The following is a 55,734-nucleotide window of genomic DNA, read 5'->3' on the forward strand; positions in this document are numbered from 1 at the left end:
GCTTCTCCGCGGTGCCGATCGTGACGCCGTCGTCGTCGACCAGTTCCAGCAAAATCGCGTCTGCGGTGCCGTTCGACGGACTGTGCGTCGCGGTGGCAGGTGTGATCGGCATACCCATCCTTCGCATCGGTCTTCGCGCCCCAAGTGTGCCGCACGAATCCGGCACTCCCGGCACTTCCCGGCATGCCCGCATGTCCCGCGGCCACGGCCGTCACCGGGCGACGCCGGACGAGGGGCCCGGTAGGTGATCGTGCCCGGTGCGGTCGGCGGGGAACCGTCCGGGGTGGGGCTGTGGGGATGGAGGACGCGCACGGGCGCCGGACGGCTGCGTTCCGCTCCGGGGGCGCACCACCGGGCTCAGTGGCACAGCCCCGCCTCGTGTTCCGCGTGGCCGCCCGGTTCCAGCTGGAAGGTGCAGTGCTCCACGTCGAAGTGGTCGCCGAGGCACTCCCCAAGGTCGTGCAGCAGCTTCTCGTGACCGTTCGCGGTCAGCTCGCCGGAGCCCACCACCACGTGCGCGGACAGCACCGGCAGACCGGAGGTGATCGTCCAGGCGTGCAGGTCGTGCACGTCCTCCACGCCGTCGAGGCCCAGGATGTGCGCCCGCACCCGTCCCACGTCGACGCCCTTCGGGGCCGACTCCAGCAGTACGTCCAGGGTCTCGCGCAGCAGCTTCCAGGTGCGGGGCACGATCATCAGGCCGATCACCAGCGAGGCGACGGGGTCGGCGGCCTGCCACCCGGTGGCGAGGACCACCACCGCCGAGACGATCACCGCGAGGGAGCCGAGCGCGTCCGCCGCCACCTCCAGCACCGCCCCGCGCACGTTCAGGCTCTCGTGCCGGCCGCGCAGCAGCAGGGCCAGCGAGACGATGTTCGCGACCAGGCCCATCACGCCGAACAGGACGGTCAGCCCGCCGTCGGTGCCGGCCGGCGTGACGAACCGCCGCACGGCCTCGTACAGCACGTACCCGCCGACCCCGAGCAGCAGCAGACAGTTGGCCAGCGCGGCCAGGATCTCGGCCCGGGCGTACCCGAAGGTGCGGTGGCCGCTCGCCGGACGGCCCGCGACATGGACGGCGAGCAGTGCCATGCCGAGGCCCAGCGCGTCGGTCGCCATGTGCGCGGCGTCCGCGACCAGCGCGAGCGAGCCGGCGAGAACACCGCCGGCGGTCTCGGCCACCATGACGGCGAGCGTGATCGACAGAGCCGTCCGCAGCCTGCCGCGATACGCGGCCGTCGCCGTACCGGGCGGCGGGGCGTGCGCGAGTCCGTGGTCGTGTCCAGCCCCCATGGCGCCGCCTTCCGTGATCCGTCCGGCACCCCGGTGAACTACGGGTGGGGGGTATACGGCAACGCGGCACCGAACACCGTTGTCATCTGCCCTGACCTGCGCGGACGAAACGGAGGGCGGTTCATGCGCCGTGGTGGTGCCGCCAGCCCCGCCAGGCGGACTCCACCATGTCCCGCACCCCGAGCCGGGCCGTCCAGTCCAGCTCCTCGGCGGCCCGCGCGGCGGAGGCGACGGCGCGCGGCGCGTCCCCGGGGCGGCGGCCCTCGACCACCGGGGCGCGGTCGTCGCCGGTCACCTCGCCGATGACCGTGATCAGCTCGCGCACGGAAACGCCCTCGCCGCGACCGATGTTGACCGTCAGATCGCCGCTCGCGCCCGCCTCCAGCCGCTGCACCGCGGCCAGATGCGCCTGGGCGAGGTCGGCGACGTGGATGTAGTCGCGGACGCAGGTGCCGTCCGGGGTCGGGTAGTCGGCGCCGAAGATCCGCGGCGCCTCGTCACGGGTGAGCCGGTCGAAGACCATCGGCACGATGTTGAAGACACCCGTGTCGGCCAGCTCGGGCGCGGCCGACCCCGCCACGTTGAAGTAGCGCAGGCACACCGTCGCGATGCCGTGCGCCCGGCCCGCCGCCCGCACCAGCCACTCGCCGGTGAGCTTCGTCTCCCCGTAGGGGTTCACCGGGGCGCACGGGGTCTCCTCCGTGATCAGCTCCACGTCCGGGTTGCCGTACACGGCCGCCGAGGAGGAGAACACGAACCGGCTGATCCCCGCCTCCGCGGTCGCCTCCAGGAGCGTCGCGAGCCCGCCGACGTTCTCCTCGTAGTAGCGGGTGGGCCGCGCCACCGACTCGGCGACCTGCTTGCGCGCGGCGAGATGGACGACGCCCGTCACGTCGTACTCGGCGAACACCCGCTTGAGCAGGGCGCGTTCGTGCGCCGACCCCTCGACGAGCGGGACGTGGGACGGCAGCCGCTCGGGGTACCCGGCCGAGAGGTCGTCGAGGGCGACCACCGCGTCCCCTGCCTCGGCCAGCGCCCGCGCCACATGGGCCCCGATGTATCCCGCCCCGCCTGTGATCAGCCATGTCATGGACGCCCACCCTATGCCGAGCCGGCGCACGGAAACCCGATGTCCCAGATGCCCGTTGTGCGAAGCGCGGTTTGTGGGCGGGACCCGCAATCGCCCATGATGATCTCGGCAAAGGCCGGTGGAGACCGCGTTGATCGACTCATGAACGGGCGGTGAACGGCGTTCTCCGGGCATCCGATAGCCTCTGCCGACATGCCGCCCGCCTGGTGCAGCCAAGGGGCGCCCCACCCGTGCACATGACCGGCGCCCCGCGTCGGCACCCAGGGAGTGAGTTCGGTTGTCGACCGCCATCCTCACCGGTCAGCCGGTCCCCGGATCGTCGATCGAGGGCGATCTGCGGTCGCTCGGCTTCGACGTACGGGTCGCCGCCGACGCCGCCGACGCCGAGCGGCTCGTCACCGAGGCGCCGGACGGCCGGCGGGTGGCCCTCGTCGACGCCCGCTTCGTCGGCCACCTGCACGCCCTGCGTCTCGGCCTGACCGACCCGCGCTTCCCCCTCGCCGCCGTCCCCGGCGCCGTCACCGCGCAGCCCGAGGGCCGGGCGACCCTCACCCGGGCGCTGGCCCGCGAGAACTTCGCGGGCGACGGCGCGGCACCGGCCCGCGAGACCTCCACGGGCGGCGGCACGGCCGTGGCCGTGGTCGTGGACAGCCTCCCCGACCGCGTCGTGACCGCCCTGGTCGACGACGGCGCCGAGGTGCACCGCCCCGAACTCGGCAGCCTGGTCGCCGCCGTCCCCGCCGACCCGCAGGACCGCAACGAGGCACGGCAGGCCGTCGCCGCCGTCGACGACGAGGCCATACGCCTGAAGTCGGCCGTGAAGTCCCGGGACGGCTTCTTCACGACCTTCTTCATCAGCCCCTACTCCCGCTACATCGCCCGCTGGTGCGCCCGCCGCGGACTGACCCCCAACCAGGTCACCACCGCCTCCCTGCTCACCGCGCTGATCGCCGCCGGGTGCGCGGCCACCGGCACCCGGCCCGGGTTCGTCGCGGCCGGCGTCCTGCTCATCGCCTCCTTCGTACTGGACTGCACCGACGGCCAGTTGGCCCGCTACTCCCTGCAGTACTCCACGCTGGGCGCCTGGCTGGACGCCACCTTCGACCGGATCAAGGAGTACGCGTACTACGCGGGGCTCGCGCTGGGAGCGGCCCGGGGCGGCGACGACGTATGGGCGCTGGCCCTCGGCGCGATGGTCCTGCAGACCTGCCGGCACGTCGTCGACTTCTCCTTCAACGAGGCCAACCACGACGCCACCGCCAACACCAGCCCCACGGCGGCCCTTTCGGACAAGCTCGACAGCGTCGGCTGGACGGTGTGGCTACGGCGCATGATCGTGCTGCCGATCGGTGAGCGCTGGGCGATGATCGCGGTCCTCACCGCGGCCACGACTCCCCGCGTCACCTTCTACGCCCTGCTCATCGGCTGCGCGTTCGCGGCCACCTACACGACGGCGGGCCGGGTCCTGCGGTCCCTGACCCGCAAGGCCCGGCGCACCGACCGAGCCGCGCGGGCGCTGGCGGACCTCGCGGACACCGGGCCGCTCGGCGAGCTGGTGGCACGGGTCGCCCCCCGCGTCCCGGCACCCGTCAGTGCCGTCGCCGGCGCTCTCCTCGTAGTGATCTCCGCCGCAGTGTGGGGCGCCGCCTGGTCCACCGCCCTGGCCGCCGTCGGCTACGCCCTGCTCTCCGCCGTCGCCGTCTCCCGCCCTCTCAAAGGCGCCCTCGACTGGCTCGTTCCCCCCGTCCTCCGCGCCGCCGAGTACGGCACCGTCCTGGTGCTGGCGGCCGGATCCGGGGTGAACGGAGCGCTGCCCGCGGCTTTCGGGCTGGTGGCCGCGGTCGCCTACCATCACTACGACACGGTGTACCGCATCCGTGGCAACGCCGGAGCGCCCCCGGCCTGGCTGGTGCGCGCCGTCGGGGGGCACGAGGGACGGACGCTGCTCGTCACGGTCCTGGCCGCCGCGCTCACCGCCTCGCAGTTCAAGGCCGCGCTCACGGTCCTCGCCGTGGCCGTCGCCCTGGTGGTGCTCGTGGAGAGCATCCGCTTCTGGGTGTCCGCAGGGGCTCCCGCCGTACACGACGAAGGAGAAACCGCATGATCGGCCTCGTGCTGGCGGCGGGCGCCGGGCGGCGTCTGCGCCCCTACACCGACAGCCTGCCCAAGGCGCTGGTGCCGGTGGGGCCCGCGGGCATAGAGGACTCGATCACGGTGCTCGACCTGACCCTCGGCAACTTCGCCGAGATCGGCCTGACCGAGGCCGCGATCATCGTCGGCTACCGCAAGGAGGCCGTGTACGAGCGCAAGGCGGCCCTGGAGCAGAAGTACGGCCTCAAGCTCACCCTCATCGACAACGACAAGGCCGAGGAGTGGAACAACGCCTACTCCCTGTGGTGCGGCCGTGACGCCCTCAAGGACGGGGTGATCCTCGCCAACGGCGACACCGTCCACCCCGTCTCCGTCGAGAAGACCCTGCTCGCCGCACGTGGCGAGGGCCGGCGCATCATCCTGGCCCTGGACACGGTGAAGAACCTCGCCGACGAGGAGATGAAGGTCGTCGTCGACCCCGACCAGGGCATGACGAGGATCACCAAACTGATGGACCCCGCCGAGGCCACCGGCGAGTACATCGGCGTCACCCTCATCGAGGGCGACGCCGCACCGGAGCTGGCCGACGCGCTGAAGACCGTCTGGGAGACCGACCCGCAGCAGTTCTACGAGCACGGGTACCAGGAGCTCGTGAACCGCGGCTTCCGGATCGACGTGGCGCCGATCGGCGACGTCAAGTGGGTCGAGATCGACAACCACGACGATCTCGCCCGCGGACGGGAGATCGCGTGCCAGTACTGACCCGGCTCATCCCCTCGCCCCTCGTCGTGGACATCCGTCCGGGTGCCCTCGACGATCTGGCGTGCGTCCTCGCCGACGAGCGCATCTCGACCTCGGGCAGGCTCGCCGTCGCCGTCAGCGGCGGGTCCGGCGCCCGGCTGCGCAGCCGGCTGGAGCCGACCCTGCCCGGCGCCACCTGGTACGAGGTCGGCGGCGGCACCCTCGACGACGCGGTCCGGCTGGCGAGCGACATAAAAGCCGGTCGTTATGACGCGGTTGTCGGCCTCGGGGGCGGCAAGATCATCGACTGCGCCAAGTTCGCCGCGGCCCGTGTCGGCCTTCCCCTCGTGGCCGTACCGACGAATCTCGCCCACGACGGTCTCTGCTCGCCGGTCGCCACCCTCGACAACGACGCGGGCCGCGGCTCGTACGGCGTGCCGAACCCGATCGCGGCTGTCATCGACCTTGACGTCATCCGCGAGGCGCCGGTGCGCTTCGTGCGCGCGGGCATCGGCGACGCGATCTCCAACATCAACGCGATCGCGGACTGGGAACTGGCCAACAAGGTCAAGGGCGAGAAGATCGACGGTCTCGCCGCGGCCATGGCCCGCCAGGCCGGTGAGGCGGTCCTGCGACACCCCGGCGGTGTCGGCGACAACGACTTCCTCCAGGTACTCGCCGAGGCGCTGGTCCTCACCGGTATCGCGATGTCGATCTCCGGTGACTCACGCCCCGCCTCGGGCTCCTGTCACGAGATCAACCACGCCTTCGACCTGCTGTACCCGAAGCGCGCCGCGAGCCACGGCGAGCAGTGCGGCCTCGGCGCCGCCTTCGCGATGTTCCTGCGGGGCGCGCACGAGGAGTCGGCCGCCATGGCCGGGGTGCTGCGCCGGCACGGGCTTCCGGTGCTGCCGGAGGAGATCGGCTTCACGGTGGACGAGTTCGTCCGGGCCGTGGAGTTCGCGCCGGAGACCCGGCCCGGCCGCTACACCATCCTCGAACACCTCGACCTGAAAACCGACCAGATCAAGGACATCTACGCCGACTATGTCAAGGCCATCGGTAGCTGAACTCCGTCCGGTCGTCCACCCCGCAGGGGTGAAGGACCGGCGCAGCGGTGAGCACTGGATGGGACGCCTCTACATGCGTGAGGTGTCCCTGCGGGTCGACCGCTACCTGGTGAACACCAGGGTCACGCCCAACCAGCTCACGTACCTGATGACCGTCTTCGGCGTGCTCGCCGCCCCGGCGCTCCTGGTGCCGGGGATCGCGGGCGCCGTGCTCGGCGTGTTCTGCGTCCAGATGTATCTGCTGCTGGACTGCGTCGACGGCGAGATCGCGCGCTGGAAGAAGCAGTACTCCCTCAACGGCGTCTACCTGGACCGGGTCGGCGCCTACCTCACCGACGCCGCCGTGCTCGTCGGCTTCGGGCTGCGCGCCGCCGACCTGTGGGGCGGCGGCCGTATCGACTGGCTCTGGGCGTTCCTCGGCACGCTGGCCGCGCTCGGCGCCATCCTGATCAAGGCCGAGACCGACCTGGTCCAGGTCGCCCGGCACCAGGGCGGTCTGCCGCCGGTCAAGGAGGCCGCCGCCGAGATGCGCTCATCCGGCATGGCGCTGGCCCGCAGGGCCGCCGCCATGCTGAAGTTCCACCGGCTGATCCTCGGCATCGAGGCGTCCCTGCTGATCCTGGTGCTGGCGGTCGTCGACCAGGCGCGCGGCGACCTGTTCTTCTCCCGGCTCGGTGTGGCCGTCCTGGCCGGCATCGCGCTGCTGCAGACCCTGCTGCACCTGGTGTCCATCCTCGCCTCCAGCAGGCTGAAGTGAGCGGCATGAAGGTCGGCGCGGTCATCATCACGATGGGCAACCGCCCCGACGAACTCCGCGCCCTCCTCGACTCGGTCGCCAAGCAGGACGGCGACCCGGTCGAGGTGGTCGTGGTCGGCAACGGCTCGCCCGTCCCGGAGGTCCCGGACGGCGTCCGCACCATGGAACTGCCCGAGAACCTCGGCATCCCCGGCGGCCGCAACGTAGGCATCGAGGCCTTCGGCCCCGGCGGCCGCGACGTCGACATATTGATGTTCCTCGACGACGACGGCCTCCTCGCGGGCCACGACACCGCCGAGCTGTGCCGGCAGGCCTTCGAGGCCGACCCGAGGCTCGGCATCGTCAGCTTCCGCATCGCCGACCCCGACACCGGGGTCACCCAGCGCCGGCACGTCCCGCGGCTGCGCGCCGCCGACCCGATGCGCTCCTCCCGGGTCACCACCTTCCTCGGCGGCGCCAACGCCGTCCGCACCCGGGTCTTCGCCGAGGTCGGCGGCCTGCCGGACGAGTTCTTCTACGCCCACGAGGAGACCGATCTCGCCTGGCGGGCCCTCGACGCCGGCTGGATGATCGACTACCGGTCCGACATGGTGCTGTACCACCCCACGACCGCCCCCTCGCGGCACGCGGTCTACCACCGCATGGTCGCCCGCAACCGCGTCTGGCTCGCCCGCCGCAACCTCCCCGCGCCGCTCGTCCCCGTCTACCTCGGGGTGTGGATGCTGCTCACCCTGGTCCGCCGCCCCTCGCGGCCCGCGCTGCGGGCCTGGTTCGGCGGGTTCCGGGAGGGCTGGAGCACCCCGTGCGGCCCGCGCCGGCCCATGAGGTGGCGTACCGTGTGGCGGCTGACCCGACTGGGCCGGCCCCCCGTGATCTGACAAGCTCGATCCAACGGAGCAAGCGTTCCCGAGAGCGTTCGGGCCCCTTCGGGGTACCGGGCTCATGACGTGCCCGCACAGGCCGGGCCTCAGGAAGACGAAGGTTATCCACCAGTGAGTGAGACAACGCACGACGACAGGGTCGCCCTGGGCGCGGCCGTGTCGCCCGACGAGGGCCTCCCGGCGAGCCGGCTCGCCGCCCGGTACGGGCTGAGCGTGAGCGGCGCCCGCCCCTCCCTCGCCGAGTACGTCCGCCAGCTCTGGGACCGGCGTCACTTCATCATGGCCTTCTCCCGCGCGAAGCTGACCGCGCAGTACAGCCAGGCGAAGCTGGGCCAGCTGTGGCAGGTGGCGACCCCGCTGCTGAACGCCGCGGTGTACTTCTTCATCTTCGGTCTGCTCCTCAAGGCGAACCGCGGTCTGCCGCGCGACGTCTACATCCCGTTCCTGGTGACGGGCGTGTTCGTGTTCACCTTCACGCAGAGCTCGGTGATGGCGGGCGTGCGGGCGATCTCCGGCAACCTCGGCCTGGTGCGGGCGCTGCACTTCCCGCGTGCCTCGCTGCCGATCTCCTTCGCGCTGCAGCAGCTCCAGCAGCTGCTCTTCTCGATGATCGTGCTGTTCGCGGTGGCCGCCGGCTTCGGCAGCCTCCCGGACCTGTCCTGGCTGCTGATCGTCCCGGTGCTGGGGCTGCAGTTCCTCTTCAACACCGGACTCGCGCTGATCATGGCCCGGGCGGGCGCCAAGACCCCCGACCTCGCGCAGCTCATGCCGTTCGTGATGCGGACGTGGATGTACGCGTCCGGCGTGATGTTCTCCATCCCCGTCATGCTGGCCGACAAGCCGCAGTGGCTGGCGAACGTCCTGCAGTGGAACCCCACCGCGATCTACATGGACCTGATGCGCTTCGCCCTCATCGACGGCTACGGCGCCGAGAACCTGCCCGACCACGTCTGGGTGGTCGCCGGGGGCTGGGCCGCGCTGTTCGCCCTGGGCGGCTTCGTGTACTTCTGGAAGGCGGAGGAGAGGTACGGCCGTGGCTGAGCCGAGCACCGAGCAGCAGGGGGAGCGCATCCCCACCGTCATCGCGGACGAGCTGCACATCGTCTACCGCGTGCACGGCGCCAAGACCGGCAAGGGCAGCGCCACCGCCGCCCTCAGCCGCATCCTCAAGCGCGGCGAGGAGCGCGGGGTGCGCAAGGTGCACGCCGTCAAGGGCGTCTCCTTCGTCGCCTACCGCGGCGAGGCCGTCGGCCTGATCGGCTCCAACGGCTCCGGCAAGTCGACTCTGCTGCGGGCCATCGCCGGACTGCTGCCCGCCGAGAGCGGCAAGGTGTACACCAACGGCCAGCCGTCGCTGCTGGGCGTGAACGCGGCCCTGATGAACGACCTGACGGGCGAGCGGAACGTCATCCTGGGCGGTCTCGCCATGGGCATGTCCCGCGAGCAGGTCAAGGAGCGCTACCAGGAGATCGTCGAGTTCTCCGGCATCAACGAGAAGGGCGACTTCATCACCCTGCCGATGCGGACCTACTCCTCCGGTATGGCGGCCCGGCTGCGCTTCTCCATCGCCGCCGCAAAGGACCACGACGTCCTCATGATCGACGAGGCGCTGGCCACCGGTGACCGCAAGTTCCAGAAGCGCTCCGAGGAGCGCATCCGCGAGCTGCGCGAGAAGGCGGGCACGGTGTTCCTGGTCAGCCACAACAACAACTCGATCCGCGACACCTGCGACCGCGTGCTGTGGCTGGAACGCGGCGAGCTGCGCATGGACGGGCCGACCGAAGAGGTCCTCAAGGAGTACGAGAAGTTCACGGGCAAGTAGTCCACTCCCGCCTGGACGCAACTGCCAGACGGATCGCCGGGCCCCGCCGCAACCCCAGCGGCGGGGCCCTGCGTCTGCAAAGGAAACGCCAACTCGGGCCCGCCCCAGGAATCTTGACACCAATCGGTGTGTTGTTGTGATGTGCAGGACACCCCAGGGAAGCTCGCTGCGTTGTACAACGTAAGCTGTACCGGTCCCGAAACGCGGCAAAGTGGGGCGTTAATGCGCGACACCCTCAAGCGGGACAGTCGCACGGACGGTCGGGCGGCGTGTCCGAAATAGTGTGTATTGGGTCGGCGGTGTAGAACGGGAGATGTGACGGCGATGGCTACGGAAACTCCCCAGCTCAACGCAGCAGCCTGTGCCGTCCCCGCCCCCGGCGGCGAACGGTGACGGGAACCGGCACGTCGCGCTCCCTGGACACGGAGCGCGGCACGCTCGACAAGGCCGCGGGCGAGAACTTCCCCGTGGCCCCCTTCTTCCTGCCCCGGCCCTGGCGCGACGACCTCATGGCCGTGTACGGCTTCGCCCGCCTCGTCGACGACATCGGCGACGGCGACCTCGCCCCCGGCGGCGCCGACGCCGGGCTGCTCGGCGTGTCGCCTGCCGACGCCGAGGACCGGCTGCTCCTCCTGGACGCCTTCGAGGCCGACCTGGACCGTGTCTTCACCGGGGAACCCCGCCACCCCCTGCTGCGCCGGCTGCAGCCCACCGTCCGCCGCCGCTCGCTCACCCCCGAGCCCTTCCGCGGACTGATCGCCGCCAACCGCCAGGACCAGCTCGTCAGCCGCTACGAGACCTACGACGACCTGCTCGCCTACTGCGAACTGTCGGCCAATCCCGTCGGCCGTCTGGTGCTGTCCGTCACCGGCACCTCGACGCCCGAGCGCGTCCGCCTCTCCGACGCGATCTGCACCGCACTCCAGATCGTCGAACACCTGCAGGACGTGGCCGAGGACCTGGGCCGCGACCGCATCTATCTGCCCGCCGAGGACATGAAGCGGTTCCATGTCCAGGAGGCGGATCTCGCCACGGCCACCGCGGGCGCATCGGTGCGCGCACTGGTCGCATACGAAGCAGAACGCGCCCGCGTTCTCCTGAATGAAGGCGCTCCCCTGGTGGGTAGCGTCCAGGGCAGGCTGAAGCTGCTGCTCGCGGGGTTCGTGGCGGGGGGAAGGGCGGCGGTCCGCGCGATCGCCGCCGCCGAATACGACGTACTTCCCGGCCCGCCCAAGCCCGGCAAGGTCCAGCTGCTGCGCGAGGTGGGCGTGACTCTGCGAGGAGAGGGGTGATCCGGACCGTGGAGTTCGAACAACACGTGTCCGCACCGGTACTCGCCGCCTACCGCTACTGCGAGGCCGTCACCGGACAGCAGGCCCGTAACTTCGCGTACGGCATCAGACTGCTGCCGACGCCGAAGCGGCGCGCGATGTCGGCGCTGTACGCGTTCTCCAGGCGCGTCGACGACATCGGCGACGGCGACCTGGCGGACGAGGTCAAGGCGGCGAGACTCGAGGACACCCGGGCGCTGCTGACCCGGGTGCGCGAGGGCGAGGTCGCCGAGGACGACACCGACCCCGTCGCGGTCGCCCTCGCCCACGCCGCCGAGGCCTTCCCGATCCCGCTCGGCGGCCTGGACGAGCTGATCGACGGCGTGCTGATGGACGTGCGCGGCGAGACCTACGAGACCTGGGACGACCTGAAGGTCTACTGCCGGTGTGTCGCGGGCGCGATCGGCCGCCTCTCGCTCGGCGTGTTCGGTACGGAACCGGGGGCGCGCGGCGCCGAGCGCGCCGCGGAGTACGCGGACACCCTGGGGCTCGCGCTGCAGCTGACGAACATCCTCAGAGACGTCCGCGAGGACGCCGAGGGCGGCCGCACCTATCTGCCCTCCGACGATCTCGCGAAGTTCGGCTGCTCGGCCGGGTTCAACGGCCCGACCCCGCCGGAGGGCTCCGACTTCGCGGGCCTCGTGCACTTCGAGGTGCGCCGGGCCCGCGCCCTTTTCGCCGAGGGCTACCGGCTGCTGCCCATGCTCGACCGGCGCAGCGGCGCGTGTGTCGCCGCCATGGCCGGCATCTACCGCCGGCTGCTCGACCGCATCGAGCGCGACCCCGAGGCCGTGCTGCGCGGCCGGGTCTCGCTGCCCGGCCGGGAGAAGGCCTATGTCGCCGTGCGCGGGCTGTCCGGCCTGGACGCCCGGCATGTGACACGGCGGACCGTCAGGAGGCGCGCCTGATGGACAATCCGGTCCAAGGTGATGCGGGCGGAGGAAAGCGGCACGCAACCCTCCGGCGGGGGACGGCGTCCCTGACTGCGACGGCCGACCGTGCACGGTTCCTCCACGGCGGTCGCGCAGGGGAGGGCGCACGATGAACGACGGCACGCGGTCCGAGGGACTGGTCGCCGACATCCCGGGACGACCCGGGCGGGACGCCGTCGTGATCGGCGGCGGTCTCGCCGGCATCACCGCCGCGCTCGCCCTCGCCGACGCCGGAGTGCGCGTCACCCTGCTCGAAGGCCGGCCGCGGCTGGGCGGGCTCGCCTTCTCCTTCCAGCGCGGCGAGCTGACCGTCGACAACGGACAGCACGTCTATCTGCGCTGCTGCACCGCCTACCGCTGGTTCCTCGACCGGATCGAGGCGACGGCGCTCGCACCGCTGCAGGATCGTCTCGACGTGCCGGTGCTCGACCTCGCGAAGCCCGCGGGACGGCGGCTGGGCAGGCTGCGGCGCGACGCCCTGCCGGTGCCGCTGCATCTGGGGCGCAGCCTGGCGACGTACCCGCATCTCTCGCTCGCCGAGCGCGCCAGGGTGGGCCGTGCCGCGCTCGCGCTCAAGGGGCTCGACCTCGCCGATCCGACCCTGGACACGCAGGACTTCGGCAGCTGGCTGACCGCGCACGGTCAGTCGGCGCGTGCCGTCGAGGCCCTGTGGGACCTGGTCGGGGTCGCCACCCTCAACGCGGTCGCGGGCGACGCCTCGCTGGGGCTCGCCGCGATGGTGTTCAAGACCGGTCTGCTGTCCGACCCGGGAGCGGCCGACATCGGATGGGCTCGCGTCCCGCTGGGCGAACTGCACGACCGGCTGGCCCGCAAGGCGCTCGACTCCGCGGGCGTGCGTACCGAGGTCCGTACACGCGTCACCTCCATCTCTACTGACGAGAACGGGACCCCGCGCGTTCAGGTTCCCGGCGAGACGTTCACACCGGACGCGGTCGTGCTCGCCGTACCCCAGCGCGAGGCGCATGACCTGCTGCCCGAGGGCGCGCTGGAGGCTCCGGAAAATCTTCTGCGGATCGGCACCGCGCCGATCCTCAACGTCCACGTCGTCTACGACCGCAGGGTGCTGGAAAAGCCCTTCTTCGCGGCCCTCGGCAGCCGGGTGCAGTGGGTCTTCGACCGCACCGACGCCTCCGGGCTGCGCGAGGGCCAGTACCTCGCGCTGTCGCAGTCGGCGGCGCAGGACGACATCGACGAACCGGTCGCGGTACTGCGCGAGCGCTATCTGCCCGAGCTGGCGCGACTGCTTCCCGGTGCCCGCGGCGCCGTGGTGCGGGACTTCTTCGTGACCAGGGAGCGCACGGCGACGTTCGCTCCCGCCCCCGGCGTCGGACGGCTGCGGCCCGGCGCCCGTACGAAAGCCCCCGGCCTCTACCTGGCCGGAGCGTGGACCGCCACCGGGTGGCCCGCGACCATGGAGAGTGCGGTCCGCAGCGGTGTGAGCGCGGCGGACGCCGCGCTCGCCGCCCTGGGCCGGCCCCGCCCCCGCCACCTCTTCGACTTCGAGGAGGCGGCGTGATGCTCGACCAGCACGCGGCAGGCGGCCCCCGCACCCCCGGTACCGCGACAAGAGGAGAGACTGTGCCCACTGTGCCCCCGGCCGAGACGGCCGATCGAGCGACCGCAGTGGACGTGACCGCGCTCCTGGAGCGCGGCCGGACCCTTGCCACACCGGTACTGCGGGCGGCCGTGGACCGTCTGGCCCCTCCCATGGACACCGTCGCCGCCTACCACTTCGGCTGGATCGACGCCGAGGGCAACCCCGCCGACGGCGACGGCGGCAAGGCCGTGCGCCCCGCCCTCGCCGTGCTGTCCGCCGAGGTCACCGGCGCGGCGCCCGAGGTCGGCATCCCCGGCGCCGTCGCCGTCGAACTCGTCCACAACTTCTCCCTGCTGCACGACGACCTGATGGACGGCGACGAACAGCGCCGCCACCGCGACACCGTGTGGAAGGTGCACGGCCCCGCCCAGGCGATCCTCGTGGGCGACGCCCTGTTCGCCCTCGCCAACGAGGTCCTGCTGGAACTCGGCTCGGTCGAGGCCGGCCGGGCCACCCGCCGCCTCACCACCGCCACCCGCGCCCTGATCGACGGCCAGGCCCAGGACATCTCCTACGAGCACCGCGACCGGGTCAGCGTCGAGGAGTGCCTGGAGATGGAGGGCAACAAGACCGGCGCCCTGCTCGCCTGCGCCTCCTCCATCGGCGCGGTGCTCGGCGGCGCCGACGACCGCACCGCCGACACGCTGGAGAAGTACGGCTACCACCTCGGCCTCGCCTTCCAGGCCGTCGACGACCTGCTCGGCATCTGGGGCGACCCGGTCTCCACCGGCAAGCAGACCTGGAGCGACCTGCGCCAGCGCAAGAAGTCCCTGCCGGTGGTGGCCGCCCTCGCGGCCGGCGGCCCGGCCTCCGAGCGGCTCGGCGAGATCCTCGCCGCCGACGCCAAGAGCAGCGACTTCGAGAACTTCTCCGAGGAGGAGTTCGCCGCCCGCGCCGCCCTCATCGAGGAGGCGGGCGGCCGCGAGTGGACGGCCGAGGAGGCCCGCCGCCAGCACACGGTCGCCGTGGAGGCGCTGCACGCCATCGACATGCCCGATCCGGTACGGGACCGGTTCGCGGCGCTCGCCGACTTCGTCGTCGTACGGAAGAGATGATCATTATCGGTCGAATAGCCCTCGCGTAGTCGCCGGCCGGTGCCGGCAGGACGTTTCCGGCACCGGCCGACGGCGGACCCACAGCAGCACGACTCGCACGACTGCCAGAAGGGGAAGCCATGACAGCGACGACCGACGGAAGCACCGGGGCCGTGTCGCCCCGAGCTGCCTCGGCCAGCGAAACCGACAGCACCACCCCCGTGGCGGCGGGGGTACGCGACGCCGCCGTACGCGCAGTACAACGCTCCACCCACTTCCTGCTGTCGCGGCAGGACGCCCAGGGCTGGTGGAAGGGCGACCTCGAGACCAATGTGACGATGGACGCCGAGGACCTGCTGCTGCGGCAGTTCCTGGGCATCCTCGACGACTCCACGCGGCACGCCGCCGGACTCTTCATCCGCGGCGAGCAGCGCGCGGACGGCACCTGGGCCACCTTCTACGGCGGACCCGGCGAACTGTCCACCACCATCGAGGCATACGTCGCCCTGCGCCTGGCCGGCGACGAGCCGGACGCCCCGCACATGGCGAGGGCCTCCGCGTGGATCCGGGACCAGGGCGGCATCGCCGCGGCCCGGGTCTTCACCCGGATCTGGCTCGCGCTCTTCGGCTGGTGGAAGTGGGAGGATCTGCCCGAACTGCCGCCGGAGCTGATCTATTTCCCCCAGTGGATGCCGCTGAACATCTACGACTTCGGGTGCTGGGCCCGGCAGACCATCGTCCCGCTGACGATCGTCTCCGCGAAGCGGCCGGTGCGGCCCGCGCCCTTCCCGCTCGACGAACTGCACACCGACCCCGCCCAGCCCAATCCGCCCAGGCCCCTTGCCCCGGTGGCCAGTTGGGACGGCGCCTTCCAGCGCCTGGACAAGGCGCTGCACCAGCTGCGCAAGGTCGTGCCGCGCCGGCTGCGCAGGGCGGCGATGAACTCCGCGGCCCGCTGGATCATCGAGCGGCAGGAGAACGACGGCTGCTGGGGAGGCATCCAGCCGCCGGCCGTCTACTCGGTCATCGCCCTGTACCTGCTCGGCTACGACCTCGAACATCCCGTGATGCGCGAGGGGTTGGCCTCGCTCGACCGGTTCGCGGTGTGGCGCGAGGACGGGGCCCGGATGATCGAGGCCTGCCAGTCACCGGTGTGGGACACCTGCCTCGCCACCATCTCCCTCGTCGACGCGGGCGTTCCGGCCGATCACCCGCAACTCGTCAAGGCGGCCGACTGGATGCTGGGCGAGGAGATCGTCCGGCCGGGCGACTGGGCCGTCAAGCGGCCCCAACTTCCCCCGGGCGGCTGGGCGTTCGAGTTCCACAACGACAACTACCCCGACATCGACGACACCGCCGAGGTGATCCTCGCGCTGCGCCGGGTCAGGCACCACGACCCGGAGCGGGTGGACAAGGCCATCGGGCGCGGCGTGCGCTGGAATCTCGGCATGCAGTCCAGGAACGGCGCCTGGGGCGCCTTCGACGTCGACAACACCAGCCCCTTCCCCAACCGGCTGCCGTTCTGCGACTTCGGCGAGGTCATCGACCCGCCGTCCGCCGACGTCACCGCCCATGTGGTGGAGATGCTGGCCGTCGAGGGCCTCTCCCACGACCCGCGCACCCGGCGCGGCATCGAGTGGCTGCTGGCCGAACAGGAGCCGGACGGCTCGTGGTTCGGGCGCTGGGGCGTCAACTACGTCTACGGCACCGGCTCCGTCGTCCCCGCCCTCGTCGCGGCCGGCTTCCCCGGCTCGCACCCGGCGATCCGGCGCGCGGTGGCGTGGCTGGAGTCCGTGCAGAACGACGACGGAGGCTGGGGCGAGGACCTGCGCTCCTACCAGGACGCGAGGAAGTGGAGCGGCAAGGGCGCCTCCACCGCCTCGCAGACCGCGTGGGCGCTGATGGCCCTGCTCGCGGCGGGGGAGCAGGAGTCCAAGGCCGTGGAGCGTGGCGTCGCCTGGCTCGCGGCCACCCAGCGCGAGGACGGCTCCTGGGACGAGCCGTACTTCACCGGAACCGGCTTCCCCTGGGACTTCTCCATCAACTACCACCTCTACCGGCAGGTCTTCCCGCTGACCGCCCTCGGCCGGTACGTGCACGGAGAGCCGTCCGTGGTGGCGGCCGTCGGCAAGGGGGGCTGATGTCCACCGGGCCCGCCCCCGCCCCGCTGCTGATCGCCTGCGCGCTCGGCATCGAACGCTTCGCCCTGCGCACGAGCGAGAGGGGCGGGGCCGGCGGGCCGGTCACCGTGCTGCGCACCGGCATGGGGCCCGAGGCGGCCGAGGTCTCCACCACCCGGGTGCTGTCCCGGCCGGAGCTCGCCGGGGCCGCCGTCCTGGCCACCGGCTTCTGTGCCGGGCTCGCCCCCGGCATGCATCCCGGTGACCTGGTCGTCGCCGAGGAGACCCGGCATCCGCGCGGGACGGTCCCGTGCGTCGGCACCGAGCTGCTGGTCGAGGCACTGGTGCGCGCCGTGCCCGGCCGCACCGTCCACACCGGGCCGCTCACCGGCTCCGATCACGTCGTCCGCGGTCAGGAACGGTCGGACCTGCTCACGACCGGCGCCATCGCGGTCGACATGGAATCGGCGGCGACGCTCCTGAGCGCCGTGCGCACCGGCGAGCGCCCGGTTGCGGCCGTACGGGTGGTCGTGGACGCTCCTGAACATGAACTCGTCCGGATCGGCACGGTGCGCGGTGGAATATCAGCCTTCCGCGTCCTTCGTTCCGTACTTCCCGCTTTCTTCGAATGGCACCGTTCTTTGCTGCTCCCCCGGAGGTGAGCCAGATGGCCATGCCGCTGCGCCAGTCCATCAAGGTCGCTACATACCTGGCCGAACAGAAGCTCCGCAAGCGGGACAAGTTCCCGCTGATCGTGGAGCTGGAACCTCTCTTCGCGTGCAACCTGAAGTGCGAGGGCTGCGGCAAGATCCAGCACCCGGCGGGCGTGCTCAAGCAGCGCATGCCGGTCGCGCAGGCCGTGGGCGCGGTACTGGAGTCCGGTGCGCCGATGGTGTCCATCGCCGGCGGCGAGCCGCTGATGCACCCTCAGATCGATGAGATCGTGCGGCAGTTGGTGGCCCGGAAGAAGTACATCTTCCTGTGCACCAACGCGATGCTGCTGCGCAAGAAGATGCACCTGTTCAAGCCCTCCCCGTACTTCGCCTTCGCGGTGCACATCGACGGGCTGCGCGAGCGCCACGACGAGTCCGTCGCGAAGGAGGGCGTGTTCGACGAGGCGGTGGAGGCGATCAAGGAGGCCCAGCGGCGCGGCTTCCGGGTCACCACCAACTCGACCTTCTTCAACACCGACACCCCGCAGACCGTCATCGAGGTGCTCAACTTCCTCAACGACGACCTCAAGGTCGACGAGATGATGATCTCGCCCGCCTACGCCTACGAGAAGGCCCCCGACCAGGAGCACTTCCTGGGCGTGGAGCAGACCCGCGAGCTGTTCAAGAAGGCCTTCGCGGGCGGCAACCGGCGCAGGTGGCGCTTCAACCACTCGCCGCTGTTCCTCGACTTCCTCGAGGGCAAGGTCGACTTCCCGTGCACCGCGTGGGCGATCCCGAACTACTCGCTCTTCGGCTGGCAGCGGCCCTGCTACCTGATGAGCGACGGGTACGTGCCGACGTACCGCGAACTCATCGAGAAGACCGACTGGGACAAGTACGGCCGCGGCAAGGACCCGCGCTGCGCCAACTGCATGGCGCACTGCGGCTACGAGCCCACCGCCGTCCTCGCGACCATGGGGTCGCTGAAGGAGTCCCTGCGCGCCATGCGCGAGACGGTCGCGGGAAACCGGGAGTGACGAGGTGAGCGCCATCTCCCTGGGCGTCCCCGAGGTACCGGCCCGGCCGATCGCCGAACGGCGCGTGTCGCGGCAGATCCACGTCGGGCCGGTCGCGGTCGGGGGCGGGGCCCCGGTGTCGGTGCAGTCGATGACGACGACCCGTACGTCGGACATCGGCGCCACCCTGCAGCAGATCGCGGAACTCACCGCGTCCGGCTGCCAGATCGTCCGCGTCGCCTGCCCCACGCAGGACGACGCGGACGCCCTCGCGACCATCGCCCGCAAGTCGCAGATCCCGGTGATCGCGGACATCCACTTCCAGCCGAAGTACGTCTTCGCGGCCATCGAGGCGGGCTGCGCGGCCGTACGCGTCAACCCCGGCAACATCAAGAAGTTCGACGACCAGGTCAAGGAGATCGCGCGGGCCGCCAAGGACCACGGCACGCCGGTCCGGATCGGCGTCAACGCCGGCTCCCTCGACAAACGCCTGCTGCAGAAGTACGGCAGGGCGACGCCGGAGGCGCTGGTCGAATCGGCGCTGTGGGAGGCGTCGTTGTTCGAGGAGCACGACTTCCGGGACATCAAGATCTCGGTCAAGCACAACGACCCGGTCGTGATGATCGAGGCGTACAAGCAGCTCGCCGCGCAGTGCGAGTACCCGCTGCACCTCGGCGTGACCGAGGCGGGCCCGGCGTTCCAGGGCACGATCAAGTCGGCGGTCGCCTTCGGCGCGCTGCTCTCCCAGGGCATCGGCGACACCATCCGGGTCTCCCTGTCGGCCCCGCCCGTCGAGGAGGTCAAGGTCGGCATCCAGATCCTCCAGTCGCTGGGCCTCAGGCAGCGGCGGCTGGAGATCGTGTCCTGTCCGTCCTGCGGTCGGGCGCAGGTCGACGTCTACAAGCTCGCCGACGAGGTCACGGCGGGCCTGGAGGGCATGGAAGTCCCGTTGCGGGTGGCCGTGATGGGCTGTGTGGTCAACGGTCCCGGTGAGGCGCGGGAGGCGGACCTCGGGGTCGCCTCCGGCAACGGCAAGGGGCAGATCTTCGTCAAGGGCGAGGTCGTCAAGACCGTCCCCGAGTCGAAGATCGTGGAGACCCTCATCGAGGAGGCGATGAAGATCGCCGAGCAGATGGAACAGGACGGCGTCGCGTCGGGGGAGCCGGCCGTCACCGTGAGTTGAACAGCACGGACCGAAGGGGGCCCGACCGTGACGATTCTGGAGAACATCCGGGGACCACGCGACCTGAAGGCGCTGTCCGAGAGCGAACTTCGCGAACTGTCCGAGGAGATCAGGGAGTTCCTGGTGCACGCGGTGGCCAGGACCGGGGGGCACCTGGGGCCCAACCTGGGCGTGGTGGAACTGTCCATCGCGCTGCACCGGGTCTTCGAGTCGCCCGTCGACCGCATCGTGTGGGACACCGGCCACCAGAGCTACGTCCACAAGATCCTCACCGGGCGCAAGGACTTCTCCAAGCTGCGCGGCAAGGGCGGCCTGTCCGGCTACCCCTCGCGCGAGGAGTCCGAGCACGACATCGTCGAGAACAGCCACGCCTCCACCGCGCTCGGCTGGGCCGACGGTCTCGCCAAGGCCCGCGAGGTGCAGGGCGAGAAGGGCCATGTCGTCGCGGTCATCGGCGACGGCGCGCTGACCGGCGGCATGGCCTGGGAGGCGCTGAACAACATCGCGGCCGCCAAGGACCGGCCGCTGATCATCGTCGTCAACGACAACGAGCGCTCCTACGCGCCCACCATCGGCGGCCTCGCCAACCACCTGGCCACCCTGCGCACCACCGACAGCTACGAGAAGGTGCTCGCCTGGGGCAAGGACGTGCTGCTGCGCACGCCCGTCGTCGGCACCACCATCTACGAGTCCCTGCACGGCGCGAAGAAGGGCTTCAAGGACGCCTTCGCCCCGCAGGGCATGTTCGAGGACCTGGGCCTGAAGTACGTCGGCCCGATCGACGGACACGACATCGGCGCCGTGGAGTCCGCGCTCCGGCGCGCGAAACGTTTCCACGGCCCGGTCCTCATCCACTGCCTCACGGAGAAGGGCCGCGGCTACGAGCCCGCCCTCGCCCACGAGGAGGACCACTTCCACACCGTCGGCGTGATGGACCCGCTCACCTGCGAGCCGCTCACGCCGTCCAACTCCCCGTCCTGGACCTCGGTGTTCGGCGACGAGATCGTCCGGATCGGTCAGGAGCGGGAGGATGTCGTCGCGATCACCGCGGCGATGCTGCACCCGGTGGGGCTCGGCAAGTTCGCCGCCAAGTTCCCGGACAGAGTGTGGGACGTGGGCATCGCCGAGCAGCACGCGGCGGTGAGCGCGGCGGGCCTCGCGACCGGCGGCCTGCACCCCGTGGTCGCCGTCTACGCCACCTTCCTCAACCGCGCCTTCGACCAGCTGCTGATGGACGTGGCCCTGCACCGCTGCGGAGTGACGTTCGTGCTGGACCGGGCCGGCGTCACGGGCGTCGACGGGCCCTCCCACAACGGCATGTGGGACATGTCGATCCTCCAGGTCGTCCCCGGCCTCAGGATCGCCGCGCCGCGCGACGCCGACCAGCTGCGCGCCCAGCTGCGCGAGGCCGTCGCCGTCGACGACGCGCCCACCCTGGTCCGCTTCCCGAAGGAGTCGGTGGGACCCGAGATCCCGGCCGTCGACCGGATCGGCGGCCTCGACGTCCTGCACCGTGGCCCCGGCACCCCCGAGGTGCTGCTGGTCGCCGTCGGCGTGATGGCGCCGGTGTGCCTGCAGGCCGCCGAGCTGCTCCAGGCGCGCGGGATCTCCTGCACGGTCGTCGACCCGCGCTGGGTCAAGCCCGTCGACCCCGCGCTGCCGGGCCTGGCCGCCGAGCACCGGCTGGTCGCCGTCGTCGAGGACAACAGCCGCTCCGCCGGAGTGGGCTCGGCCGTCGCCCTCGCCCTCTCGGACGCCGAAGTCGACGTCCCCGTACGGCGGTTCGGCATCCCGGAGCAGTTCCTCGCGCACGCCAAGCGCGGCGAGGTGCTGGCCGACATCGGCCTCACGCCGGTGGAGGTGGCCGGCCGGATCAGCGCGAGCCTCGCCGTCAAGGAGGCCGAGGACACCCTGGCCGTCAAGGAACGGACGGACGGCACCGTCAAGGAGAGGGCTGAATGACCAAGGAGTTCGACCTCGGCGCACTCTTGGCCGAACGCGGAGCCGAGCGCTACGAGCTGCACGGGAAGTACCTGAACCACCAACTCCCGCGCATGCTGCACACGATCGGCTTCGACAAGGTCTACGAGCGGGCCGAGGGCGCCCACTTCTGGGACGCGGACGGCAACGACTACCTGGACATGCTCGCCGGGTTCGGGGTGATGGGCGTCGGCCGCCACCACCCCGTCGTCCGCAAGGCGCTGCACGACGTCCTCGACGCCCAGCTCGCCGACCTCACCCGCTTCGACTGCCAGCCGCTGCCGGGACTGCTCGCGGAGAAGCTGCTGACCTATAGCCCGCACCTGGACCGGGTGTTCTTCGGCAACAGCGGTACGGAGGCGGTGGAGACCGCTCTGAAGTTCGCCCGGTTCGCCACCGGCAGGCCGCGCGTCCTGTACTGCGACCACGCCTTCCACGGGCTGACCACCGGTTCGCTGTCGGTCAACGGCGAGGACGGCTTCCGCGACGGCTTCGCCCCGCTGCTGCCCGACACCGCCGTTCCGCTCGGTGATCTCGAGGCGCTGGAACGGGAGTTGCGGAAGGGCGACGTCGCCGCCCTGATCGTCGAGCCGATCCAGGGCAAGGGTGTGCACGAGACCCCGCCCGGCTATCTGCGCGCCGCCCAGGAACTCCTGCGCCGGCACAAGGCGCTGCTCATCGCCGACGAGGTCCAGACGGGCCTCGGCCGCACCGGCGACTTCTACGCCTACCAGCACGAGGAGGGCGTCGAACCGGACCTGGTCTGCGTGGCCAAGGCCCTGTCCGGCGGTTACGTCCCCGTCGGCGCCACCCTCGGCAGGGACTGGATCTTCAAGAAGGTCTACTCGTCCATGGACCGGGTGCTGGTCCACTCCGCCAGCTTCGGCTCCAACGCCCAGGCCATGGCGGCCGGCCTCGCCGTGCTGTCGGTCATGGAGGACGAGCAGATCGTCGCGAACGCCCGCCGTACGGGCGACCGCTTGAAGTCCCGGCTGGCGGCCCTGATCGACAAGTACGAGCTGCTCGCCGACGTACGCGGCCGGGGCCTGATGATCGGCATCGAGTTCGGCAGGCCCAAGTCGCTGAAGCTGCGCAGCCGTTGGACCATGCTGCAGGCCGCCCGCAAGGGGCTGTTCGCGCAGATGGTCGTCGTACCGCTGCTGCAGCGGCACCGGATCCTCACCCAGGTCTCCGGCGACCACCTGGAGGTGATCAAGCTGATCCCGCCGCTGGTCGTCGGGGAGCCGGAGGTCGACCGGTTCGTGGACGCCTTCACGGCCGTCATGGACGACGCGCACAGCGGCGGCGGGCTGATGTGGGACTTCAGCAAGACGCTCGTGAAGCAGGCGGTCGCCAACCGCTGACGCGCTCGGCGGCCGGGCTCCTGAACAGACCCCGGCCGCCCAATAATCGATCGCACGAGCGATCACCCTGCGGCACAATCGCCGGATGCCGACCACCGCGGAGTAGTTGCTCTCCGCACTCGAAGGACTGTCTTTCTCGTCATGTCCGACATCCCGCATCCGGTCGGCGGCGTGTCCCCGGGCAGCGCCTACCACGACGCGGTGATGCGGCTGCTGGCCGCGATGCACACCCCCGGGGGCGGCGGCGAGGCGCTGGAGGACCGGGACCTGCCGGCGCTGCAACGGCTGCGGACCCTGGTGTCGCCCTCGTACAACGCCGTCGAACGAAGCGACGTGCTCGCGCGGACCGCCGCGCTGCTGGCGCCGGAACCGCTGCTGGCGGCCGAACGCGCGGGCCTGTTGCGCCGACTGGCCGACCGCACCGAGGAGCCGGACCAGCTGCTCGGGCGGCTGCTGGACCTCGCGGAGGCGCTGGAGGGCACCGGGACGGCCGTCGCGCTGGAGGTGTCGGGCCGGCTGGAGGCGGGCTGGGCGCACCGGGCCCGGCCCGAGCGCGGCGCGGCCGTGCTGGCGGCGGCCGAGCGGCTGGCCGACGACGGAGGCACGGCCTCCGGCCTGCTCGCGGCACAGCTGGTCTCCGCGACGGCCGGAAGTTTCGGCTGGCCCGAGAAGTGGCGGGCGCTGCTGCGGCGGCTGCGCAGGCACCCGGACCCCGACGTACGGCACAAGGCGTACACGACGACGACCGTCAAGGAGTGATCTCGCGAGCCGGCTTCCCGGTCGCTTTTGCCTCTGAGGCAAGAAATTTGCCCCACAGGCAAGAATGCGGCTGAATGGAGAACATGAGCTCTCCCGAGACCGAGCCCCCGGCCGGGCCGGACGAGGTCCTGCCGGCCGTCGCGCCGCAGCTCCGCGCCCTGCGTCGGCGTGCCGCCCTCACCCTGGAGGCGGCGGCGCGCACCGCAGGGCTGTCACCGGCCCATCTCTCCCGGCTGGAGACCGGGCAGCGCCAGCCCTCACTGCCGGTACTGCTCAGCCTTGCCCGTATCTACGGTACAACCGTCTCGGAGCTGCTCGGCGAGACGGTCGCAGAACGGGACGCCGTGGTACGCGCCGCCGACATGGAACCGACCGTCGCCGGCGGCTGGACCTACTGGCAGGCCGGGGCGTCCGCGCGCGGGATGCAGGCCCTGCGGGTGCGTGTGCCGCACGGCTCGCAGGGCGACATCGTGCGCGTCCATCCCGGCGAGGAGTGGCTGTATGTCCTCGCGGGGCGGCTGCGGCTGCGCCTCGGCGACACCACGCACCGGCTCGGACCGGGGGACAGCGCGCACTTCGACTCGCTGACCCCGCACCGGATCGCAGCCCAGGACGCCGACGGCGTCGAGCTCCTGTTCGTCCACACCCTTCTGCAGAGTCCCACGGCCACGCTGTGCCTGGGCCCACTCATCGGAGACATGCCATGAGCAACAGCAACATGGAAGAGAAGTTCCCCCGCGCCCTGTGGGTGCGCCTGATCATCTACATCGCCGTCGGGCACCTGTTCGCGGCCTTCATCTACCTGCTGTTCGAGGTCGGCGCCAAGTAGCCCGCGGTCAGTCGAGCAGCCGCTCCCGCAGCCGCTCGCGGATCTCCGGCGTCACCCCGAGACCCCGCTCCAGATAGGCGTCGACGCCGCCCCACGTCTCCTCGATGGTCTCGAAGGCCGCCTCCAGATATTCGGCGCGCGCCTCGAACAGGGGACTGAGCAGCTCCATGACCTCGGGGGAGTAGCCGGCGCTGGAGGAGCTGCTGCGCCGCACCTGGTAGCGGCGGTGCTTGGCGTTGGACTCCAGGTAGTCGGCGACGATCGCCTCCCGCTCGACGCCCAGCGCGAGCAGGGTCACGGCTATGGACAGGCCCGCGCGGTCCTTGCCCGCCGCGCAGTGCATCAGCGCGGGCACGCTGTCCTCGGCGAGCGAACGCAGCACACGCGCGTGCTCGGCGGTGCGCTCCCTGATGATCGTGCGGTAGGAGACGATCATGCGGTCGGCCGCCTTGCCGTCGCCGAGGATCTCGCGCAGCTGGTCGATCTCGCCGTCCCGGACCATCTTCCAGAACCCCGAGCCGTCCGCCGGATCCGACAGCGGCAGGTTCACGTTGCGCACGCCCGGCAGCTCGACGTCCGGGCCCTCCAGCTTCTGGTCCGCCGCGTTGCGGAAGTCGAAGATCGTGTGCAGCCCCAGCGAGGAGAGGAACGCGGCGTCCTCCTCCGTGGCGTGCGCGAGATGGCCGCTGCGGAACAGCACTCCGTGGCGCACCCGCCTGCCGTCCGTCGTCGCAAGCCCGCCCACGTCGCGGAAGTTGCGCACGGCGGTCAGCTCGGGCTCGGTCGACGGGATCTGCTGCGTCACGGGGCCTCCTCCGGGTCGGCCCCGTCGGCACGGCTCGACGACGGGCACCTCCTCGACGATACGACATGCGTTCCTGAGGCAATGAGTTGTCCACAGGCGTTGCCGCCGGGGCCCCCACACGTTGATGATGTTGCCGCTTGATCGCACCTGTTCGAACGTGTGGGGGCTTGATGCTGGAGATCTCCGAGAACGGCCGTACCTGGCTCCTGACCGGTCCGGCCAGCGGGTACGCCGTCCATCTGACCGAGGGCGACGAGCTTCTGCACCTGCACTGGGGTCCGCGGATCGCGCTCGCGGACGCCGAGGCGCTCGCCGTCCGCCCGCTGCCCGTCTACCGGCCCTTCGAGTCGCCGCTGGACGGCCGCGAGGAGTACCCGGTCGAGGGCGGCCCCCGGTTCGCGCGGCCCGCCCTGTCCGTGCGCACCGAGGAGCGGCGCGGCACCGAGTGGCGCTTCGAGGCGCACGAGGCGGAGGGCGACCATCTGCGGCTGCGCTTCCGGGACGGCGGGCTCGTCATCACGCTGCACTACCGCATGCGGCACGACGTCGTGGAACGCTGGGTCACCCTCGACAACGAGGGACCGGCGCCCCTTGAGCTGCTGCGCGCCGACGCCGCCACCTGGACGCTGCCCGACCGCGAGGGCTGGCGGCTCTCCCAGCTGCACGGCCGCTGGGCCGCCGAGTCCCTGCTGACCGCCGCGCCGCTCACCCACGGCGAGAAGGTCATCGGCAGCCGCCGCGGCCACACCGGGCACCAGCACCTGCCCTGGGTCGCCCTCGACACCGACGCCACCGAGGAGCGCGGCGAGGTCTACGGCTGCGCGCTCGGCTGGTCCGGTTCCTGGCGGATCGCGGTGGCGCAGCTCCCGGACGCCCGGGTGCAGATCACCGGAGGCGCCGGCTACGACGACTCCGGGCTGCTGCTCCTGGCCGCGGGGGAGTCGTACACCACCCCCGTGTTCGCCGGGCTGTGGAGCGACGGCGGCTTCGGAGGCGCGAGCCGCGCCTGGCACGCCTACCAGCGCGCGTACGTCGTCCCGGACGCGGACCGGGACCGGCCGGTGCTGTTCAACTCCTGGGAGGCGACGGAGTTCGACATCTCCGAGGAGCAGCAGGGGGCGCTGGCCCGCCGGGCCGCCGCCATCGGTGTCGAGCTGTTCGTCGTCGACGACGGCTGGTTCGGCAGGCGCACCAGCGACCGTGCCGGGCTCGGCGACTGGACGCCCAACCCCGACCGCTTCCCCAAGGGCCTGGCGCCGCTCGCCGACCACGTGCACGCGCTCGGCATGCAGTTCGGCATCTGGGTCGAGCCCGAGATGGTCAACCCGGACAGCGACCTCTACCGCGCCCACCCCGACTGGGTGCAGTACCAACCGGGACGAACGCGGACGGAGTTCCGCAACCAACTGGTGCTGAACCTGGCCCGCGAGGACGTCCAGGAGTACCTGTGGCGGCAGCTCGACACGCTCCTGTCCAGCGCGCCGATCGACTACGTCAAGTGGGACTTCAACCGCTGCTTCACCGACGCCGGCTGGCCCGGCGACCCCTACCCGCAGCGCCTGTGGGTCGACCACGTCCGCGCGCTGTACGCACTGCTGGACCGGCTGCGGGCGGCCCACCCGGACGTCGTCTTCGAGTCCTGCTCGGGCGGCGGCGGCCGGATCGACCTCGGCATCATGAGTCGGACCGACCAGGTGTGGACCTCCGACAACACCGACCCGCTCGACCGGCTCGCCATCCAGCACGGCTTCAGCCAGATCCATCCCGCGCGCGTGATGGCCGCCTGGGTCACCGACAGCCCCAACACCCAGCTCAACGACCGGGTCAGCTCCCTGGGCTTCCGGTTCGTCAGCGCCATGGCGGGTGTGCTGGGCGTCGGCGGAGACCTCACGCAGTGGACCGAGGAGGAGCTCGCCGAGGCCGGTGACTGGGTGAGCCTCTACAAGGAGATCCGTCCCCTGGTGCAGCACGGGGACCTCCACCGGCTGCGGCCGCCGACGGGCGGGCTCAGCGCCGTGCAGTACGTGCGCGGGGACGAGTCAGTCGTCCTGGCCTGGCTCCAGGCACAGAGCTACGGCGAGCCCGTACCGGCCCTGCGGCTGCGCGGCCTCGACCCGACAGCGTCGTATGAATGCCTTGAAACGGGCGAAATTCACCGTGGGGCCGTACTGCTGCACCACGGGCTGGACACCGCGCTGCGTGGCGACCTCGATGCGGCAGTCATCCGGCTGCGTCGCATCTGAGTCGTCTGTCCGAATTGGTGTCTTCATTCCAACTCGCTCTGGAATGGGGAATGCTGGAGCACTGTCACGTGAGGAGCGTCATATCCGTGACGGTGCGTGGCGCGTCATGTTCACGTAATTCGCAGGGTTTTCAAGGGAGTTTGGGCAAAAGGGTGGAACTGTAATTCACGGAGGGTGACCGTGAATTCTCACAGTCGATCAACAGAAAGGCATTCACAGGGAACTCCCGCTTGTCCCTTTGCGTCTTGGTCGCTTACGTTCGCCACCAATCCGGACGGACGCCCAATCCTGCCGCCGCCCGGAGCCCGCACAACTCACCCGTGAACGGCAGGAGCGGGGGACCCACAGGTACGACGCCTGTTCCGGTCTCCGGAACGGCTAGGGGTAAAGCCGCGCCGAAAACGCGGCCGGGCATCTCCAGCCCGCACCCGACAGCTCACCTCGCAGGCGACGGAGAGGAATTCGCCATGCCCGCGAAGGGTAAGCACCGCCGCCCGAAGCCCAAGCGCTTCACCCGCTCCATCGCCGTCGCCGGAACCGGTGGCGCCGCTCTCGCCCTCCCGCTCATAGGGGCCACCGGCGCCCACGCGGCCACCGCGCAGTCCGTTTCCCAGTCGGTTTCCCAGTCGGTTTCCCAGTCGGTTTCCGAAAAGACCGTCCAGTCGCTTCCGGCCGCCGAGAAGAAGGCGACCGAGAAGAAGGCGAACGCCAACAACACGGGTGTGCGCACCTATTCGGTCCGGGCCGGCGACTACCTCTCGAAGATCGCCGACGAGCAGCACGTCCGGGGCGGCTGGCAGAAGCTGTACGCGGACAACCGCCAGGCCGTCGGCGACGACCCGTCGCTGATCCACCCGGGCCTCAAGCTCACCCTCGGCGGCAAGGCGACGACCGGCGCCACCAAGTCCTCGTCCTCCGCCGCCTCTTCGTCCTCCTCGTCGAGCGCATCCTCCTCGGCGAAGGCGGCGAAGGCGTCGAAGGCGTCGAAGGCGCCGAAGGTCACCCAGGTCGCCGAGTCGACCAGCACCGGCTTCACCCTGCCGGTGAGCGGCGGCACCATCGGCACCGGCTACCACGTCGCCGGCAGCATGTGGTCCAGCGGCTACCACACCGGCGTCGACTTCGTCGTCCCGACCGGCACTCCGGTCAAGGCCGTGGGCGCGGGCACCGTCGTCACCGCCGGATGGGGCGGCGCGTACGGCAACCAGATCGTCATCAAGCTCGCCGACGGCCACTACGCGCAGTACGGCCACCTCTCCCAGATCTCCGTCTCGGTCGGCCAGAGCGTGAGCGCGGGCCAGCAGCTGGGTCTCTCCGGCGCGACCGGCAACGTGACCGGCCCGCACCTGCACTTCGAGATCCGCACCACGCCGGACTACGGCTCCGACGTGGACCCGGTCGCCTACCTCCGTTCCAAGGGCGTCGCCGTCGGCTGACCCCCCGCCGACCGCGCGCCTGACACGCCGCCGAAGGCCGGACCCCGATCCCCGGGTCCGGCCTTCGGTGTTGCGGTCGTGCGAACAGGTCGTCAGGCGGTGTCGACAAGGCGGGCGCTCGCGGCCAGAGTGATCCCCGTCCGATGTGCAAGCGCTTTCCATCCGCCAAGGAGACCGCCCGACGTGACGCCCACCCGCAGAGCCTTCGCCACCCTGGCCGCCGGCGCCGCACTGGCCCCCCTCGCGCCCGCCGGCGCCGCGAGCGCCGCGCCCCGCCGCAGGGGCCGGCTCATCGCCCACGACGACTTCCGGCACGGCCTGACGAAGTGGGCCGTCGAACTGGAGCAGGGCGGCACGGTCGCAGCGGCTCACGGGACGCTGGAGGTGGACGTGCCGGCCGGGGCCACCGTCTGGTTCCGGCAGCGGCTCGACGGACCGTACGTCATCGAGTACACCGCGACGGCCGTCGCCGCGGGCGGTGTCAACGACCGGGTCTCCGACCTCAACAACTTCTGGAACGCCACCGACGTCCGCTCCCCGGACGACCTGTTCGCCACCCACCGCGGCGGCGCGCTGGCGGAGTACGACTACCTGAGGACGTACTACGTGGGCTACGGCGCCAACACCAACACCACCACCCGGCTGCGCCGTTACGTCGGCGAGCCCGGGGTGCGTCCCCTCGTCTACGACTACACCGAGCCGCTGCTGGCCGCGAACCGGCCCAACCGCGTCCGGATCGTCTCCGACGGGCCGACGGTCCGCTGGTGGAACAACGGGCGGCTGGTGTTCGACTACAGCGACCCGGAGCCGTACACGAGTGGCCACTTCGCCTTCCGGACGACCTGGAGCCACTTCCGGATCAGCGACTTCGCCGTCTGGCGGTTGACCCGTCAACATCGGTGATCCGAAAGATATTCCTGCCTTGGGCAACCCTTTGGACGTGGCTTATCTCACCGACCGTCAACCCTCGCTTACGGTCGCGTAGGTCACATTCGAAGGTGAATCATGGCCGCCGTGGCAGACGATTCGAAAAGTGACAGCAGAGACAGCAGGGCAGTGATCGGGTCGTACGTCGCGGTGGGGGACAGCTTCACCGAGGGCGTCGGCGATCCCGGCCCCGACGGAGCCATGGTCGGCTGGGCGGACCGGTTCGCGGTGCTGCTCGCGGACCGGCGGCCCGAGGGCGACTTCGCCTACGCCAACCTCGCCGTGCGCGGCAAGCTGCTCGACCAGATCGTGGCGGACCAGGTCCCGCAGGCCGAGGAACTCGCCCCGGACCTGGTCTCCTTCTGTGCCGGCGGCAACGACATCATCCGGCCCGGCACCGACCCGGACGAGGTCGCCGAGCGCTTCGAGCGCGCGGTCGCCCGGCTCACCGCGGCCGCCGGCACCGTCATGGTGACGACGGGCTTCGACACCCGTGGCGTGCCCGTGCTCAAGCACCTGCGCGGCAAGATCGCCACCTACAACGGGCATGTCCGGGCCATCGCCGACCGGTACGGCTGCCCCGTGCTCGACCTGTGGTCGCTGAAGACCGTGCAGGACCGCAGGGCCTGGGACGACGACCGGCTGCACCTCTCGCCCGAGGGGCACACGCGCGTGGCGCTGCGCGCGGGTCAGGTCCTCGGTCTGGAGGTTCCGGCCGACCCGGACCAGCCCTGGCCGCCGCTGCCGCCGCGCGGCACCCTCGAGGTGCGGCGGGACGACGTGCACTGGGCGCGCGAGTACCTGGTGCCGTGGATCGGGCGCCGGCTGCGCGGGGAGTCCTCGGGCGACCATGTGACGGCCAAGGGCGCGCTGTCCCCGGACGACATCAAGATGCGGATCGCACCGGTGGCCTGAGGGCGAGGCGTGCGGGGAGCTCACCGCTCCCTCGCGGTCAACGCCTGCGGCTCACCGCTCCGTCGCGGTCAACGCCTCCCGCTCCAGCCCCAGTTCGCGGGCCAGCGCCTCGTCCACCCAGTCCTGGGCGCGGGCCCGTGACACCGCGCCCGGGTAGGACGTCAGCTGTACGGCGAGCCCGTCCAGCAGAGCCGTCAGCCGCAGGGCCGTGCCCATCGGGTCGGGGCAGCGGAACTCGCCCGCGGCCACGCCCTCCGCGATGACCTCGGCCAGCGCCGCCTTCCACCGCCGGTCGAGGTCGCGGGTGACCTCCTGCAGCACGGGTTCGCGCAGGGCGGCCGCCCAGCCCTCGATCCACAGCCGCCAGCCCTTGGCCTGCCCGGTCGGCGCGTACCAGCGCACCGCCGAACGCAGCCGCCGCAGCGCCGTGGTGCGCCGGCCGAGCAGCTTGCGCAGATGGGCCAGGTCGTCCTCGGCCGCGTGGGTGAACGCGGCGGCCACCAGCTTCTCCTTGGTCGAGAAGTGATACAGCACCAGCGCGTTGCTCACGCCGAGCGCCGAGGCCACGTCGGCGATCCTGACCGCCGCCACGCCCCGCGCCTCGATCTGCTCGATGGCGGCCCGCAGCAACTCCTCACGCCGCTCCGCCACGCTCAACCGCACTCTCGCCACGCGGTCACCCTATTCCGTCGCCGCCGGCCGTGTCGGGCGAGGTCACGGCTCGACGAGGTCCACGGGGTAGAGGTCGGTGCGGGCGACGGCCGCGTCACGCTCGGCTGCCAGGGCGGTGCGGCGCTCGTCGGCCATGAACCCGTCGTAGCCGGCCTGCGACGCGAACTCGATCAGCTGGATCTCGTCCGGCCGGTCCTCGGCGCCGTCGGTGCGGGCGCGCTGCAGCAGCCGCCCGTCGTGCTCGCCGAGCAGGGCCAACACCTTGTCCTCGTACGCGGCCAGCGCCCCGGCGGCACCGGGGCGCGCCCACAGCAGACAGCACAGTCGAACGCTCACGGGCCCGACCCTACCCGGCGGCGTGCGCGGATTCCGGTTCGGCGTAAGGCAGGACCTCGGGTACGGCGGCTTGTCCGCCGCGGTCACCGATACCACCCGAACCGCTCGGCGATCACCGGTAGCCGGTCCGCGACGATCGCGTGCGCGGCCGCTCGCGGGGTCGTCCCGTGCGCCTCCGCGCGGGCCAGCATCTGCTCCACCAGGGCCCGCATCGAGCGCCGGGTGTGGGCGAACGCCTCGTCCGCGTCGGCGCCGATGTCCCCGAACAGGGTCCACCACCACCACGCGTTCGTCCCGGAGTTGACGACCACGTCCGGCAGCACGGTCACCCCGCGCGCGGCGAGAAGTTGCTCCGCCTCGGGCAGCACCGGCATATTGGCCGCCTCGACGATCCAGCGGGCGGTGATCCGCTCCTGCTCGGCGGCGTCGATCGCGTACGACACGGCTGCCGGCACCAGCACCTCCGCGTCGGCGGACAGCCAGGCGTCACCCGGCAGTTCACGGTCCTCGGGGCGCAGGGCGGCGCGGTCGACGGTGCCGTACGCGTCCCGCGCGGCCAGCAGCGCCTCCACGTCCAGGCCCGCCGGGTTGACCATCGTGCCCTTGATGTCGGCGACGGCGACGACGGTGAGCCCCGCGCGCGTGAGGAAGCGCGCCGTCGCACCGCCCATGGTGCCGAGCCCCTGCACCGCGACCCGCGTGCCCTCGTACGGCACGCCGGCCCGGTCCAGTGCGGCCAGCGCCGACTCGGCGACCCCGCAGCCGCCGGCCAGTTCGTCCAGCCCGATGCCGTCCACCTCGACCGCGAACGCGTCCGCGAGCCGCCGCCGGGCCGTCGCCTCGTCGTCCAGCAGCGGATACACGGCCTGGATGGAGGAGACCAGCCCCGCCTCGGCCGCCGCCCGGTCCACCAGGTCCTGGGTGAGACCGAGGTCCTCACCGGTGGTCCAGAAGCTCTCGATGTACGGCCTCATGGCGCGCAGATAGCGCACCAGCAGCCCGTACGCCCCCGGGTCCTGGGGATCGCAGTCGATACCGCCCTTCGCCCCGCCGAGGGGGATGTAGCGGCCCTCCGGGTTGTAGTGCAGCGCCTCCTTCATGGTCATCCCGCGCGCGAGCCCGGCGACCTCCTCCAGGGTGCAGCCCGCGCGCATGCGCAGCCCGCCGCTGGCGACGCCGCGCACCAGCCGGTCGACGACGAGGAACCCCTGGCGGCCGGTGAGGTGGTCGGTCCAGGTGAGCGACATCAGGGGCGCGGTCATGCGGTCTCCTCGACGGGGGTGATCAGGGGCGGGGCGGACGGGGTCTCGGGGAGGGGCGGCCCGCCGGGAGATTACTGAATCGCGGGTCAGTATCGGGAGCGGTCGGGTCCCGTGTCAACGGCACGGTCGTCCGGCCGGGGACCGAAGGGGAGGGGCTGGGTTTCTTTGGGCTTTCTTTGGAAAGCGACCGGCAGGAACGGGACGATCCCGGTGTTGTCGGAGGGGGCGACCATAATGGAATGCCTCTCCGACTCCACCTGGAGGTCCCGTGTCCGGTTTCCGTCCCCTGAGCTCCGGGCTCCGCGCGCTGCAGCCCGCGGCCTTCGGCGCGGACCCGAGCGGTGAGCGCATGGCGCGCATCCGCAGATCGCCCCACTTCAAGGACGGCGTCTTCCAGAACCCCGGAGGCACCGCCCGGATCCGGCCCTCCGCCTCGATGACGGACTTCGCGAAGGTCTTCTTCGACAAGGAGGAGCGGCCCCGGCGTGCCCCCAAGGGGAACATCCCGGTGCATGCCACCACCCTCGCGGACATCGCCAGGCCGCCCGCCACGGGGCTGCGGCTGACCTGGATGGGGCACTCCAGCGTGCTCGCGGAGATCGACGGACACCGGGTCCTGTTCGACCCCGTCTGGGGCGAGCGCTGCTCCCCGTTCTCCTTCGTCGGCCCGAAGCGACTGCACCCCGTGCCGCTGCCGCTCGCCGCGCTCGGTCCGGTCGACGTCGTCGTCATCTCGCACGACCACTACGACCACCTGGACATGCCCAGCATCAAGGCGCTGGCCGGCACGGACACCCTGTTCGCCGTTCCGCTGGGCGTCGGCGAGCACCTGGAGCTGTGGGGCGTCTCCGCCGACAGGATCCGCGAGCTTGACTGGCACGAGGAGACCAGGATCGGCGGCCTCACCCTCACCGCCACCCCGGCCCGCCACTTCTGCGGACGCGGCATGCGCAACACCCAGCACACGCTCTGGGCGTCCTGGTCGGTCGCCGGGGACGAGCACCGCGTCTACCACAGCGGCGACACCGGGTACTTCGAGGGTTTCAAGGACATCGGCGCCGCGCACGGTCCGTTCGACGCCACGATGATCCAGATCGGCGCCTACTCCGACTTCTGGCCGGACATCCACATGACGCCCGAGGAGGGCATGCGCGCCCACCTCGACCTCCAGGGCGGAGCGCCGCACGGCGTGATGATGCCGATCCACTGGGCCACCTTCAACCTGGCCACCCACCCCTGGGCCGAGCCCGGCGAGGGCACGGTCGCCGCCGCCCACGCCACCGGCTCCCGTATCGCCCTGCCCCGGCCCGGGGAGCCCTTCGAGCCCACCGCCGAGACCGTCCCCGGCGATCCCTGGTGGCGCGCGGTGGCCCAGGAACCGGCGGGCGGCTGGCCGACGGCGGAGGCCGTCACCGGGGCCGCGATCAAGACGGCGGCGGACTCGGCGGCGAAGGAACAGGCCGACGCGAGGGGCGTCGAGGGGAGCGGGGATCCGGAGACGGTGCCGGCCGGGTGAGGCGGGCCGCGGCGACCGACGGGGACCACGGGGTGGTCGTGTGCTCAGGGGAGCGACGCCGGGGCGTGCGTATGCGGGGCGTCGGCTGAGCACGCGCGGGAGGGGCCCGGAATGCCGCCGCGGCAGGTCGTGACCGTCGGGGTCGATCTCGCCGCCAGCGCTCGGCGTACCGCTGTGTGCCGGGTGGAGTGGGACCAGGCGGGCACGCCTTCGGTGGAGTTCGTCATGCCGGACGGTGACGAGGAGCTGCTCGCCCTGGTCCGTGGTGCCGACAAGACGGGGCTGGACTGTCCGCTCGGCTGGCCGACCGGCTTCGTGGAGACGATCGCGGCCCACCATCAGGGGCTGCCGCTGCCCTCCCCGGCCCGCTTCGGGGACCGTACGGACGGCAGACCGGGACTGGACCCGCTGCGGTTCCGGCTGACCGACGACCTCACCTGGAAGGCGACCGCGATGCGGCCGCCCCTGTCCGTCTCCACCGACCTCCTCGGCGTGGTCGCGCTCCGGGCGGCCCGCCTCCTGGCCGCCCTCGGCACCGGATCGGTGCCGAGGGACGGCTCCGGACCGGTCGCCGAGGTGTACCCCGCGGCCGCGCTGCGGCTGTGGGGCATCCGTTTCACGGGCAGCTACAAGAACGCCACACCCGAGGCGCGGGCCGTGCGGGAGCACGTGCTCGGGTCCCTCGAGACGGGGCTCGGGCGGGCGCTGGCGGACGAGGTGCGCACGCGGTGCGTCGCCAGCCACGACCACCTCGACGCGCTGGTCTGCGCCCTGGTCGCCCGTGCCGTCCTGGTGGGCGACACCCGGTGGCCGTCCACCGCGGACGAGCGTGCCGCCGCACTGCGGGAGGGCTGGATCCACCTGCCCGGCCCCGACCTCGCCGCCCTGCGCGGACCCGTGGTGTGATGGCGCCGTGAGCCGCGCCACCGAAGAGACCAACCGCCGGATGCTGCGGGCCCGGGACGCGATGGACCGTGCCTACGCGCAGCCCCTGGACGTGCCGGCCCTGGCGCGGATCGCGCATGTCTCCCCGGCCCACTTCGCCCGCACCTTCCGCGCCACCTTCGGCGAGACCCCGCACCGCTACCTCCAGCGCCGCCGTGTCGAACGCGCGATGTTCCTGCTGCGCGAGACCGACCGCAGCGTCACGGACATCTGCTTCGAGGTCGGCTTCGGCAGCCCCGGCACCTTCAGCCGCACCTTCCGCGACGTCGTCGGCCGCTCGCCGCGCCAGTACCGCAAGGAGGCCGTGGCGCTGGACGTGCCGACCTGCTTCACGATGGCGTGGATGCGGCCGAGCGCCTGACGGTCCGCACGCGGTGGCGGTCCGCACGCGGTGGCGGTCCGCACGCGGTCGCGCTCCGCTCGGCGTTCGGGCGACTGAGCAGTTTTGGATAAGTTTTCGCACGGCCGGGCTCGTAGCGTGATGCCCATGTTCACAGGAATCACGCACTCGCAGATCTACGTACTCGACCAGGACGAGGCCCTCGACTTCTACGTCGGCAAGCTCGGCCTGGAGGTCAACACCGACGCCGACCTCGGCTTCATGCGCTGGCTCACCGTCAACGTCCCCGGGCAGCCCGACCGTGAGGTCCTGCTGGAGCGGCCCGGCCCGCCGCGCCTGTCCGAGGAGACCGCGGAGCAGGTCCGCGACCTGCTGACCAAGGGGGCGACGGGCGGCTTCCTCATCTTCGGCACGGAGGACTGCCGCAAGACGTACGAGACGCTGCGGGCCAAGGGCGTCGAGTTCACCGAGGAGCCCACCGAGCGCCCGTACGGCATCGACTGCGGCCTGCGGGACCCCTTCGGCAACAGCATCCGCTTCACCCAGCCGAAGGCGTGAGAACGCGTCGACCGTTGACACGGACAGTGACGTTCAGGGGATGACTCCCCGGGGTCCGGGGAGCGTCCGAAACGGTCCGGTCCGGTCGGCGAGCGGGCGGACGGCGGCAGTCGGCGGCAATCCGAGCGGGCCGGGGAGCGATGGCTCCCCGGCCCTCGATCATTTCTGCCGACTGCTTCTGACCAGCACTGATCGATCTTTTCTCGATCCAGATCGGCTGCCCGCCGTGTTTATCGGTCTGTCGTACGAAGCCTCATACCAGAGCGGGACGCTTCGCGTGGGACTTTGTCAACTGCCCACCGCACATGTTGCCTTGGCGACTACTGTGAGTGTCCATCGGGCAACCCCTGCCCGAACCGCGCAGCCCGCGCCCCGGGCACCGACGGACCCGTACGACGAGGACACCGATGTCTCACCTCCGCGCACCGGCCGCACGCGCAGACCGCCGTGAGGGCGGACGGCACGGACGGCCCGTCGCCCGCACCGCTGCCTCGCTGCCCGAGACCCACATACGGCCCCAGTTGCTGCGGCTCGCCGTGCTGCCGCCCATCGCGGTCGCCCTGAGCGCCGGCGCGGCCGTGCTGTTCACCGTCCGCTCCGCCGGGGTCCGGCCCGGGCTCACCCTGTGGGGCGTGCTGGGCGGCGCCGTCTCGGTGGCGCTGGCCGGCATCGTGACCGCGGCCGTGGCCGCCGACCGGGCCGCCCGGACCGTGAGCGACCGCGTCGCCGCCCTGCGCCGCAGCGCCGCGCGCGGCGAGGCCGATCTGCGCGCGCTGGTCGAGGCGCTGCGCCGCGGCGAGACCCCGCCCCAGCGCACGCCGCGCGGCGCGCCCGCCGACGACGCGGACGACTTCGAACTGCTCGCCGCCGACCTGAGCCGGGCGCACGACGGCGCCGTCACCGCCGTCGTGCAGGCCGCGCAGCTCTCCAGCCAGGCGGGCAGCGAACAGAAGCTCGAGGTGTTCGTCAACCTGGCCCGGCGGTTGCAGTCGCTGGTGCACCGGGAGATCTCGATCCTGGACGAGCTGGAGAACGAGATGGAGGACCCCGACCTCCTCAAGGGCCTCTTCCACGTCGACCATCTCGCCACCCGGATCCGCCGGCACGCGGAGAACCTCGCCGTCCTCGGCGGTGCCGTCTCCCGCCGGCAGTGGAGCCATCCCGTGTCGATGACCGAGGTGCTGCGCTCCGCCATCGCCGAGGTCGAGCAGTACTCCCGGGTCAAGCTGGTGCCGCCGATCGACGGCACCCTGCGCGGGCACGCCGTGGCCGACGTCATCCATCTGCTGGCCGAACTGGTCGAGAACGCCACGGTGTTCTCCGCCCCGCACACCCAGGTGCTGCTGCGGGCCAACCTCGTCACCTCGGGGCTCGCCGTGGAGGTCGAGGACCGGGGTCTGGGCATGCCGGTCGCCGAGCAGAAGAAGATGAACACGCTGCTCTCCGACCCCGACCAGGTCAACGTCGCGAGCCTGCTGGCGGACGGCCGCATCGGACTGTTCGTCGTCTCGCAACTGGCGCGGCGGCACGGCATCCACGTCCGGCTGCAGACCAACATCTACGGCGGCGTCCAGGCCGTACTCGTCGTACCGCAGGGCCTGTTGGGCTCTGCGCAGGGCGCTCCCGGGGCCGTACCGCATCCGCGCGGCGCCACGGCGCCCCCCGCACAGTCGTCCGGCCCGGGTCCCGCGACCGGCGGCCACCGCGTCGTGCCGCCACCCCCGCCGACGCCGCGACGGGTGCAGCCGTGGGAGAGCACACATGCCGCCGTCGCGACGCCGAGCGGCAACACCTCGGCGAGCCCTGTCGGGGGCGGTGTCGGCGCGGGCGGCGGTACGCGGGGCGGCGCCGCTGCGAACGGCACCTCGGTGAACGGTTCCATGACGAGTGACGGCACCTCCGGCACGCCCGGCGGTGCCGTGCCGGGTGGCTCCGGCCTGGAGAGCGGCACGGCCGACACCGTCCTGCCGCACGGCAGCACGCCGGCCGGCCGCCCTGGGGGCGCCCCCGCGGCGGGCAGCGGCCCGGCGGGCGGCGCCGGGGCCGACTTCTCCGTCGCGGGCGGCGGTACGGCCGGTCGTGGTCACGACACCGGGCAGGGGAGCGGGCCCGCGCCGCTGCCCGTGCGGGGGGCCCAGGGGGAGCGGCCCAATCCCGCGGAGGCCGTGCCCGGGATCCGGCCCGACGACCGGCGGGTCGTCGCCGAGAACGTGGCCGCGCCGGCCGCGCCCCGCACGGGCGCGGTTCGCGGGACCATGGGCAAGCCCCAACTCCCGCGCCGCCGCGCCCAGGAGCACATCGCACCCCAGTTGCGCGACGGTCCCGCGCCCCGCCAGGACACCGACGTCCACACCGGGCACGACCCGGGCCTGATGGCGGCCTTCCAGCGGGGCATCGGCCTGGCGGAGGCCCAGCAGCACCTGGAGGCGGCCCCCATGGAGCGCTCCCACCTGGATGCCCTGGACGACATGGGTGGCCCGCACATGTCCGCCCTGCACACCTCCGCACAGGGTCACCCGGACGCCTCCCACACGGCTGTCCGCCCCACGGCCGCTCCCCACACGGACGCCCCCGCCACCACTCCGCCACACGGCATGGACGTACCGCACATGGACGCACCGCGCATGGACGCACCGCGCATGGACCCCGTGCACATAGCGGAGGCACGCCCGGCGGCGGCTCGTGGCCATGACCGTCCCACCCGGCACGACGGGAGCTCACCAGCCGGATGACGAGCCCAGCCCGCACCCCCGTACCCACCCCCGCCGCTCCCGCAGACCTTCGTACCCCAAGGAGTCGATCCACCATGGCGAGCGATGCGCCGACCGGTCATGTTTCCGATCTCGACTGGCTGATGAGCGGTCTCGTGCAGCGCGTACCGCACACCACCAGTGCGGTCCTTCTGTCCTGCGACGGGCTCGTGAAGTCGGTCCACGGCCTCGACGCGGACAGCGCCGACCACATGGCCGCGCTGGCCTCCGGCCTGTACTCCCTCGGCCGCAGCGCCGGGGTGCGCTTCGGTGACGGCGGCGAGGTCCGCCAGGTCGTCGTGGAGCTCGACTCGACCCTGCTGTTCGTCACCACCGCCGGCTCCGGCACCTGTCTCGCCGTGCTGGCCGGCCGCGAGGCCGACGCGGCGGTCCTCGGCTACGAGATGGCGATGCTGGTCAAGAGCGTCCGCCCGTACCTGGTCACCGCACCCCGGCAGCAGTCCGTCGAACCCCCGGCGATGAGGCCTTGAGCGTGGCGACGGCCGGCGACGGGCCCTGGCTCGACGACGCGGCCGGACGGCTGGTGCGTCCCTTCACGGTCAGCAACGGCCGCACCCGGCCGAGCATCGCCCTCGACCTCCTGTCGCACGTGATGGGCACCGGGGCCACGCCCCTCGGCTACCTCGGCCCCGAGCACCAGCAGGCGCTCGACCTGTGCCGCGCGCCCGTGTCGGTCGCCGAGGTCGCCGCGCATCTCAAGCTGCCGGCGGTGGTCACCAAGGTGCTGCTGTCGGACCTAGTCGACTGCGGGGCGCTGACCACCAAGCCCCCCGAGTTCCACCACAACCCGACTGACCGGGCCCTTCTGGAGGCAGTGCTCGATGGACTACGACGACAGCTCTGACCCCTTCCCGACCGCACTGAAGATCCTGGTCGCGGGCGGTTTCGGGGTCGGCAAGACGACCTTCGTGGGCGCGGTCAGCGAGATCGCGCCGCTGAGCACGGAGGAGCTGCTCACCACGGTCAGCGCCGCGACCGACCGTCTCGACGGCATCGAGAACAAGGTCGAGACGACGGTGGCCATGGACTTCGGCCGCATCACGCTCGATCCGGAACACGTGCTCTACCTGTTCGGCACGCCGGGTCAGGAGCGGTTCTGGTTCATGTGGGACGAACTCTCCGAGGGCGCGCTCGGCGCGGTGATCCTCGCCGACACCCGGCGCCTCGAGGAGTGCTTCGCCGCGGTGGACTTCTTCGAGCAGCGCGGCCTGGGCTTCATCGTCGCCATCAACGAGTTCGACGGCTCCTACCGCTACGACCCCGAGGAGGTCCGTGCCGCCATCGACCTGCCGCCGGAGATCCCGGTGGTGCGGTGCGACGCCCGTATCTCCAGTTCGGGGGTGCAGACGTTGCTGACGCTCGTACGGCATCTGATCGCGCACGCGCCGGCGCATGCGCCGAGTCATGGCGCCCATAGGTGATGTGTGACATAGCACTGAGAATTTCAGTGGTATGTGACATGCCACTTCCTCGCCGCCCCTGCACCCAAGCCCACGCACCCAAGCCCCTGCACCCAAGCCCCTGCACCCAAGCCCCTGCACCCAAGCCCCTGCACCCAAGCCCCTGCACCCAAGCCCCTGCACCCAAGCCCCTGCACCCAAGCCCCTGCACCCACGCCCACGCACCCACGCACCCACGCCCACGCACCCACACCCACCCTCCACGGAGCCCCCATGCCCCCCGCCCCCAGTGACCGCCCATGAGGTACGACCCCGCGCGTCCGGCCGGTCGTCTGCTGCTCACCCCGGAGGACAAGGAGGCCCCGGCCCGCACCCTGCGCCTCGGTCAACTCGGCCTGGGTGAACGCCCGGACCCCGATCTCGACGCCTATGCCGGCCGGCTCGCCGGGCTCACCAGGGCGCCGTACGCCATGGTCAACTTCATCGACCAGCACCGCCAGTTCTTCGCGGGGCTGCATCTGCCGGACGTGGCACCGCCGTTCGTGAGGCCCGACGGCACGACGCCCGTGCTGGGCCGTGAACTCGCCCGCGATCACGGCTTCTGCCCCCATGTGGTGGTCCGGCGCAAGGCACTGGTGCTGGAGGACGTCTGCGACTACCCCCGGTTCGCGGGCAATCCGATGGTCGACGAGTTCGGCATCCGTTCCTACCTGGGCGCCCCGCTCATCGACAGCACAGGCATGACGCTCGGCACGCTCTGTGTGGCCGACGTCGCGCCCCGGCCCTGGGGCAGAGCCGGTCTGGAGACCATCAAGTCCTCGGCGGCGGAGCTGGTGGCGCGGCTGGAACGGCGCGAGGCCGACGGGCTGCCGCTGCTGTGAGCCGCGCCGGGACCGGCGTGTCGTCCGCCCAGCCTCGGGCCAGGGGGAGTCGGCCCGACCGGTGTGCCGCACGTTGTTCGGTCACCCAGCGCTCCACACGGTCGACGGACCGGGCCAACGGCTGGTCCGTGGTGTCGATCAGACAGGTGCGCCATCGTGGGTCCCCGGCGCTCCACGCGGTCCACCGGTGCCAGGCCATCTCCGGCCAGCTGCCGTCGATGACGACCTCGGGCCGGAAACGGGGGTCGCGGGCGTGTCCGCGGTGCCAGGCGGCCCAGCCGCAGAAGGCGTCGGTGGCTTCCTGGTCCCACCGGCCGCCGTCGCGCGCGGCGAGCCGGTCGCGCCGAGCCGTGTCGGCGACGTCGATCAGACACACGGCGATCCCGTCCAGGGACGGAGCCGAGGGAGCGGCGAGGACCTCGCCCAACGGTGAGTTGCCGGACAGCAGCAGATCCGCTCCGCGGGCCTGGTACTCCAGTGCGCGGCGTACCCACAGCTCCGTCGTGCGATTGCGCCAGTGAGGAGGGATCGGAGGATCCGGAACTCCGACTTCGTCGAACTCGTGCACGACGACCCCGTCGAGTCGGTCGGCGACGGCGAACGCGAGCGTGGTCTTGCCCGCGCCGCTGGATCCGGTCAGCTTGAGCAGCATCCGGCCAGCGTCGCAGCCCGTGCCGTCCTTCTCGACCGGATTTTGGCTGGCGCGCTCTAGTAGCCCCGCCACACGTTGTCGAACGCGGCGTCCTCGATCGCCTTGCGCTGGCGTACGGCCTCCAGTTCCATCACCGCGTCGCCGACGGCGGCCAGGACCGTCGTGACCGTCTCGCCGGCGAGGGCCTCCGCGTCCTCGGCCGGTTCGTCCCGGATGCCGGCCGCGGCCGCCAGCGCGGCGAGGATCGGTTCGCCCGCCGCCCAGCGGTCCTCGGCCTCCCGCCGGGCCGCGGAGTCGACCAGTTCCGTGCGGGAGGTGCGCAGCGGAATCCGCTGGCCGCGCGGGCGGGTGGTCAGCCCGATCCGTTCGAAGTCCTCGACGTAGGCGGAGGACAGTCCCCGGCCCCGGCGCCACAGCCAGTCCTCGACCGACTCGTACGGCTCCTGCCGTACGAGTTTGTCGGCGGCGTCGTCCAGCAGCCGGTCACCGGTGGGCGCCTGGGCGCTCGGCAGGATGCGGTTACCGTCCAGGACGAGCGCCTTGGCCTCGATCAGGTCGAACACCTCGGCTCCCGCGAGCGCGAGCGACAGGTCGCCCTGCTCGACGGGCCGGTCCGGTGCCGCCTCCAGGGCGACGATCGCGAGGTCCCGTGCGGTGGTCATGAGCGGCTCCACTAGTTGGCCGAGTGCGGGACGAGAGCGTCCGCGTCCTTGCTCGATTCTCGCCGCCCCGAGGCTGCTGTGTGTCCTTCTACGACCATGTGGTGCGGTAGGCCGATCCGCAGTATGGCGGCGGCCTCCGGCCGCGGCGAGGACCACGGCGGCCGCGGGCAGCAGGGCCGGCCGGTAGCCGTGGTGCAGCGGCTGGGCGACGGCCGGCGGGCCGAGGATCCGGCCGACGGACTATCCGGTAGTCAGCAGGGCCACCGAGCGCGGGAAGCGCAGATGAGCCCCGGCGGCCCGGGCCGGACACGCCCAGGAACGTGCCGCCGAACAGCACGGCCGGCACCAGCGCCGCCGCCGCACCGCCGACCAGCGGCCTCGCCCGCCACCACGTCTCCCGCCTGGGCGAGGAGGCGTGAAGCCAGGCTGCGGCGCGGCTTAAGAAAAGCTCGATGGACCGGGGGTGGTCCGGTGCGGCAGATTGCAGGTGATTCCACCCCCCTCCCCGGACGCGGGCCCGCTTCGGCGTGCCCGCGTCCGGGTCCCCGAGCACAGGAGCCATGGCGTGAAGGCGCTGGTCAAGGAGAAGGCGGAGCCCGGTCTGTGGCTCGCGGACGTCCCGGAGCCCGCCGTCGGACGCGGTGACGTCCTCATCAAGGTGCTCCGCACCGGCATCTGCGGCACCGACCTGCACATCCGGGCGTGGGACGGCTGGGCGCAACACGCGATCCGCACGCCGCTGATCGTCGGTCACGAGTTCGTCGGCGAGGTCGTGGAGATCGGACGCGACGTCGCGGACATCAAGCCCGGCGACCGGGTCAGCGGCGAGGGCCACCTGGTCTGCGGCAAGTGCCGCAACTGCCTCGCCGGGCGGCGTCATCTGTGCCGCGCCACGGTCGGGCTCGGCGTCGGCCGGGACGGGGCCTTCGCGGAGTACGTCGCCCTGCCGGCCGCCAACGTGTGGGTCCACCGGGTGCCCGTGGACCTCGATGTCGCGGCGATCTTCGACCCGTTCGGCAACGCCGTGCACACCGCGCTGTCCTTCCCGCTGGTCGGCGAGGACGTGCTGATCACCGGCGCCGGACCGATCGGCCTCATGGCCGCCGCCGTCGCCCGGCACGCGGGCGCCCGCAACGTCGTCGTCACCGACGTCAGCGAGGAGCGGCTGGAACTGGCCCGCAAGATCGGGGTCAGCCTGGCGCTGGACGTGTCGCGGGCCGCCATCGCCGACGGACAGCGGGAGCTGGGCCTGCGCGAGGGCTTCGACATCGGTCTGGAGATGTCCGGACGGCCCGAGGCGCTGCGGGACATGATCGCCAACATGACGCACGGCGGCCGTATCGCCATGCTCGGCCTGCCCGCCGAGGAGTTCCCCGTCGACTGGGCCCGGATCGTCACCTCGATGATCACCCTCAAGGGCATCTACGGCCGGGAGATGTTCGAGACCTGGTACGCGATGTCGGTGCTGCTGGAGGGCGGCCTCGACCTCGCTCCCGTGATCACCGGCCGGTACGGCCACCGCGACTTCGAGGCGGCCTTCGCCGACGCGGCGAGCGGCCGCGGTGGCAAGGTCATCCTCGACTGGACCGCGTAACCCCCTCACCGCTTCAGGAGCTTCCGTCATGTTCGACTCCGTGCGCGACGACCTGCGCGCCACCCTCGACGAGATCCGCGCCGCCGGTCTGCACAAGCCCGAGCGGGTGATCGGCACCCCCCAGTCCGCGACCGTGAACGTGACCGCGGGCGGCCGGCCCGGCGAGGTCCTCAACTTCTGCGCCAACAACTACCTGGGCCTCGCCGACCACCCCGAGGTGGTCGCCGCCGCCCACGAGGCCCTGGACCGCTGGGGCTACGGCATGGCCTCCGTCCGCTTCATCTGCGGCACGCAGGAGGTCCACAAGGAGCTGGAGGCGCGGCTGTCGGCGTTCCTCGGCCAGGAGGACACGATCCTGTACTCCTCCTGCTTCGACGCCAACGGCGGTGTCTTCGAGACCCTGCTGGACGCCGAGGACGCGGTGATCTCCGACGCCCTCAACCACGCCTCGATCATCGACGGCATCCGCCTGTCCAAGGCCCGCCGCTTCCGCTACGCCAACCGTGATCTCGCCGATCTGGAGCGGCAGTTGAAGGAGGCGGCCGGTGCGCGGCGCAGGCTGATCGTCACCGACGGCGTCTTCTCCATGGACGGCTACGTGGCACCCCTGCGGGAGATCAGCGACCTCGCCGACCGGCACGACGCCATGGTCATGGTCGACGACTCGCACGCCGTCGGCTTCGTCGGCCCCGGCGGCCGCGGCACCCCCGAGCTGCACGGCGTCATGGACCGCGTCGACATCGTCACCGGCACCCTCGGCAAGGCCCTCGGCGGCGCCTCCGGCGGTTACGTGGCCGCCCGCGCCGAGATCGTCGCCCTGCTGCGCCAGCGCTCCCGGCCGTACCTCTTCTCCAACACGCTGGCCCCGGTGATCGCCGCCGCGTCCCTGAAGGTGCTCGACCTGCTGGAGGCGGCGGACGACCTGCGCGTCCGTCTCACCGAGAACACCGCGCTCTTCCGCCGCCGTATGACCGAGGAGGGCTTCGAGATCCTCCCCGGCGACCACCCGATCGCGCCCGTGATGATCGGTGACGCGGCGAAGGCGGCCCGGCTGGCGGAGCTGCTGCTGGAGCGGGGCGTGTACGTGATCGGCTTCTCCTACCCGGTGGTGCCGCAGGGCAAGGCCCGTATCCGCGTCCAGTTGTCCGCCGCGCACTCGACGGACGACGTCAACCGTGCCGTGGACGCTTTCGTGGCGGCCCGGGCCGAGCTGGAGGGCTGACCCGGCCCGACCGTCCGGGACATATTGCGATAATCGATCCCATGATCGAGGCGCGGCGACTCCACATCCTCCGTGCGGTGGCCGACCACCGCACGGTGACGGCGGCTGCCGCCGCGCTGTATCTGACCCCCTCCGCGGTCTCCCAGCAGCTCACCGCCCTGGAGCAGGAGACCGGCCACCGGCTGGTCGAGCGCGGCGCCAAGGGCGTGCGGCTGACCCCGGCCGGCGAGATCCTGCTCAGCCACACCAACGCCGTCCTCGCCCAGCTGGAGCGGGCGGAGGCCGAGCTCGCCGCGTACGGATCGGGCGCCGCCGGCACGGTCACCGTCGCCTCCTTCGCGACCGGCATCGCCCAGGTCGTGGCCCCGGCGGTGGCCCGCCTCGCCGTCACCGCGCCCGGCATCCGCCTGCGCGTCCAGGACGCCGAGGGGGACGCCAGCCTGCCGATGGTGCTGGACCGGCAGGTGGACGTCGCCGTCGCCGTCGAGTACCGCGGGGCTCCGCCGGCCGACGACCCGCGCCTCGCGCACGTCCCGCTGTACGCCGAGCCCTTCGACGCGGTGGTGCCGGTCAGCCACCGGCTGGCCGACGCCGCCGTGATCCCGCTGGCCGACCTGGCCAAGGACCCCTGGATCGGCCCCTACCCCGGCAACCCCTGCCACGACGTGGTCGTCCTGGCCTGCGAGACGGCCGGCTTCCAGCCCCGCCTGGAGCACTCCTCGGACGACTTCCGCGCCGTCGTCGCCCTCGCCGCGGCCGACGCCGGGGTGGCGCTCGTACCGAGGTCGGCGTTGCAGGGCATGGACCTGGCCGGAGTGGTCGTCCGTCCCGTCGACGGGGTCGCGCCGACCCGGCGGGTCTTCGCGGCGGTGCGCCGGGGCGCCGAGGAGCATCCGCTGATCCGGCCGGTGCTGGAGGCGCTGGGGGAGGCGGCGGGGCCGGACGCACCCGGGGAGACCGCGAGGCCGGACGCCCCGCGAGGGACGGCGGAGCTGTGAGACTTCCGTAACCCATGTGTCTCATATCCGGGATAGCGTCCCGGATATGAGAAGCATCGAGGAGATCGCCCCGGACCCGGTGGACGCCCGGCTCGCCGCGCGCCTCGCCGAGCTGCGGGCCGAACGGGGCTGGTCGCTGGGGGAGCTGGCGGAGCGGAGCGGGATCAGCAGGTCGACGCTGTCGCGGGCCGAGCGGGCGGAGATCAGCCCGACCGCCGCGCTCCTGAACCGCCTGTGTCATGTCTACGGCCGGACCATGTCCCGGCTGCTCAGCGAGGTCGAGGCGGAGCCCGCGCTGCTGGTGCCGGCCACCGAGCAGCCGGTGTGGGAGGACCGCGCCTCCGGTTTCGTACGGCGCTCGGTGTCGCCGCCGCACGCCGGGCTGCGCGGCGAGCTCGTCGAGGGACGGCTGGCGACGGGCGCCGACATCGCGTACGACCGGCCGCCGGTGCCCGGTCTCGAACAGCACATCTGGGTTTTCGAGGGGGAGCTGGACGTGACGGCACAGGACGTGGAGCACCGGCTCGGCACCGGGGACTGTCTGCGGCTGCGGGTGTGGGGTCCGACGCGGTTCCGGTGCGCCGGTGCCGAGGAGGTCCGGTACGTGCTCGCGGTGGTGCTGCCGTGAGGGTGGAGCGACTGGACGTGAGCGAACTGCACGCGCGCGTGGAGGAGTTGGCCGACCTGCTGGTCGACACCGTCGACGGCGGAGCCTCCATCGGCTTCCTCGCGCCGCTGGACCGCGCACAGGCCCTCGTCTGGTGGAAGGAGCGCGTGGCCGGCGTGGCGGCCGGGCGGCTCGCGGTGTGGGCGGCGCGTGACGGCGGGCGCACGCTCGGCACCGTCAGCCTGGCCTTCCCGGAGAAGCCCAACAGTCGGCACCGCGCCGAACTGGTCAAGCTGATGGTGCGCCGGGACGCCCGCGGACGAGGCATCGGCCGCACGCTCCTGGCCACCGCCGAGTCCGCGGCGGCCGCGGCGGGCGTCACCCTGCTGCACCTCGACACCGAGACCGACAGCCTCGCCGAACGGCTCTACGACACGGCCGGGTGGACCCGCGTCGGCGCGATACCGGACTACGCGGCCCGTCCCGACGGTGTCCTGCGGCCGACGTCGATCTACTACAAGCGGCTCGCCGGCGCCCGGGAAACCGACGGCTGACGTCCTCACCAGGTGGTTGTCAGTGGCAGCCGCTACCGTGCGGGGCATGCAGGATGCCGAAGACGTACGCCGTATCGCCCTTGCCCTGCCGGACACGGCGGAGAAGGTCGCCTGGAGCATGCCCACCTTCCGGGTCGCGGGGAAGATGTTCGCCACGCTGCCCGAGGACGAGACGTCCATCGCCGTGCGCTGCCCCAGGGAGGAGCGCGACGAGCTGGTGCTGGCGGAGCCGGAGAAGTTCTGGATCGCCGGCCACGAGGCGCAGTTCGCCTGGGTGCGGGTCCGCCTCGCCGCGCTGGAGGGCGAGGGGGAGCTGCGGGACATCCTCGCCGACTCCTGGCGCCAGGCGGCTCCCACCCGGCTGCTGGAGGCCTACCCCGAGCTGGGGCTGCCGGCCGACGGCTGAGACACCGGGGCCGTCCGCCCCGCGGGAAAGCCGGGCGCGATCACGGACCGGAGTGCGGTATGGTTTCCTAGCACGTCGGCCCGGGGGAAACCCCAGGTCAGACGGGCAGCGGGACGTGGCGCAGCTTGGTAGCGCACTTGACTGGGGGTCAAGGGGTCGCAGGTTCAAATCCTGTCGTCCCGACCAGCTTCATCGCAGGTCGCAGGCCGTTCTTCCGATCACGGGAGGGCGGCCTTTCGCGTCCGCTTCGGACACCCTGGAGGAGATCACCGAGCGGGCCCGGGGCACGTACGAGAAGGAGCTGGCGAAGAGGTACCGCTACCACAGGGTGCTGGGCACCGTCGGGCTGTGGAGCGGGCTGCCCCTGTCGGACACCCGGCCGGTCGACCTCGCCACCGACTACGGGCCGCTGGCGGCCACCAAGTCCGCCGCCGAGAAGCTGACCTACAACCGGGCACTGCGCACCACCGTCACCACCTGGCAGGGGCCGCTGGCGGTGTACGTGGCCCACCTGGGATCCGTGCGCGTGAACCCCCGGGTCGGCTTCTGGACCGGCTCGCGGGACAGAGGCGCGCAGGCGCTCGCCAAGGCCGTCGCCGCCGAACACGTCAAGCGGGTGGTGCTGCTCGGCGACCTCAACGGCACCATGGACGACCGCGCCCTCGCCGGCGTCAGCGAGCAGCTGCGCTCGGCGCAGGACGAGCCCGGAGCCGGCTTCGGCTTCAGCTGGCCGGCGAGGTTCCCGGTGGAGCGGATCGACCAGATCCTGGTCAGGGGAGTGAGGCCGGACAGCGCCTGGGTGCTCCCCGCCACCGGCAGCGACCAACCTGCCGGTGGCGGCCCGGGTGAGCTGGTGACGGGCGGCTCAGGGGGCTTCGTGGTCACCCGCCGCCGTCGAGGTCGGTGCGCTGTCGCAGCACGCGCAGCTCATGGCCGTCCAGCCGCATCTCGTACAGCTTGCCGCGGGCGTTGTCGAAGGGGCGGTGCAGGATCATCATCAGCTCGCCCTCGAAGGTGCGGAAGAGCATGCCGTGCCCGCTGTCGTCCCGGACCAGGGGCCGCTGCTGTTCCCAAGGGCCGGTCAGCTCACCGGACTCGGAGACGGCGTAGGTCTGGACGTAACCGCCGCTGATGTTTCCGTCCGGGCCGACCGTGTTCTTCTCGTACGTCGACCACAGCATGAGCAGCGAGCCGTCGGGGGTGCGGTATAGCTGGGGGCCGTCGGTGATGTACGGCGGGAGCTGGGCCGGCACGCCCGCCGGTATCTGCTCGCCGAGCCAGGACGCGTCCGACGCCTTGAACAGGAACACCGGGTCCCCGACCGTCCGGGACAGATCGGGGGCCAGCCGGACCGCCTCCATGGTGCCGTCGACCGTCTGCAGCCACTCGTGCGCGTACACCATCCACGGCTGTCCGGACGGATCGACGTACAGCGTGCCGTCGAGGGTCATGAGGTGCGCGGGCGGGGTGGGGCCGGCCGGGTCGACGACGGTGAAGGGACCGAGGAGCGAGTCCGAGACGGCGGTGACCGTGCCACGCAGGTGGTTGGCCAACTGGAAGGGCGTGCCCCAGCGGTTGGGCGGAGGGACGGGAAGGGGGCTGTTCTCGTCGTGCAGGGTGGTGAACAGGTAGTAGCGGCCGTCCCATGGATGGACCTCCGGGGCCCAGCCGCCGTCGCTCGCCCAGATCCCCGTCTGCTCACCGGCGAGGAAGACCACGACGGGCCGCTGCCACTCACGCAGGTCGCGGCTGCGGTACACCATCGTGCCGACGCCCTCAACCCCCGACACCGACGGGTCGTTGGACGTGTAGAGGTGGTACGTGCGGGACGTGTCGTCGGCGACGACGAACGGATCGTGCAGCGGCATGTCGGGAAGCAGCATCACAGCCGCACCGTCATCCGTATCGCCACGTCGTCTCCCGCGGACAGCCCGCTCGGCACGCGCACGGCGTTCTTCAGCGGCAGCAGATAGCCGCCGTCCTTGGGGAACAGCGAGGTGGCGAAGGCCCTCTCGCCGATGCGTGCCTCGACCGGGATCACGCCCCAGCCGTAGGAGGCCAGCGCGGCCACCTCGCGGATGTCGGCGGACTCCTGGTCCGGCACGGGCACGAAGTAGTAGGGCGCCGGACCGCGCCACTCGATCACCCGGCCCGTGAAGGCGAGTTCCACGCGCTCAGCTCCGCTTCTCGAGGACCGTCAGGTCGCGTTCGGCGTACATCCGGTGACACCACTCCTCGTTGAGGACGACGAGCAGACACTCCCGTACGGGGAAGGCCGCGCCCTCGTCCGGCCAGCCGGGGCCCACCAGGGGCTCGGTGCGCTCGTCCAGTCGCCGGTCGGTCAGGCCGTCCACCACGCGACGTACCGTCGCCATCGCCGCCAGCCGGAGGGCGAGCGCCTCGTCGAGGGGCGGGCGGGCCGTGCGGTCGTGGGGGACGCCCGGGCGGGGGACCATCTCGTCCCAGGGCAGCGACAGGGGGTGCCAGGGGCTCGGGACGCCCAGCACGCAGCGCTCCACCCAGGACTGGCTCGCGAAGGCGAGGTGGCGCAGGGTCTGGACGAAGGACCACTCGCCGTCGACCGATGCGTGCAGCAGTTTTGGAGGCAGCCGGCGGGCCCTCGTGACGGCCGCCTCCCACAGCCGCTCGTCGAGGTCCCAGGCCTCGCGGAACCCGTCGGCGGTGGTGGGCCGGAACTTCGGCCGGTCGGGGTGGCGGCGGTCCAACTCCCCCTCCACCAGCGGCGCCACGTCCACGCCGTTGACGACGAGGTTCCCGATCTCGCCGTCGATGGTGGTGTCCACCAGCTCCACACCGCGCATCACGACGTGGTTCAGCCCGCAGCCGCGGAACCTCGCCCCGTTCAGCCCCACCGCCGTGAAGCGTGCCCCGTCCATGGCGGCGCGCTCGAACCGGGCACCGCGCAGGTCGCTGAAGTCGCTGTCGCCCATGGGGGCCAGACTATGCCGAGGTCCCCGTCGGGGACGGGGACCTCGGAGGGAATCAGTCGACGTTGACCGGACCGTCGTCGGACTTGCGCTCGTCCTTCGCGCGCAGCTCCAGCACGCCGTTGCCGGACGGGCGGCTCTCGCCGTCCTGGCCGCCGCTCAGGTTCTGCCGGACGGAGTCCAGGATCGTCAGACCCTGCGAGACCAGACCGGCGGCGATCTCACCGAGACCGTCCGCGCCGTTGAGGACGTTGACGTTGGCGCCGGCGAGACCGCCCGCGGCCTCCTTCACGATCTGCGGCAGCTGGTCGATCAGCATCCGGTCCAGCGCCACCCGGTCGTACGAGGCGGCCGCCTCGGCCTGGATCTTCATGCGCTGCGCGTCCGCCTGGGCGAGCAGCCGGATCCGCTCGGCCTCCGCCTCGGCCGGCTTCACGATCTCCGCCACCAGCTGCTGCTGGCGCAACTTGGCCTGCCGCTGGGCCAGTTCGGTCTGCGCGGCGAGCACCTCCTGCTGGGCGTGCGCCTGCGCCAGCGGTCCGGCCTGCGCGGCCTGCGCCTGCGCGCGGTCCACCTCCGCCGAGTACTCGGCCTGGACGACGGCGGTCTGCCGGGCGTACTCGGCCTGCTTGCGCGCCGCCTCCTGCTGCGCCTCGGCCGCCGTCTGGGTGGCCTGCGCCTGGGCGATCTGGGCCTGCCGCTGGATGGCCGCCCGGTGCGGCGCGGACATGGCGTCGATGTAGCCGGCGTCGCCGTCGTCGATCGACTGGATCTGCAGCGAGTCCACGATCAGACCGATCTTCGCCATCTCCGTCTTCGAGGTGTCCAGCACCTCCGCGGCGAGCTTCTGGCGCTCGGTGACGATCTCCTCGACCGTCATCGAGCCGATGATGGCCCGCAGATGACCGGCGAAGATCCGGCCGGTGAGCACCGACATCTGCTCCTGGTCCGAGAGGAAACGCTGCCCGGCGTTGATGATGCTCTCGGTGTCGTTGCCGACCTTGAACGCGATGACGGCACGTACGTTCAACGCGATGCCCTGCCGGGTCACACAGGTCTCCGTGACCTCGGACTCGCACATCGCCAGCGTGAGGAAACGGGTCTTTCGGAAGAACGGCAGCACGAACTTCCCGTGCCCCGTCACCACCCGGAACGGCGCGCCCCCCAGTCCCCGCCTGCCACCCGAGATCAGCATCGCCTCGTCGGGAGCGGGAACGCGGTAACCGAACATTCTGCTACTCCTCAGTCCGCGTCGGCACGGTCGCCGATCGCTCCGAGTGGATCCCTCCACTCGATGACGCCGACCTCACGACACCCACGTGACTCGATCACGAGCACCGTCGCCCCCGTCGGCAAGGGTTCGTCGGACCAGGCTATGAAGGTCTCCGAGCCGCCCCGGACCGGCACCAGGACCTCACCGGGACCCCCGGTACCCCGGGTTCCGATGAGCACCTTCCCGATGCAGCCGATCACGGCCTCGTCCTGCGGCATCACCGGCCGACCTCCCATGCGTTGGCCCACGATTCCGACGATAGACCCACCGGTAACCGCTGCCTAACACCAGGACGGATCTCGTAACCCCCGCCATCGGTGTGACGTTAGCTACGGGACCGATTGGAAGACGACGAACAGGCAACGCTCCCTTTCATGCCCCGTACGCACATCCCCGGGAGGGCGACCCGATGACGACGGCGACCAGAGCGCCCGGGACGCCGCCCGCCACCGCCACCGAGACCACCGCCACCGAGACCACCGGCACACCGAAGAACAGGATTCCCCGCCCCGCCGCGGCGCCCACGCTGCCGTCCCTGACCGGACTGCGCTGGATCGCCGCGCTGCTGGTCTTCGGACTGCACGTGCACAACTTCCACTACTTCGACGGCACCGGCCAGCGCGTGATGACGTGGGCCTTCGGCGCCGGAGCCAACGGAGTGTCGTTCTTCTTCGTGCTCTCCGGCTTCGTCCTGATGTGGTCCGCCCGGCCCGGCGACCGCGCGCTGCCGTTCTTCAGACGCCGCATCGCCCGTATCCTGCCCGTCCACCTGGTCACCGCGGCCGTCGCCCTCGTCATGGCCTTCACCCTGGCCCACCAGAACCGACCGACCCTCACCGCGGGTCTGGCCAACGCCTTCCTGGTGCACTCCTGGTGGCGCCCCTGGTGGCAGACCCTCGACCCGGTCAGCTGGTCGCTGGCCTGCGAGGCGTTCTTCTACGGCACCTTCCCGCTGCTCGCCCTGCTGCTGCGCCGTCTCGGCGCCCGGGGCGCGGCGGCACTGGCCGGGCTCGCGCTGCTGGCGGTGTTCGTGCTGGCCTGGGCGGACGCGCACCACTGGGCGGACCAGCCGCTGTACTCCTTCCCTGCGGCACGGCTGCCCGAGTTCGTGATCGGCGCCGCCGTGGCCCGGCTGGTGCTGCTCGACCGCTGGCGCGGGCCGGGTCTGGAGGCCTCGCTGGCCCTGGCGGTCATCGGCTACTTCCTCGTCCCCCAGGTCACCTCCGGCTACCCCGCGACGACCTGCACGGTCATCGGCTTCGCGCTGCTGATCCCGGCGGCGGCCCTCGCGGACCTGCGCGGTCTGCCCTCGCTGTGGCGGCGCCGGTGGCTGGTACGGCTGGGGGAACTGTCCTTCGCCTTCTACATGATCCACCTGCTGGTGCTGCGGGCCGCGACCGGCCTGCTCGGCACCTCCCCGCGCTTTGGCGTGACGACGGGCCTGGCCACCACGGCCGTCGCGTTCACCGTGTCGCTGGGGCTGGCCTGGGTGCTGTACGAGGCGGTGGAGGTACCGGCGCGACGCCTGCTGCTCCGCAAGCGGCCGGCCCTCAAGCTGCCCGCCCTGAAGCCGCGGTAGGGCGCCTCAGGCAGGCCCTACGGCCGCGGGACGGGCCGGGCGGCGGGTCCCGGGTGGACCGTGACCTCGGTGGGGGCGAGGGCGGTGTGCTCGTCGGGGCACTCGACCACGACCCGCACCGGGGCGCCGCAGTCGCGGTGCCGGATCTCGATGACGGGGCCCTCCGGATCGGCGACGTACGTCTCGCCCCACTGCCGCAGCGCGACGAGGACCGGCCACAGATCGCGGCCCTTGGGGGTGAGCCGGTACTCGTGCCGGGTCCTGCTGCCCCGCTCCTGGTAGGGCACGGTGTTCAGGATCCCGGCGGCGACCAGCTTGCGCAGCCGGTCGGAGAGGACGGCGTCCGAGAGACCGACATGGCGGCGCAGCTCGTCGAACCGGCGCACTCCGTTGAAGGCGTCCCGCAGGATCAGCAGCGTCCACTTCTCGCCGACCAGGTCGAGCGTGCGCTGGACGGTGCAGTTCTCCGTGCTCGTCTCCAGCCACTTCATACGGGCCATCGTAGGCCCCTGACTCTGTCATTGACAGTCAGCTCGACCCGCGGCTAGCTTCGGGGAAAAGAGTCAGGGAGATGGTGCAGGCGCATGAAACGCACGCGGACGTACGACTGGGAGGACCCCGCGATCTCGGCAGGCGCCGTGGGACGGGGATCGGGGCTGGAGTTCCTGCGGGAGATCCTCGCCGGCCGCCTGCCCACCGCGCCGGTCGCCGCCACCCTGGGCATGGCCCTCGAAAAGGTGGACCACGGGCACGTGGTGTTCTCCCTGGAGCCCGGCGAGGAGCACTACAACCCGATCGGCAGCGTCCACGGCGGCATCTACGCCACGATGCTCGACTCCGCGGCGGGCTGCGCCGTGCAGTCCACCCTGCCACAGGGCATGGCCTACACCTCGCTGGACCTGACGGTGAAGTTCCTCCGCCCGGTCACGGCCGACACCGGCAAGGTCCGTGCCGTCGGCAGCGTCGTCAGCAGTGGCCGCCGCACCGCCCTCGCCGAGGCGAAACTCCTCGACCCGACCGACCGCCTCCTCGCCCACGCGACGAGCAGCTGCATGCTGTTCCCCGTACCGGCCACCTGAAGCCCGACCGGTTCCGCCCGAGCTGAACTCCCTCCTCCGCCGCTCAGGCATTGCGGCGCCGTCCCGGAGCGTCGAGGCTGGGGGCGTTGCGCGGGTGTGAGGAGGCGGTCATGGCGGCGGACAGCGGTGTGACGGGCGCCGAGCGGCAGCGGCTGGCGGACGCCGACGCGTCCTGGGCCGACTGGCGCCGCTGGGGGCCGTACCTCAGCGAACGCCAGTGGGGGACCGTACGGGAGGACTACAGCCCCGGCGGCGACGCCTGGTCGTACTTCACCCACGACCAGGCCCGCTCCCGCGCCTACCGCTGGGGCGAGGACGGCATCGCCGGCGTCAGCGACGACAAGCAGCGGCTCTGTTTCGCGCCGGCCCTGTGGAACGGCCGCGATCCCATCCTGAAGGAGCGGATGTTCGGCCTGACCAACCAGGAGGGCAACCACGGCGAGGACGTCAAGGAGTACTACTTCCACCTCGACTCCACGCCCACCCACTCCTACATGAAGTACCTCTACAAGTACCCGCAGGGCGAGTACCCCTACGCCGACCTCGTGGACACCAACCGCGCCCGCACCCGCCACGACTTCGAGTACGA

General features: G+C 71.7%; 58 protein-coding genes, 1 tRNA gene, 1 pseudogene and 1 riboswitch (2 of these 61 cut by a window edge). Of the genes and pseudogenes, 45 read left to right on the forward strand and 15 right to left on the reverse strand.

The window, feature by feature from the left end; all coding sequences use genetic code 11:
• The 3 genes from idi to galE all read right to left on the reverse strand — a co-directional run.
• Nucleotides 1-112: the 5' end (the start) of an isopentenyl-diphosphate Delta-isomerase gene (gene idi, locus MKW14_RS02305; protein ID WP_240858431.1), read on the reverse strand. Its footprint begins 482 nt before the window's first position; the window shows 112 of its 594 coding nt (coding positions 1-112); it begins with the start codon at nt 110-112; its stop codon lies off the left edge, out of view.
• A 245-nt stretch (nt 113-357) separates the two neighbouring features.
• Nucleotides 358-1,293, reverse strand: a complete 936-nt coding sequence (locus MKW14_RS02310; RefSeq protein ID WP_240858432.1) for a cation diffusion facilitator family transporter — start codon at nt 1,291-1,293, stop codon at nt 358-360.
• A 121-nt stretch (nt 1,294-1,414) separates the two neighbouring features.
• Nucleotides 1,415-2,383: a UDP-glucose 4-epimerase GalE gene (galE, locus tag MKW14_RS02315; protein WP_240858433.1), complete on the reverse strand. Its 969-nt coding sequence runs from the start codon at nt 2,381-2,383 to the stop codon at nt 1,415-1,417.
• A 277-nt stretch (nt 2,384-2,660) separates the two neighbouring features.
• On the opposite strand from galE, the gene MKW14_RS02320 reads away from it, so the two are divergent.
• The 21 genes from MKW14_RS02320 (at nt 2,661) to MKW14_RS02415 (ending at nt 24,564) form a co-directional block, all read left to right on the forward strand.
• Nucleotides 2,661-4,487 (forward strand): DUF5941 domain-containing protein, encoded by a 1,827-nt coding sequence (locus MKW14_RS02320; protein WP_240858434.1) that lies wholly within the window; start codon nt 2,661-2,663, stop codon nt 4,485-4,487.
• Entirely contained in the window at nt 4,484-5,236 is a 753-nt protein-coding gene (locus MKW14_RS02325) for a phosphocholine cytidylyltransferase family protein (protein ID WP_240858435.1), read from the forward strand. Before MKW14_RS02320 ends, MKW14_RS02325 begins: the two co-directional genes overlap by 4 nt.
• The gene (locus tag MKW14_RS02330; protein ID WP_240858436.1) at nt 5,224-6,285 is read left to right on the forward strand and encodes an iron-containing alcohol dehydrogenase family protein; all 1,062 of its coding nucleotides are present in this window, start codon (nt 5,224-5,226) and stop codon (nt 6,283-6,285) included. The genes MKW14_RS02325 and MKW14_RS02330 overlap by 13 nt, the downstream gene beginning before the upstream one ends.
• Nucleotides 6,263-7,042: a CDP-alcohol phosphatidyltransferase family protein gene (locus MKW14_RS02335; RefSeq protein ID WP_240858437.1), complete on the forward strand. Its 780-nt coding sequence runs from the start codon at nt 6,263-6,265 to the stop codon at nt 7,040-7,042. The genes MKW14_RS02330 and MKW14_RS02335 overlap by 23 nt, the downstream gene beginning before the upstream one ends.
• Before the next feature lie 5 nt (nt 7,043-7,047).
• Nucleotides 7,048-7,920: a glycosyltransferase family 2 protein gene (locus tag MKW14_RS02340; RefSeq protein ID WP_240858925.1), complete on the forward strand. Its 873-nt coding sequence runs from the start codon at nt 7,048-7,050 to the stop codon at nt 7,918-7,920.
• 114 nt (nt 7,921-8,034) lie between these two features.
• A complete protein-coding gene (locus tag MKW14_RS02345; protein ID WP_240858438.1) occupies nt 8,035-8,964 on the forward strand; it encodes an ABC transporter permease in 930 nt (309 codons plus the stop codon).
• The gene (locus MKW14_RS02350; protein WP_240858439.1) at nt 8,957-9,745 is read left to right on the forward strand and encodes an ABC transporter ATP-binding protein; all 789 of its coding nucleotides are present in this window, start codon (nt 8,957-8,959) and stop codon (nt 9,743-9,745) included. The genes MKW14_RS02345 and MKW14_RS02350 overlap by 8 nt, the downstream gene beginning before the upstream one ends.
• A gap of 389 nt (nt 9,746-10,134) precedes the next feature.
• Nucleotides 10,135-11,037, forward strand: coding sequence for a squalene synthase HpnC (hpnC, locus tag MKW14_RS02355; protein ID WP_240858440.1), 903 nt, complete (start codon nt 10,135-10,137; stop codon nt 11,035-11,037).
• Nucleotides 11,034-11,984, forward strand: coding sequence for a presqualene diphosphate synthase HpnD (hpnD, locus tag MKW14_RS02360; RefSeq protein WP_240858441.1), 951 nt, complete (start codon nt 11,034-11,036; stop codon nt 11,982-11,984). The genes hpnC and hpnD overlap by 4 nt, the downstream gene beginning before the upstream one ends.
• Complete coding sequence (locus MKW14_RS41470; RefSeq protein WP_374116523.1) at nt 11,984-12,121, forward strand: DUF6380 family protein; 138 nt, start codon at nt 11,984-11,986, stop codon at nt 12,119-12,121. Before hpnD ends, MKW14_RS41470 begins: the two co-directional genes overlap by 1 nt.
• Nucleotides 12,118-13,545, forward strand: coding sequence for a hydroxysqualene dehydroxylase HpnE (gene hpnE, locus MKW14_RS02365; protein ID WP_240858442.1), 1,428 nt, complete (start codon nt 12,118-12,120; stop codon nt 13,543-13,545). Before MKW14_RS41470 ends, hpnE begins: the two co-directional genes overlap by 4 nt.
• Before the next feature lie 71 nt (nt 13,546-13,616).
• The gene (locus MKW14_RS02370) at nt 13,617-14,681 is read left to right on the forward strand and encodes a polyprenyl synthetase family protein (RefSeq protein WP_240858926.1); all 1,065 of its coding nucleotides are present in this window, start codon (nt 13,617-13,619) and stop codon (nt 14,679-14,681) included.
• 119 nt (nt 14,682-14,800) lie between these two features.
• Nucleotides 14,801-16,801, forward strand: coding sequence for a squalene--hopene cyclase (gene shc / locus MKW14_RS02375; RefSeq protein ID WP_240858443.1), 2,001 nt, complete (start codon nt 14,801-14,803; stop codon nt 16,799-16,801).
• Nucleotides 16,801-17,442 carry a 5'-methylthioadenosine/S-adenosylhomocysteine nucleosidase family protein gene (locus MKW14_RS02380; RefSeq protein ID WP_240858444.1) on the forward strand — a complete coding sequence of 214 codons (642 nt, stop codon included), beginning with the start codon at nt 16,801-16,803 and terminating at the stop codon, nt 17,440-17,442. Before shc ends, MKW14_RS02380 begins: the two co-directional genes overlap by 1 nt.
• A 5-nt stretch (nt 17,443-17,447) precedes the next feature.
• On the forward strand, nt 17,448-18,470 hold the full coding sequence (gene hpnH, locus MKW14_RS02385) for an adenosyl-hopene transferase HpnH (RefSeq protein ID WP_240858446.1): 1,023 nt from the start codon (nt 17,448-17,450) through the stop codon (nt 18,468-18,470).
• Nucleotides 18,471-18,474: 4 nt separating this feature from the next.
• Nucleotides 18,475-19,632, forward strand: a complete 1,158-nt coding sequence (gene ispG, locus MKW14_RS02390; RefSeq protein WP_240858447.1) for a flavodoxin-dependent (E)-4-hydroxy-3-methylbut-2-enyl-diphosphate synthase — start codon at nt 18,475-18,477, stop codon at nt 19,630-19,632.
• Between the two features lie 27 nt (nt 19,633-19,659).
• Nucleotides 19,660-21,594, forward strand: a complete 1,935-nt coding sequence (gene dxs / locus MKW14_RS02395; RefSeq protein WP_240858448.1) for a 1-deoxy-D-xylulose-5-phosphate synthase — start codon at nt 19,660-19,662, stop codon at nt 21,592-21,594.
• Entirely contained in the window at nt 21,591-22,976 is a 1,386-nt protein-coding gene (locus MKW14_RS02400; RefSeq protein ID WP_240858449.1) for an aspartate aminotransferase family protein, read from the forward strand. Before dxs ends, MKW14_RS02400 begins: the two co-directional genes overlap by 4 nt.
• Nucleotides 22,977-23,117: 141 nt before the next feature.
• A complete protein-coding gene (locus MKW14_RS02405) occupies nt 23,118-23,735 on the forward strand; it encodes a hypothetical protein (protein ID WP_240858451.1) in 618 nt (205 codons plus the stop codon).
• Nucleotides 23,736-23,818: 83 nt separating this feature from the next.
• A complete protein-coding gene (locus tag MKW14_RS02410; protein WP_240858453.1) occupies nt 23,819-24,442 on the forward strand; it encodes a helix-turn-helix domain-containing protein in 624 nt (207 codons plus the stop codon).
• Nucleotides 24,439-24,564 (forward strand): DUF6126 family protein, encoded by a 126-nt coding sequence (locus tag MKW14_RS02415; protein ID WP_099932732.1) that lies wholly within the window; start codon nt 24,439-24,441, stop codon nt 24,562-24,564. Before MKW14_RS02410 ends, MKW14_RS02415 begins: the two co-directional genes overlap by 4 nt.
• A gap of 7 nt (nt 24,565-24,571) precedes the next feature.
• Here MKW14_RS02415 and MKW14_RS02420 read toward each other — a convergent pair whose 3' ends face one another.
• Nucleotides 24,572-25,369, reverse strand: coding sequence for a tyrosine-protein phosphatase (locus MKW14_RS02420; RefSeq protein WP_240858454.1), 798 nt, complete (start codon nt 25,367-25,369; stop codon nt 24,572-24,574).
• Between the two features lie 170 nt (nt 25,370-25,539).
• Here MKW14_RS02420 and MKW14_RS02425 point away from each other — a divergent pair, with 170 nt between their 5' ends.
• From MKW14_RS02425 to MKW14_RS02440, 4 genes are all read left to right on the forward strand, one after another.
• Entirely contained in the window at nt 25,540-27,612 is a 2,073-nt protein-coding gene (locus MKW14_RS02425) for an alpha-galactosidase (RefSeq protein WP_240858455.1), read from the forward strand.
• A gap of 305 nt (nt 27,613-27,917) precedes the next feature.
• Nucleotides 27,918-28,075, forward strand: a riboswitch (cyclic di-AMP (ydaO/yuaA leader).
• Between the two features lie 4 nt (nt 28,076-28,079).
• Nucleotides 28,080-29,048: a M23 family metallopeptidase gene (locus tag MKW14_RS02430; protein WP_240858456.1), complete on the forward strand. Its 969-nt coding sequence runs from the start codon at nt 28,080-28,082 to the stop codon at nt 29,046-29,048.
• A gap of 183 nt (nt 29,049-29,231) precedes the next feature.
• Nucleotides 29,232-29,951 carry a DUF6250 domain-containing protein gene (locus MKW14_RS02435; RefSeq protein WP_240858457.1) on the forward strand — a complete coding sequence of 240 codons (720 nt, stop codon included), beginning with the start codon at nt 29,232-29,234 and terminating at the stop codon, nt 29,949-29,951.
• A 153-nt stretch (nt 29,952-30,104) separates the two neighbouring features.
• Nucleotides 30,105-30,890 carry an SGNH/GDSL hydrolase family protein gene (locus MKW14_RS02440; RefSeq protein ID WP_240858927.1) on the forward strand — a complete coding sequence of 262 codons (786 nt, stop codon included), beginning with the start codon at nt 30,105-30,107 and terminating at the stop codon, nt 30,888-30,890.
• 51 nt (nt 30,891-30,941) lie between these two features.
• Here MKW14_RS02440 and MKW14_RS02445 read toward each other — a convergent pair whose 3' ends face one another.
• From MKW14_RS02445 to MKW14_RS02455, 3 genes are all read right to left on the reverse strand, one after another.
• Nucleotides 30,942-31,562: a TetR/AcrR family transcriptional regulator gene (locus MKW14_RS02445; protein WP_240858458.1), complete on the reverse strand. Its 621-nt coding sequence runs from the start codon at nt 31,560-31,562 to the stop codon at nt 30,942-30,944.
• Between the two features lie 42 nt (nt 31,563-31,604).
• Nucleotides 31,605-31,898: a hypothetical protein gene (locus MKW14_RS02450; RefSeq protein WP_240858459.1), complete on the reverse strand. Its 294-nt coding sequence runs from the start codon at nt 31,896-31,898 to the stop codon at nt 31,605-31,607.
• A gap of 83 nt (nt 31,899-31,981) precedes the next feature.
• Entirely contained in the window at nt 31,982-33,160 is a 1,179-nt protein-coding gene (locus MKW14_RS02455) for a glutamate dehydrogenase (RefSeq protein ID WP_240858460.1), read from the reverse strand.
• Nucleotides 33,161-33,428: 268 nt separating this feature from the next.
• Between MKW14_RS02455 and MKW14_RS02460 the strand changes: the two genes are divergently transcribed.
• From MKW14_RS02460 to MKW14_RS02500, 9 genes are all read left to right on the forward strand, one after another.
• Nucleotides 33,429-34,676 carry an MBL fold metallo-hydrolase gene (locus tag MKW14_RS02460; RefSeq protein ID WP_240858461.1) on the forward strand — a complete coding sequence of 416 codons (1,248 nt, stop codon included), beginning with the start codon at nt 33,429-33,431 and terminating at the stop codon, nt 34,674-34,676.
• 111 nt (nt 34,677-34,787) lie between these two features.
• Nucleotides 34,788-35,582, forward strand: coding sequence for a DUF429 domain-containing protein (locus MKW14_RS02465; RefSeq protein ID WP_240858462.1), 795 nt, complete (start codon nt 34,788-34,790; stop codon nt 35,580-35,582).
• Nucleotides 35,583-35,589: 7 nt separating this feature from the next.
• The gene (locus MKW14_RS02470; protein ID WP_240858463.1) at nt 35,590-35,982 is read left to right on the forward strand and encodes a helix-turn-helix domain-containing protein; all 393 of its coding nucleotides are present in this window, start codon (nt 35,590-35,592) and stop codon (nt 35,980-35,982) included.
• A 126-nt stretch (nt 35,983-36,108) separates the two neighbouring features.
• Complete coding sequence (locus MKW14_RS02475) at nt 36,109-36,519, forward strand: VOC family protein (protein ID WP_240858465.1); 411 nt, start codon at nt 36,109-36,111, stop codon at nt 36,517-36,519.
• 407 nt (nt 36,520-36,926) lie between these two features.
• A complete protein-coding gene (locus MKW14_RS02480; protein WP_240858466.1) occupies nt 36,927-39,251 on the forward strand; it encodes a sensor histidine kinase in 2,325 nt (774 codons plus the stop codon).
• 74 nt (nt 39,252-39,325) lie between these two features.
• On the forward strand, nt 39,326-39,760 hold the full coding sequence (locus MKW14_RS02485) for a roadblock/LC7 domain-containing protein (RefSeq protein ID WP_240858467.1): 435 nt from the start codon (nt 39,326-39,328) through the stop codon (nt 39,758-39,760).
• A gap of 2 nt (nt 39,761-39,762) precedes the next feature.
• Nucleotides 39,763-40,134 (forward strand): DUF742 domain-containing protein, encoded by a 372-nt coding sequence (locus tag MKW14_RS02490; protein WP_240858468.1) that lies wholly within the window; start codon nt 39,763-39,765, stop codon nt 40,132-40,134.
• On the forward strand, nt 40,112-40,711 hold the full coding sequence (locus MKW14_RS02495; RefSeq protein ID WP_240858469.1) for a GTP-binding protein: 600 nt from the start codon (nt 40,112-40,114) through the stop codon (nt 40,709-40,711). The genes MKW14_RS02490 and MKW14_RS02495 overlap by 23 nt, the downstream gene beginning before the upstream one ends.
• 278 nt (nt 40,712-40,989) lie before the next feature.
• Entirely contained in the window at nt 40,990-41,571 is a 582-nt protein-coding gene (locus MKW14_RS02500) for a GAF domain-containing protein (protein WP_240858470.1), read from the forward strand.
• On the opposite strand, the gene MKW14_RS02505 is transcribed toward MKW14_RS02500, so the two are convergent.
• Entirely contained in the window at nt 41,501-42,223 is a 723-nt protein-coding gene (locus MKW14_RS02505) for an AAA family ATPase (RefSeq protein ID WP_240858471.1), read from the reverse strand. The two genes, MKW14_RS02500 and MKW14_RS02505, sit on opposite strands and share 71 nt — an antisense overlap.
• Nucleotides 42,224-42,279: 56 nt before the next feature.
• Nucleotides 42,280-42,885 carry a GPP34 family phosphoprotein gene (locus MKW14_RS02510; protein WP_240858472.1) on the reverse strand — a complete coding sequence of 202 codons (606 nt, stop codon included), beginning with the start codon at nt 42,883-42,885 and terminating at the stop codon, nt 42,280-42,282.
• 565 nt (nt 42,886-43,450) lie between these two features.
• Between MKW14_RS02510 and tdh the strand changes: the two genes are divergently transcribed.
• The 8 genes and pseudogenes from tdh to MKW14_RS02550 form a co-directional block, all read left to right on the forward strand.
• Nucleotides 43,451-44,479 carry an L-threonine 3-dehydrogenase gene (gene tdh, locus MKW14_RS02515; RefSeq protein ID WP_240858473.1) on the forward strand — a complete coding sequence of 343 codons (1,029 nt, stop codon included), beginning with the start codon at nt 43,451-43,453 and terminating at the stop codon, nt 44,477-44,479.
• A gap of 28 nt (nt 44,480-44,507) precedes the next feature.
• Nucleotides 44,508-45,701, forward strand: a complete 1,194-nt coding sequence (locus MKW14_RS02520) for a glycine C-acetyltransferase (protein ID WP_240858474.1) — start codon at nt 44,508-44,510, stop codon at nt 45,699-45,701.
• 41 nt (nt 45,702-45,742) lie between these two features.
• Nucleotides 45,743-46,699 (forward strand): LysR family transcriptional regulator, encoded by a 957-nt coding sequence (locus MKW14_RS02525; protein ID WP_240858476.1) that lies wholly within the window; start codon nt 45,743-45,745, stop codon nt 46,697-46,699.
• Nucleotides 46,700-46,745: 46 nt separating this feature from the next.
• Nucleotides 46,746-47,327: a helix-turn-helix domain-containing protein gene (locus tag MKW14_RS02530; protein ID WP_240858477.1), complete on the forward strand. Its 582-nt coding sequence runs from the start codon at nt 46,746-46,748 to the stop codon at nt 47,325-47,327.
• A complete protein-coding gene (locus MKW14_RS02535) occupies nt 47,324-47,860 on the forward strand; it encodes a GNAT family N-acetyltransferase (protein ID WP_240858478.1) in 537 nt (178 codons plus the stop codon). Before MKW14_RS02530 ends, MKW14_RS02535 begins: the two co-directional genes overlap by 4 nt.
• A gap of 46 nt (nt 47,861-47,906) precedes the next feature.
• The gene (locus MKW14_RS02540; RefSeq protein ID WP_240858479.1) at nt 47,907-48,266 is read left to right on the forward strand and encodes an MmcQ/YjbR family DNA-binding protein; all 360 of its coding nucleotides are present in this window, start codon (nt 47,907-47,909) and stop codon (nt 48,264-48,266) included.
• 109 nt (nt 48,267-48,375) lie between these two features.
• Nucleotides 48,376-48,452 (forward strand) — tRNA-Pro (locus tag MKW14_RS02545).
• A 142-nt stretch (nt 48,453-48,594) separates the two neighbouring features.
• Nucleotides 48,595-49,029: pseudogene (locus MKW14_RS02550) on the forward strand (endonuclease/exonuclease/phosphatase family protein); the annotation flags it as partial.
• 118 nt (nt 49,030-49,147) lie between these two features.
• On the opposite strand, the gene MKW14_RS02555 reads toward MKW14_RS02550, so the two are convergent.
• From MKW14_RS02555 to MKW14_RS02575, 5 genes are read right to left on the reverse strand one after another with little or no spacing between them, the layout of a single operon-like run.
• On the reverse strand, nt 49,148-50,149 hold the full coding sequence (locus MKW14_RS02555) for a glycoside hydrolase family 43 protein (RefSeq protein ID WP_240858480.1): 1,002 nt from the start codon (nt 50,147-50,149) through the stop codon (nt 49,148-49,150).
• Nucleotides 50,149-50,436: a DUF1905 domain-containing protein gene (locus tag MKW14_RS02560; RefSeq protein ID WP_240858482.1), complete on the reverse strand. Its 288-nt coding sequence runs from the start codon at nt 50,434-50,436 to the stop codon at nt 50,149-50,151. The genes MKW14_RS02555 and MKW14_RS02560 overlap by 1 nt, the downstream gene beginning before the upstream one ends.
• Before the next feature lie 4 nt (nt 50,437-50,440).
• Complete coding sequence (locus MKW14_RS02565) at nt 50,441-51,217, reverse strand: DinB family protein (RefSeq protein ID WP_240858483.1); 777 nt, start codon at nt 51,215-51,217, stop codon at nt 50,441-50,443.
• A gap of 52 nt (nt 51,218-51,269) precedes the next feature.
• A complete protein-coding gene (locus tag MKW14_RS02570; RefSeq protein ID WP_240858484.1) occupies nt 51,270-52,445 on the reverse strand; it encodes an SPFH domain-containing protein in 1,176 nt (391 codons plus the stop codon).
• An 11-nt stretch (nt 52,446-52,456) separates the two neighbouring features.
• Nucleotides 52,457-52,705 carry an NfeD C-terminal domain-containing protein gene (locus MKW14_RS02575; RefSeq protein WP_240858485.1) on the reverse strand — a complete coding sequence of 83 codons (249 nt, stop codon included), beginning with the start codon at nt 52,703-52,705 and terminating at the stop codon, nt 52,457-52,459.
• Between the two features lie 191 nt (nt 52,706-52,896).
• On the opposite strand from MKW14_RS02575, the gene MKW14_RS02580 reads away from it, so the two are divergent.
• Entirely contained in the window at nt 52,897-54,066 is a 1,170-nt protein-coding gene (locus tag MKW14_RS02580; protein WP_240858486.1) for an acyltransferase family protein, read from the forward strand.
• Between the two features lie 17 nt (nt 54,067-54,083).
• Here the strand turns inward: MKW14_RS02580 and MKW14_RS02585 are convergent, their stop codons facing one another.
• Nucleotides 54,084-54,557: a winged helix-turn-helix transcriptional regulator gene (locus MKW14_RS02585; RefSeq protein ID WP_240858487.1), complete on the reverse strand. Its 474-nt coding sequence runs from the start codon at nt 54,555-54,557 to the stop codon at nt 54,084-54,086.
• Nucleotides 54,558-54,650: 93 nt separating this feature from the next.
• Here MKW14_RS02585 and MKW14_RS02590 point away from each other — a divergent pair, with 93 nt between their 5' ends.
• Nucleotides 54,651-55,145 carry a PaaI family thioesterase gene (locus MKW14_RS02590; protein ID WP_240858488.1) on the forward strand — a complete coding sequence of 165 codons (495 nt, stop codon included), beginning with the start codon at nt 54,651-54,653 and terminating at the stop codon, nt 55,143-55,145.
• A 110-nt stretch (nt 55,146-55,255) separates the two neighbouring features.
• Nucleotides 55,256-55,734: the beginning of an MGH1-like glycoside hydrolase domain-containing protein gene (locus MKW14_RS02595; protein WP_240858489.1), read on the forward strand. 2,254 nt of this gene lie beyond the right edge of the window; the window shows 479 of its 2,733 coding nt (coding positions 1-479); its start codon is at nt 55,256-55,258; its stop codon lies beyond the right edge, outside the window.

This window comes from Streptomyces gilvus, from assembly GCF_022513565.1.
Lineage (GTDB): Bacteria > Actinomycetota > Actinomycetes > Streptomycetales > Streptomycetaceae > Streptomyces > Streptomyces gilvus.

Bases quoted from the DNA above. Each gene is read 5' to 3' on its own strand.
- MKW14_RS02465 (WP_240858462.1), top strand. From the start codon at position 34,788: ATGCCGCCGCGGCAGGTCGTGACCGTCGGGGTCGATCTCGCCGCCAGC.
- shc (WP_240858443.1), top strand. From the start codon at position 14,801: ATGACAGCGACGACCGACGGAAGCACCGGGGCCGTGTCGCCCCGAGCT.
- MKW14_RS02335 (WP_240858437.1), top strand. From the start codon at position 6,263: ATGTCAAGGCCATCGGTAGCTGAACTCCGTCCGGTCGTCCACCCCGCA.
- MKW14_RS02590 (WP_240858488.1), top strand. From the start codon at position 54,651: ATGAAACGCACGCGGACGTACGACTGGGAGGACCCCGCGATCTCGGCA.
- galE (WP_240858433.1), bottom strand. From the start codon at position 2,383: ATGACATGGCTGATCACAGGCGGGGCGGGATACATCGGGGCCCATGTG.
- MKW14_RS02540 (WP_240858479.1), top strand. From the start codon at position 47,907: ATGCAGGATGCCGAAGACGTACGCCGTATCGCCCTTGCCCTGCCGGAC.
- hpnE (WP_240858442.1), top strand. From the start codon at position 12,118: ATGAACGACGGCACGCGGTCCGAGGGACTGGTCGCCGACATCCCGGGA.
- MKW14_RS02475 (WP_240858465.1), top strand. From the start codon at position 36,109: ATGTTCACAGGAATCACGCACTCGCAGATCTACGTACTCGACCAGGAC.
- MKW14_RS02425 (WP_240858455.1), top strand. From the start codon at position 25,540: ATGCTGGAGATCTCCGAGAACGGCCGTACCTGGCTCCTGACCGGTCCG.
- MKW14_RS02410 (WP_240858453.1), top strand. From the start codon at position 23,819: ATGAGCTCTCCCGAGACCGAGCCCCCGGCCGGGCCGGACGAGGTCCTG.
- MKW14_RS02575 (WP_240858485.1), bottom strand. From the start codon at position 52,705: ATGCCGCAGGACGAGGCCGTGATCGGCTGCATCGGGAAGGTGCTCATC.
- MKW14_RS02400 (WP_240858449.1), top strand. From the start codon at position 21,591: ATGACCAAGGAGTTCGACCTCGGCGCACTCTTGGCCGAACGCGGAGCC.
- MKW14_RS02580 (WP_240858486.1), top strand. From the start codon at position 52,897: ATGACGACGGCGACCAGAGCGCCCGGGACGCCGCCCGCCACCGCCACC.
- MKW14_RS41470 (WP_374116523.1), top strand. From the start codon at position 11,984: ATGGACAATCCGGTCCAAGGTGATGCGGGCGGAGGAAAGCGGCACGCA.
- MKW14_RS02325 (WP_240858435.1), top strand. From the start codon at position 4,484: ATGATCGGCCTCGTGCTGGCGGCGGGCGCCGGGCGGCGTCTGCGCCCC.
- MKW14_RS02495 (WP_240858469.1), top strand. From the start codon at position 40,112: ATGGACTACGACGACAGCTCTGACCCCTTCCCGACCGCACTGAAGATC.
- MKW14_RS02520 (WP_240858474.1), top strand. From the start codon at position 44,508: ATGTTCGACTCCGTGCGCGACGACCTGCGCGCCACCCTCGACGAGATC.
- MKW14_RS02405 (WP_240858451.1), top strand. From the start codon at position 23,118: ATGTCCGACATCCCGCATCCGGTCGGCGGCGTGTCCCCGGGCAGCGCC.
- MKW14_RS02530 (WP_240858477.1), top strand. From the start codon at position 46,746: ATGAGAAGCATCGAGGAGATCGCCCCGGACCCGGTGGACGCCCGGCTC.
- MKW14_RS02415 (WP_099932732.1), top strand. From the start codon at position 24,439: ATGAGCAACAGCAACATGGAAGAGAAGTTCCCCCGCGCCCTGTGGGTG.
- hpnH (WP_240858446.1), top strand. From the start codon at position 17,448: ATGGCCATGCCGCTGCGCCAGTCCATCAAGGTCGCTACATACCTGGCC.
- MKW14_RS02570 (WP_240858484.1), bottom strand. From the start codon at position 52,445: ATGTTCGGTTACCGCGTTCCCGCTCCCGACGAGGCGATGCTGATCTCG.
- MKW14_RS02455 (WP_240858460.1), bottom strand. From the start codon at position 33,160: ATGACCGCGCCCCTGATGTCGCTCACCTGGACCGACCACCTCACCGGC.
- MKW14_RS02485 (WP_240858467.1), top strand. From the start codon at position 39,326: ATGGCGAGCGATGCGCCGACCGGTCATGTTTCCGATCTCGACTGGCTG.
- MKW14_RS02340 (WP_240858925.1), top strand. From the start codon at position 7,048: ATGAAGGTCGGCGCGGTCATCATCACGATGGGCAACCGCCCCGACGAA.
- MKW14_RS02310 (WP_240858432.1), bottom strand. From the start codon at position 1,293: ATGGGGGCTGGACACGACCACGGACTCGCGCACGCCCCGCCGCCCGGT.
- MKW14_RS02505 (WP_240858471.1), bottom strand. From the start codon at position 42,223: ATGCTGCTCAAGCTGACCGGATCCAGCGGCGCGGGCAAGACCACGCTC.
- MKW14_RS02525 (WP_240858476.1), top strand. From the start codon at position 45,743: ATGATCGAGGCGCGGCGACTCCACATCCTCCGTGCGGTGGCCGACCAC.
- MKW14_RS02565 (WP_240858483.1), bottom strand. From the start codon at position 51,217: ATGGGCGACAGCGACTTCAGCGACCTGCGCGGTGCCCGGTTCGAGCGC.
- MKW14_RS02430 (WP_240858456.1), top strand. From the start codon at position 28,080: ATGCCCGCGAAGGGTAAGCACCGCCGCCCGAAGCCCAAGCGCTTCACC.
- MKW14_RS02555 (WP_240858480.1), bottom strand. From the start codon at position 50,149: ATGCTGCTTCCCGACATGCCGCTGCACGATCCGTTCGTCGTCGCCGAC.
- MKW14_RS02585 (WP_240858487.1), bottom strand. From the start codon at position 54,557: ATGAAGTGGCTGGAGACGAGCACGGAGAACTGCACCGTCCAGCGCACG.
- MKW14_RS02510 (WP_240858472.1), bottom strand. From the start codon at position 42,885: ATGACCACCGCACGGGACCTCGCGATCGTCGCCCTGGAGGCGGCACCG.
- MKW14_RS02380 (WP_240858444.1), top strand. From the start codon at position 16,801: ATGTCCACCGGGCCCGCCCCCGCCCCGCTGCTGATCGCCTGCGCGCTC.
- MKW14_RS02480 (WP_240858466.1), top strand. From the start codon at position 36,927: ATGTCTCACCTCCGCGCACCGGCCGCACGCGCAGACCGCCGTGAGGGC.
- MKW14_RS02500 (WP_240858470.1), top strand. From the start codon at position 40,990: ATGAGGTACGACCCCGCGCGTCCGGCCGGTCGTCTGCTGCTCACCCCG.